This is a genomic window from Tumebacillus sp. BK434, from assembly GCF_004340785.1.
GTDB lineage: Bacteria > Bacillota > Bacilli > Tumebacillales > Tumebacillaceae > Tumebacillus_A.
The window spans coordinates 172,395-230,065 of record NZ_SLXS01000004.1 but is presented as its reverse complement, the minus strand read 5'-3'; the positions used below and the strand labels follow the sequence as shown (position 1 = coordinate 230,065).

General features: G+C 60.8%; 33 protein-coding genes and 2 riboswitches (2 of these 35 cut by a window edge). Of the genes, 10 read left to right on the top strand and 23 right to left on the bottom strand.

What is annotated here, in order from left to right; all coding sequences use genetic code 11:
• A protein-coding gene (locus tag EV586_RS12445; protein ID WP_132945441.1) for an N-acetylmuramoyl-L-alanine amidase family protein crosses the window boundary here: on the top strand, nt 1–1,055 show its 3' portion. Its footprint begins 478 nt before the window's first position; only the last 1,055 of its 1,533 coding nucleotides appear in the window; its start codon lies off the left edge, out of view; its stop codon occupies nt 1,053–1,055.
• A gap of 41 nt (nt 1,056–1,096) precedes the next feature.
• On the opposite strand, the gene codY is transcribed toward EV586_RS12445, so the two are convergent.
• Nucleotides 1,097–1,876, bottom strand: a complete 780-nt coding sequence (gene codY, locus EV586_RS12440) for a GTP-sensing pleiotropic transcriptional regulator CodY (protein WP_132945440.1) — start codon at nt 1,874–1,876, stop codon at nt 1,097–1,099.
• A 498-nt stretch (nt 1,877–2,374) separates the two neighbouring features.
• On the opposite strand from codY, the gene EV586_RS12435 reads away from it, so the two are divergent.
• Nucleotides 2,375–3,811: a CPBP family intramembrane glutamic endopeptidase gene (locus EV586_RS12435; RefSeq protein WP_165898568.1), complete on the top strand. Its 1,437-nt coding sequence runs from the start codon at nt 2,375–2,377 to the stop codon at nt 3,809–3,811.
• Between the two features lie 18 nt (nt 3,812–3,829).
• Here the strand turns inward: EV586_RS12435 and selD are convergent, their stop codons facing one another.
• The 3 genes from selD to EV586_RS12420 form a co-directional block, all read right to left on the bottom strand.
• Entirely contained in the window at nt 3,830–4,879 is a 1,050-nt protein-coding gene (gene selD, locus EV586_RS12430; protein WP_481937763.1) for a selenide, water dikinase SelD, read from the bottom strand.
• A gap of 7 nt (nt 4,880–4,886) precedes the next feature.
• Complete coding sequence (selA, locus tag EV586_RS12425; RefSeq protein ID WP_132945438.1) at nt 4,887–6,296, bottom strand: L-seryl-tRNA(Sec) selenium transferase; 1,410 nt, start codon at nt 6,294–6,296, stop codon at nt 4,887–4,889.
• A 297-nt stretch (nt 6,297–6,593) separates the two neighbouring features.
• A complete protein-coding gene (locus EV586_RS12420; RefSeq protein WP_132945437.1) occupies nt 6,594–7,376 on the bottom strand; it encodes a hypothetical protein in 783 nt (260 codons plus the stop codon).
• Nucleotides 7,377–7,495: 119 nt separating this feature from the next.
• On the opposite strand from EV586_RS12420, the gene EV586_RS12415 reads away from it, so the two are divergent.
• Nucleotides 7,496–8,791 carry a glutamate-1-semialdehyde 2,1-aminomutase gene (locus EV586_RS12415; RefSeq protein WP_132945436.1) on the top strand — a complete coding sequence of 432 codons (1,296 nt, stop codon included), beginning with the start codon at nt 7,496–7,498 and terminating at the stop codon, nt 8,789–8,791.
• An 84-nt stretch (nt 8,792–8,875) separates the two neighbouring features.
• On the opposite strand, the gene trxA is transcribed toward EV586_RS12415, so the two are convergent.
• The 4 genes from trxA to yunB all read right to left on the bottom strand — a co-directional run bounded on the left by trxA (nt 8,876) and on the right by yunB (nt 11,221).
• Nucleotides 8,876–9,205 carry a thioredoxin gene (gene trxA / locus EV586_RS12410; protein WP_132945435.1) on the bottom strand — a complete coding sequence of 110 codons (330 nt, stop codon included), beginning with the start codon at nt 9,203–9,205 and terminating at the stop codon, nt 8,876–8,878.
• A 26-nt stretch (nt 9,206–9,231) separates the two neighbouring features.
• Nucleotides 9,232–9,465 (bottom strand): NifU family protein, encoded by a 234-nt coding sequence (locus EV586_RS12405; protein ID WP_132945434.1) that lies wholly within the window; start codon nt 9,463–9,465, stop codon nt 9,232–9,234.
• A gap of 194 nt (nt 9,466–9,659) precedes the next feature.
• Nucleotides 9,660–10,307: an HD domain-containing protein gene (locus EV586_RS12400; protein ID WP_132945433.1), complete on the bottom strand. Its 648-nt coding sequence runs from the start codon at nt 10,305–10,307 to the stop codon at nt 9,660–9,662.
• A 134-nt stretch (nt 10,308–10,441) separates the two neighbouring features.
• Entirely contained in the window at nt 10,442–11,221 is a 780-nt protein-coding gene (yunB, locus tag EV586_RS12395; protein WP_165898567.1) for a sporulation protein YunB, read from the bottom strand.
• 111 nt (nt 11,222–11,332) lie between these two features.
• A riboswitch (SAM riboswitch) is annotated at nt 11,333–11,431 on the top strand.
• Nucleotides 11,432–11,524: 93 nt separating this feature from the next.
• On the opposite strand from yunB, the gene metH reads away from it, so the two are divergent.
• Both metH and EV586_RS12385 read left to right on the top strand, forming a co-directional pair.
• Entirely contained in the window at nt 11,525–14,956 is a 3,432-nt protein-coding gene (gene metH, locus EV586_RS12390; protein WP_132945431.1) for a methionine synthase, read from the top strand.
• A gap of 120 nt (nt 14,957–15,076) precedes the next feature.
• Nucleotides 15,077–15,613: a hypothetical protein gene (locus tag EV586_RS12385; RefSeq protein ID WP_132945430.1), complete on the top strand. Its 537-nt coding sequence runs from the start codon at nt 15,077–15,079 to the stop codon at nt 15,611–15,613.
• An 83-nt stretch (nt 15,614–15,696) separates the two neighbouring features.
• Here EV586_RS12385 and EV586_RS12380 read toward each other — a convergent pair whose 3' ends face one another.
• The 4 genes from EV586_RS12380 to EV586_RS12365 form a co-directional block, all read right to left on the bottom strand.
• Nucleotides 15,697–16,359, bottom strand: coding sequence for a spore coat protein (locus EV586_RS12380; protein ID WP_243653031.1), 663 nt, complete (start codon nt 16,357–16,359; stop codon nt 15,697–15,699).
• 77 nt (nt 16,360–16,436) lie between these two features.
• Nucleotides 16,437–18,236, bottom strand: coding sequence for a M3 family oligoendopeptidase (locus EV586_RS12375; RefSeq protein WP_132945429.1), 1,800 nt, complete (start codon nt 18,234–18,236; stop codon nt 16,437–16,439).
• Between the two features lie 108 nt (nt 18,237–18,344).
• A complete protein-coding gene (locus EV586_RS12370; RefSeq protein ID WP_132945428.1) occupies nt 18,345–19,481 on the bottom strand; it encodes a zinc-dependent alcohol dehydrogenase in 1,137 nt (378 codons plus the stop codon).
• Nucleotides 19,478–19,939, bottom strand: a complete 462-nt coding sequence (locus tag EV586_RS12365) for a CBO0543 family protein (protein ID WP_347812676.1) — start codon at nt 19,937–19,939, stop codon at nt 19,478–19,480. Before EV586_RS12365 ends, EV586_RS12370 begins: the two co-directional genes overlap by 4 nt.
• Before the next feature lie 81 nt (nt 19,940–20,020).
• Between EV586_RS12365 and EV586_RS12360 the strand changes: the two genes are divergently transcribed.
• Both EV586_RS12360 and EV586_RS12355 read left to right on the top strand, forming a co-directional pair.
• Nucleotides 20,021–20,506 carry a hypothetical protein gene (locus EV586_RS12360; RefSeq protein ID WP_132945426.1) on the top strand — a complete coding sequence of 162 codons (486 nt, stop codon included), beginning with the start codon at nt 20,021–20,023 and terminating at the stop codon, nt 20,504–20,506.
• Complete coding sequence (locus EV586_RS12355) at nt 20,499–21,056, top strand: CBO0543 family protein (protein ID WP_132945425.1); 558 nt, start codon at nt 20,499–20,501, stop codon at nt 21,054–21,056. The genes EV586_RS12360 and EV586_RS12355 overlap by 8 nt, the downstream gene beginning before the upstream one ends.
• Here the strand turns inward: EV586_RS12355 and EV586_RS12350 are convergent.
• The 3 genes from EV586_RS12350 to EV586_RS12340 all read right to left on the bottom strand — a co-directional run bounded on the left by EV586_RS12350 (nt 21,053) and on the right by EV586_RS12340 (nt 27,181).
• Nucleotides 21,053–22,453 carry an amino acid permease gene (locus tag EV586_RS12350; protein ID WP_132945424.1) on the bottom strand — a complete coding sequence of 467 codons (1,401 nt, stop codon included), beginning with the start codon at nt 22,451–22,453 and terminating at the stop codon, nt 21,053–21,055. The two genes, EV586_RS12355 and EV586_RS12350, sit on opposite strands and share 4 nt — an antisense overlap.
• Nucleotides 22,454–22,549: 96 nt before the next feature.
• A riboswitch (Lysine riboswitch) is annotated at nt 22,550–22,739 on the bottom strand.
• A 116-nt stretch (nt 22,740–22,855) separates the two neighbouring features.
• Nucleotides 22,856–24,661 (bottom strand): ATP-binding protein, encoded by a 1,806-nt coding sequence (locus tag EV586_RS12345; RefSeq protein WP_165898566.1) that lies wholly within the window; start codon nt 24,659–24,661, stop codon nt 22,856–22,858.
• 150 nt (nt 24,662–24,811) lie between these two features.
• Entirely contained in the window at nt 24,812–27,181 is a 2,370-nt protein-coding gene (locus EV586_RS12340) for a M14 family zinc carboxypeptidase (RefSeq protein WP_132945422.1), read from the bottom strand.
• A 192-nt stretch (nt 27,182–27,373) separates the two neighbouring features.
• On the opposite strand from EV586_RS12340, the gene dat reads away from it, so the two are divergent.
• The 3 genes from dat (at nt 27,374) to EV586_RS12325 (ending at nt 30,637) form a co-directional block, all read left to right on the top strand.
• Nucleotides 27,374–28,219: a D-amino-acid transaminase gene (gene dat, locus EV586_RS12335; RefSeq protein ID WP_132945421.1), complete on the top strand. Its 846-nt coding sequence runs from the start codon at nt 27,374–27,376 to the stop codon at nt 28,217–28,219.
• Nucleotides 28,220–28,222: 3 nt separating this feature from the next.
• Entirely contained in the window at nt 28,223–29,287 is a 1,065-nt protein-coding gene (locus EV586_RS12330; RefSeq protein ID WP_132945420.1) for a DmpA family aminopeptidase, read from the top strand.
• A 66-nt stretch (nt 29,288–29,353) separates the two neighbouring features.
• Nucleotides 29,354–30,637, top strand: a complete 1,284-nt coding sequence (locus tag EV586_RS12325; RefSeq protein ID WP_132945419.1) for an acetyl-CoA hydrolase/transferase family protein — start codon at nt 29,354–29,356, stop codon at nt 30,635–30,637.
• A gap of 51 nt (nt 30,638–30,688) precedes the next feature.
• Here the strand turns inward: EV586_RS12325 and EV586_RS12320 are convergent, their stop codons facing one another.
• The 8 genes from EV586_RS12320 to EV586_RS12285 form a co-directional block, all read right to left on the bottom strand.
• Nucleotides 30,689–33,838 (bottom strand): non-ribosomal peptide synthetase, encoded by a 3,150-nt coding sequence (locus tag EV586_RS12320; protein ID WP_132945418.1) that lies wholly within the window; start codon nt 33,836–33,838, stop codon nt 30,689–30,691.
• Between the two features lie 14 nt (nt 33,839–33,852).
• Nucleotides 33,853–35,067, bottom strand: a complete 1,215-nt coding sequence (locus EV586_RS12315) for an MFS transporter (RefSeq protein WP_132945417.1) — start codon at nt 35,065–35,067, stop codon at nt 33,853–33,855.
• A gap of 67 nt (nt 35,068–35,134) precedes the next feature.
• A complete protein-coding gene (locus tag EV586_RS12310; RefSeq protein WP_132945416.1) occupies nt 35,135–42,325 on the bottom strand; it encodes an amino acid adenylation domain-containing protein in 7,191 nt (2,396 codons plus the stop codon).
• An 87-nt stretch (nt 42,326–42,412) separates the two neighbouring features.
• The gene (locus EV586_RS12305) at nt 42,413–43,471 is read right to left on the bottom strand and encodes an HAD-IIIC family phosphatase (RefSeq protein ID WP_132945415.1); all 1,059 of its coding nucleotides are present in this window, start codon (nt 43,469–43,471) and stop codon (nt 42,413–42,415) included.
• Between the two features lie 31 nt (nt 43,472–43,502).
• Nucleotides 43,503–43,739 (bottom strand): acyl carrier protein, encoded by a 237-nt coding sequence (locus EV586_RS12300; RefSeq protein ID WP_132945414.1) that lies wholly within the window; start codon nt 43,737–43,739, stop codon nt 43,503–43,505.
• Between the two features lie 50 nt (nt 43,740–43,789).
• The gene (locus EV586_RS12295) at nt 43,790–48,253 is read right to left on the bottom strand and encodes a type I polyketide synthase (protein ID WP_132945413.1); all 4,464 of its coding nucleotides are present in this window, start codon (nt 48,251–48,253) and stop codon (nt 43,790–43,792) included.
• Between the two features lie 15 nt (nt 48,254–48,268).
• Complete coding sequence (locus tag EV586_RS12290; protein WP_165898565.1) at nt 48,269–51,547, bottom strand: non-ribosomal peptide synthetase; 3,279 nt, start codon at nt 51,545–51,547, stop codon at nt 48,269–48,271.
• A gap of 21 nt (nt 51,548–51,568) precedes the next feature.
• Nucleotides 51,569–57,671 carry the 3' portion of a non-ribosomal peptide synthetase gene (locus EV586_RS12285; protein WP_132945411.1) on the bottom strand. 2,375 nt of this gene lie beyond the right edge of the window, so 6,103 of the gene's 8,478 nt are visible here — the last part of the coding sequence; the start codon falls outside the window, past its right edge; its stop codon occupies nt 51,569–51,571.

Below are 57,671 nucleotides of genomic sequence, written 5' to 3'. Positions count from 1 at the left end.
CGTCGGAGGACAAAGCCAAATCGGCCGCGAAAACGCAGCAGCATCAGGCGACGGTGATCGCACAGCAGCTCAACGTGCGCGCCGCTCCGTCGCTGGAAGCTAAGGTGCTCGGCACCTTGCAGCAAAATGAGATCGTGCCGGTGCACGGCGAAAAAGCGGGCGGCTGGACGGAGATCTCTTATGCGGGCGGCACAGGGTATGTCGCCACCGAGTATCTGCGCCTGCCCGGACATGCCTTGCCGCAAGCGGAGTCCCGTCCCAGCGACAGCAATGCGGTGCAGGTCAAGCTGAACGAGCACGCCAACCTGCGCACCGGGCCTGGCACCAACTTCCCGGTGCTGACCGCCGGGCGCGCCGGCAGCCAGTTTGCCGTGACCGCCAAGTCGGGCGCCTGGCTGCAGCTGCAGATCGACCCGGAGACAAAAGCATGGGTCGCCGCCTGGCTTACCGACGTGACGGGCGACCTCGGACAAGTGCCGGAAGAGCAGGCCACGCTCGACAACCGACTGCGCGGCAAAACGATCGTGCTCGACGCCGGGCACGGCGGTTTTGACGTCGGAGCGGTCGGGCGGCAGACGGGCGTCTATGAGAAAGACCTCAACTTGAACCTGACGCGCAGCCTGTACAACAAATTGGTCACGACCGGCGCCCGCGTGGTGCTGACGCGCGACGACGACCGCTTTGTGACCTTGAGCGAACGGGTGCAGATCGCCGAGCAGGAGCAGGCCGACCTGTTCGTCTCGCTGCACTACAACACCCACGACGATGCGGCGCTGTCCGGGTCGATGACCTTTTACTACAGCGAAGACGGCGCAGACCATGCGCTGGCCAGACGCGCGCAGCAAGCGCTGGTCAAGACGCTGGGGCTGCCCGACCTCGGGGCGCGCTACGGAGACTACTATGTGTTGCGGGAGAATCGGGTGACGGCGATTCTGGTCGAGACGGCATTCTTGACCAATGCGCAGGATGAGCTGAACACGCAGGAGCCGGGACATGGGGAAAAAGCGGCCGAGGGGCTGTTTCAAGCGATCGTGGGATATCTGCAGGAGCAATAAAAAACGTCCTGACCGCGCGATGCGGGCAGGACGATTCTGTTTTACTTGTCGAGCGCTTCGAGCTGCTCAAGGAACAGCGGGTTGAGCACCTTGATGTACGTGCCTTTCATACCCAGCGAGCGGGATTCGATGACGCCGGCCGATTCCAGCTTGCGGATCGCGTTGACGATGACCGAGCGGGTGATGCCGACGCGGTCTGCGATCTTCGAGGCGACGAGCAGACCTTCGGAGCCTTCCAGCTCTTTAAAGATGTGCTGGATCGCTTCCTGTTCCGAGAAGGACAGGGATTCGAGCGCCATCATCACCATCGCGCGCTGGCGGGCTTTTTCATGAATTTCTTCCTGCTCGGCACGGATGATCTCCATGCCAACCACAGTTGCGCCGTATTCGGAGAGGATGAGATCTTCATCGGTGAACTTGTTGTTCAGGCGCGCCAGCACCAAGGTGCCGAGGCGCGTGCCGCCGCCGACGATCGGAACGATCGTCAGGTTCTTCTTCTTGAACACTTCGTTCTCTTCTGCGGAGAACACGTAGAACGGCTCTTTGTTCTCGATGTTCTTCTGCGTTTCGGTGATCTTGATCAGCGACTCGTTAAAGTTGCCCGGGAAGCGCTGATCGACGGTCATGATCTGATTCCATTCCAAAGTCAGCTCGTACTCGGCGAGGCCAAAGCCCAAAATCTTACCCGTTTTCGAAACCACGTAGACGTTAGAGTCTACCATGTCACTGAGCAGTTTCGCCAGCTCCATGAAGTCGACGCCGTTTGCAGCCGATTTTTGCAGCAGACGGTTAAAGCGTTGTATTTTTTCCAACAAAACCATGGGTTCACCTGCTATCTATTTTTTCTTAGTTATTTCGCTTACACTTTGTGATTTTGATTGATTCTTAACTGCGCAACAACTATACAGTAGTCGAAATGATGCGCATTTTCAAGCATACAACCGGAAAACTACGAAAATATCATAGAACTGTAACAATTCAGCCCTCATTCTTCAACATTGCCCAATTTGAGAAAGATCATACATGTTCTCCCACCGACTGAGGAAAGAGAGTAAAGTAACCGGGAACAATTCTGATAATTCTCGAATCCTGATTAAATATATCAAGGATTGAAACATTTTGCAATGTCGTTTTTCGTAAAAAATCCATGAAAAAAACGATGATGCTCGATCATCGCTTTTTTAAAGGATGAGGAATTTCCTCATGGACTATGTATGGTTCATAGCAACGAATATTATATTGGCAAACATCTGGCATGTCAACACTTATTTTCTTTTTTGTGTTACACTTGGTGGGACTGGGTTCGAGGAGGAGCGTTTATGGTGCGAAAAATGCGGGGTTTGCTGCTGCTCGGGCTGTTCGGATTGGCTCTGCTGATCGGCGAGCTCTTGTGGGTGCATGGCATGCAGCACACGCCGTTGCCGCTGACGGTCACCCCCGAGCAGGCCAAAGCGACGGCCGCTGCGTGGCTGGGCGACGGCGAGTTGACGGTGGAGCAGTTAGAATCTGCAGCTGTGTCTCGTCATCTGCAGGAGCGCAAGATGACCGATGCCTTTCGTCAAGAGGCTGACGATGCGAACAAACCGCTGGTGATGTGGAAGGTGAAATCGGGAGCGGCAGAGGTGCTGGTCAATCGCCAGAACGGCCGTGTGGAAGGGATTCGGGGTATGACTTTGGCACTATTCCCCGGTTCGCAAGACGAGCAGGTTGAACAGGTGCGCCAAGCGCTGATGAAACGGTTTGGCGTGCAAACGCTATCTGTTTCTTCCATTAATAATACGGGTGCGGAGCATCTATTGCTAAGCTTTGAGACTGGTTATCAATACGAAGGCCTCCGCGAAATGTTTCTTGCCGAGCTGGCGGGCGATCGATGGGGTGCGTTTGAGCATCGCTTGGAAGTGGTGGCAGCGTCTGAGGCGAAAGACCTAGAGACCGCCGAAGCTTCCGTGGTAAAAAAGATCGCGCTGTTTGCTTCCGGCTTGCTGTTTCTGCTCGTGATCATCGGGATTGTCGTCAGCGCCTTTTATACCGTTTGGAAACGGGGCTTGGGCGGACGGCGGCTCACGGGCGAGGCGCTGGTGAGCGCGAGCATGCCGGCCCTCTGCTGGCTGATCGAACCGTCGCTGGCCGGTCTGCTCAAAGGCGTTGCCTATGCGGGCATCCTGTTCAGCCTCTTTGTAATCACGGCACCGTCCGGCCCGACGCTGCTCCAGCGGGTCAAAGATCCGGATTGGCTCCACAGGCAGGTCACGGCAGGGTACGGCGTGTTCGGCATATTGGCAGGCGTCAGCACGCTGCTGAGCTGGCTGGCTTCGGCATTTGGGTTTTGGGCGTCCGACCTGCAGCAGCAGGAGACGCTGGCGCTGTCCCCCTGGCCCTTGCTGCTGACCGGGGTCGCTGCCGTCATGGCGGCCTTGAGCGAAGAGCTGATCTTCCGCCGGTTGTTCGGCCGCTGGCTGCAGCCGGCGCTCGTCGCGGCCTTAGCCTCTTCCCTGCTCTGGTCGCTCACCCATCTGTCGTACGATGTCTCCCCATGGTATTACCGCATTCTCGAGCTGGGCTTGGTGATCGGGCCGCTCTTCTTCTGGCTCTACCGGCGCTATGGGCTTGGTGCGGTCATCACCGGACATTTTCTGTACGACAGCTTTCTGGCGAGCGTTACCATGGGCGGGATGTATGGGGATTACCGGGGCTTGTTGTGGCTGTTGTTGCCCCTGCTTGTATTTGCCTACAAGAAAAAGGGACTCCGCGTGTAGACGGAGTCCCTTTTGGTGTTACGGACGAACGGTCAGCTTGCCCGGATGATCGGCCACCACTTCACCGACGATCGAGGCGGCGGCGATGCCGCGGTCGCGGAGCTTGGCGACGAGCGAGTCCGCTTCGTCGGCCGGCACGGCGAGCAGCAGGCCGCCCGAGGTGACGGCGTCACAGAGGATGATCTTGGTGGTCTCATCGACGCCTTCGTAGGTCACATCGTCCTTCACCCAGTCGATGTTGCGCACGGTGCCGCCCGGATACACCTTTTGCTCGACAAGGGAGACGGTGTCCGGCAGCAGCGGCACTTGCGACGCATAGAGCACCACGCCGGCGTTCGCCCCGCGCGCCATCTCCAGCGCATGACCGGCCAGACCGAAGCCGGTCACGTCGGTGCAGCCGTGGACGGTAAACTCTTTCGCCGTCTCCGCCGGCACCTTGTTCAGCGCAGCCATCGTCACTTCGACCAGTTGGATCAGCTCCGGCGATGCTTTCCCCCGCTTGATCGCCGTGGTCACGATGCCCACGCCGATCGGCTTGGTCAGGATCAGCTTGTCGCCGGGGCGCGCCCCGGCGTTCGTCCAGACTTTCTCCGGGTGGACGATCCCGGTCACCGCCATGCCGAATTTCGGGTCGGTGTCGTCGATCGAGTGCCCGCCGGCGATCACCGCGCCCGACTCGCGGACTTTGTCGGCGCCGCCGCGCAGGATCTCAGCGAGGATTTTTTTGTCCAGCTTGGAGATCGGGAAGCCGACGATGTTCAGCACCGTCAGCGGCGTCCCGCCCATCGCATAGACGTCAGACAAGGCGTTGGCAGCGGCGATCGCGCCAAACATGTACGGGTCATCGACGACCGGCGTGAAATAGTCGACCGTCTGCACGAGCGCCGTCTCGTCATTCAGTTTGTACACACCCGCATCGTCAGACGTGTCGATACCGACGATCAGGTTCGCATCAGGAACATTTTTCGGAAGATGGCGCAAAACTTGCGCCAGGTCGGCCGGGCCGATTTTGCAGCCTCAGCCGGCTTTTTCGGTCAGCAGGGTCAAGCGCACCTGTTCGCTGGGCAACACAGCGTCACCCGAGCCTTGCGAAGGCGTCACGGACGCTGTCGACAACTGCTGGGATCTCTCTTGGGAAGATCGTTCTGACATCGAAATGTATCGCCTCCTTTCGCATCGTCGTCATCACCGGCAAGGCGACGTGACGAAGCGCTCGTTCTAACGCATTCAGCGAAAACTGACGGGATCTGACCGTCACATGCCAGCTCGGCAATTCCTCCGTCGGCAGCGATCCGCCCCCGACTTGGGAAAAGCCCGGCTCCACCTGCACGTCTGCCGCTTCGCCAAACACGGCAGCCAGCCCGGCCTGCAGCCGTTCTGCCTCTGCGCCCATCGAATCGGGCGTGCGCAGGAGCATCCAGAGCGTCGGGTTGTCGCGCTTGGCGAGATCTTCATCGAGATACAGGCGCAAGGTCGCTTCCAGCGCGGCCAGAGTCAGCTTGTCCACGCGCAGTGCGCGGGTCAATTGGTTTTTCTTGATCCGTTTTATGTATTCCTGCTTGCCGACAATAAATCCCGCCTGCGTGGCGCCGAGCAGCTTGTCCCCGGAGAACGAGCAGAGATCCACGCCCGCTCTGACCGTCTCGCGCACAGTCGGTTCATCACCGATGCCGTGGGCGCGCAGGTCGAACAGCGAGCCGGAGCCCAAGTCTTCATAGACCGGCACATTGCGCGCGTGAGCCAGGGCGACCAGATCGGACAATTCCGGCTGGTGGGTGAAGCCGACGACGCGGAAGTTGCTGGTGTGCACGCGCAGGATCAGGGCGGTGTCGTCGTCGATCGCGCGTTCGTAGTCGTACTCGTGCGTCTTGTTGGTGGTGCCGACTTCGATGAGCTGGGCGCCGCTCGCCTTCATCACTTCCGACACGCGGAACGAGCCGCCGATCTCGACGAGCTGGCCGCGGGAGATGATCACGCTTTTCCCTTTCGCCATCTCGGTCAGAACGAGCAGGACGGCGGCGGCGTTGTTATTGACGACAAGCGCTGCTTCCGCGCCGGTCAGCTCGCAGATCAGCTCTTCGACGTGCGCATAGCGGGAGCCGCGTTCACCGGTCGCCAAGTTGAGCTCAAGATTGGTATACCCTCTTGCCGTGCGTTCGATCGCATCGATTGCCGCATCGGCCAGCGGGGCGCGCCCCAGATTGGTGTGCAGGACGACGCCGGTCGCGTTGATCACGGCGCGGTAGTTCAGGTGAAACTGCTTTTGCACCCGCTCCGCCACCCGGTCGGCGAGCACGTCGAGGTCGGTCTCCGCCTCCGCATCCCCTTGCAGGATGCTGGCGCGCACCTCGCCGATCACGTCGCCGGCAGCGGTGGAGACGAGCTTGTGCCCGTGCGCGGCCGCCAAATCACGGCACTGCGGATGGTCAAGCAGCCGGTGCACAGCAGGCAGGCTGCGCAGCAGTTCGGTCCCGCGTTTTTCCAAAACGATCACATCCTCTTCATGAGGTACTCCATCTTCCCATTCTAGCTGACTTTCTTGCGTTTTAAAACGCAAAAACTGCCGTCCCGCTTACAGACGGCAGTTCTCGATTGTGCAACGAGCGGTTCGTGGTGCAGATTGTGTTTCACGTGTCAGACTTCAGACGGATCTGTGCTTCTTCAAGCCGGCGCTCTGGTCTGACAGCCGAATCTCTGACGGCCGTGTTACATGTAACTGACAACTGAGTCTCTGAGCGGCACGACTCGATTCACTCGGTCACTGCTCATGTTTCCGAATGTTTTAGTTGTCTTCACCTTGGTCATCATTGTCATGCTTGTCTTTGCCTTTGGCCTTTTCGTTGCCTTTGCCCTTGTTCTCTTTTTCTTTCTTTGCTTTGTCCCAGCCGTAGTGGTTGCCGTTGTCGTGTTTGCCTTGGGCTTTCGGGTTCTTGCCGGGCGCTTTCGTTTCGATCTTGCGGCCGTCGTTCAGCTCGATCTCCAGCCCCTTCAAGGCGCCGGCCAGCGCTGCGTCGAGCTTGACATCCTCGCCTTGGAGCAGCGCGGTCATCGAGTCTTGCAGGCCGAAGCTGGCCAGCAGCTTGCCGAGCACGTCCAGCGCCTGCTCGCCTTTGACTTCGATCTTGCGGTCGGCGATCTCGCCTTTCAACTGGAGTTCGCCTTTGTCCGACTTAAACTCCAGCTTCAACTCGCCAAGCGTGGTCTGTGATTTTAATTCCAGCTTCTTGACATTGTCCAGCGAGAAGGGCTGCTGGGACGTTTCCACAGCCGGTGCTGCTGCAGGCGTCGTCGCAGCGGGTGCTGCCGGCGGCGTGTAGACGGTGAACGGGTTGATTGCGCTCATGTCTACCTCCGGAGTTGTGTCCGTGCCTGTCGCAGGTGCTGGGGCCGGTTTGGCCGACTCCAGGGCGGCGATCTCCTCCGGGGTCAGCTTCTCCGACGAGACGAGCGTCCCGGTGATGCCGTTGTCCTCATTAGACGCCGACGCGTTGGTAAACGCATAGACCGATCCGGCAATCAGGATCGGGGCGGTGATCAGGGTGATTTTTTTCCACTTGGGGTTCATCGAGGTTCCTCCGTTCATGTAGACTGCTTGTTACAGTCTTCGGAGCGGGGAAAATTGGAATGTCGGTCGTGTGATTTTTTGGTACGATAAGAGATAGACAAGAAAGGTGGAGATTCCTCATGGCAACCCTCAACCGTTCCCGCTCGGAACGTTATTATGAAGACGCACAGGAAGTCATCGTCGGCGGCGTCAACTCTCCGTCCCGCTCGTTCAAGGCGGTCGGCGGCGGCGCGCCCGTCTTTATCGAAAAAGGCGACGGGGCGTACCTGTATGACGTGGACGGCAACCGGTACGTCGACTATCTCGCCGCATACGGCCCGCTGATCCACGGTCACGGCAACAAACACGTGGCGGAAGCGATCACCCGCGCGGCGCATGACGGGCTGCTCTACGGGGCGCCGACGAAGCTGGAGATCGATTTTGCGCAGATGCTGCAGGAAGCGATCCCGTCCCTCGAAAAAGTCCGCTTCGTCAACTCCGGAACCGAAGCGGTGATGACCTGCATCCGCGTTGCCCGCGCCTATACCGGGCGCACGAAGATCATGAAGTTCGCCGGCTGCTACCACGGCCACTCCGACCTCGTGCTGGTCGCGGCAGGCTCCGGCCCGTCGACGCTCGGCATTCCCGATTCGGCGGGGATTCCGCAGTCGATCGCCGAAGATGTGATCACCGTGCCGTTCAACGACCTGCAGGCGTATGAAGACGCTTTGAACAAGTGGGGCGATCAGGTCGCAGCCGTGCTGGTCGAGCCGATCGTCGGCAACTTCGGCATCGTCGCGCCGGAGTCCGGATTCCTGCAAGGCGTCAACGAACTGACGCACAAACACGGTGCGCTGGTCATCTACGACGAAGTGATCACCGCGTTCCGCTTCCTCTACGGCGGCGCGCAAAATCTGCTCGGGGTCACGCCCGACATGACCGCGCTTGGCAAGATCATCGGCGGCGGCCTGCCGATCGGCGCTTACGGCGGCCGCATCGACATCATGGAGCAAGTCGCACCGCTCGGCCCGGCGTATCAGGCGGGCACGATGGCGGGCAACCCGGCGTCGATCTCGGCCGGCATCGCCTGCCTGGAAGAGCTGCAGAAGCCGGGCACGTACGAGCGCATGAGCGACCTTGGGCGACTGCTGGCCGAAGGACTGCTTCAGTCGGCGCGCAAATACGGCCACAAGGTCACCTTGAACCGCGTCGGCGGCGCGTTTGCGATGTACTTCACCGACCGCCAAGTGAAAAACTACGAAGACGCCAAGTCGGCCGACGGCGAAAAGTTTGCCCGCTTCTTCCACCTGCTGCTCGAAGAAGGCATCCTGCTCGCGCCGTCCAAATACGAAGCGTGGTTCGTCTCCACGGCGCACACCCCGGAAGACATCGCCTTTACGCTGCTCGCTGCAGACCGCGCGTTTTCCAAGCTGTAACAACAAAAGCACTGCCGCATCCGGCAGTGCTTTTCTTTGCGCAAAAAAGGCACCGCCATCGCGGTGCCTTTCTGCAGGTTCGACTTACAGTACGCCAGCCAGTTCGTCCATCAGGTCTTTCTTGGACTTGTAGCCCACGACAGTCTTCACGACCTCGCCGCCTTTGAAGACGAGCATGGTCGGGATGGACATCACGCCGAATTTTTGCGTGGTCGCTTGGTTTTCGTCGATGTTCAGCTTGCCGATGGTCAGCTTGCCGGCCGTTTCGCCCGCCACATCTTCGAGGACCGGAGCGAGCATGCGGCACGGGCCGCACCAGGTCGCCCAGAAGTCAACCAGGATCGGGGTTTCGGAGTTTTTGACGGCATCGTCAAAGTTCGCGTCGGTAATGGTCAAGATTGCGTCAGTTGCCATGGTTAGTACCTCCGTACGTTAGAAAATTAAACTGCTACAACTTCGCGAATTTCCGGAACGGATGCGCGGATGGTGCGCTCGATACCCATTTTCAGGGTCATCGTGGACATCGGGCAGCCGCCGCAAGCGCCGGTCATGCGGATTTGTGCGATGCCAGTATCGCCGTCTACTTCTACCAGTTCTGCGTCGCCGCCGTCAGCTTGCAGGCCCGGGCGAATTTTGTCAAGTGCTTCTTGAACGCGTGCGCGAAGATCTTCCATTGTGAGTAGCCTCCATTCGTTCTTCCAAATTGAGTTGAGTGCATACGCATCTAGTATAGGCGGAAGATTTTCCGCTCATGCGATGCGCTGCACATTGTTATTATTTTACCCTTAGTATAGGGGAGGTGGGAAGGTATATCTGTGACCTCTGTTACATCTCTCACTCCTACACTATTCAGAGTGCGCGTCCTTGCTCACTTTTTGCCTTCCCACTCCGCGTAAAATTGTTCCAAAAACGCTTCCATCACAGCATGGCGCCCTTCCGCCATCTGCTTGCCGTACGCGGTGTTCATCAAGTCTTTCAGCTTGAGCAGCTTTTCATAGAAATGGTTGATCGCCGTCGACTTGCCTTTGCGATACTCCTCGGCCGTCATGTCGGTGCGCGGCGGAAGGTGCGGGTCGTGCGACAGCTGCCCTTTTGCTCCCGAATAGGCGAACACGCGGGCGATCCCGACCGCGCCGATCGCATCGAGGCGGTCGGCGTCCTGCACGACGGCGCCTTCCAGCGTGCGCATGCCGGTCTTGCCGCCGCCTTTGAACGACATCGTCGAGATGATCTCCATCACGTGCTCGACCGTGGCTTCTGCCACGCCCTGTTCCACCAGCCAGCTGCGCACTTTCGCCAGTCCTTCCGCTTCGCTTGCGACGAGCTTCTCGTCGGCGATGTCATGCAGCAACGCCGCCAGCTCGACGACCAGCAGGTCTGCGCCTTCTTCCACCCCGATTTTCTTCGCCGTCTGCCACACGCGGTAGATGTGCCAGTAATCATGCCCCGAGCTGTCCCCGCCCAGTTCGTCCTTCACAAATTGCTCAGCTGCTGCGATGATGTTAGCCTGATCCATTGCTCTGTCCTCCTGCTTCTCAAAGGGTCAGCCACGAAACGATCCGTCCCTGCCTCTCCCACTATCTTACCATCTTCTTCCGCGCCTTACATGTCTCGCAGCGTCTTTCGTTTGGCAGCGCTGGTCGGGCTCTGCTATTCCTCCGCTCCGGCAGCGGACGATTCAGAAGCGGCGTCGCTTTTTTCATCCTTGTTGTCATTGAGATTGGGCAACTGGATCGACGGCATCGGGATCTGGCTGCTCGATGTCGTCTGTCCGACCGTCTCGCCTTTGGCGTTAAACACCATCTGCGGCACGTCGCCGACGAGGAAGACGTAGGCGATCGGCACTTTCGTCTTCACTTCGGACGGCTTGGTCGTGAACGGCACGATGACCGAGGTGTGCACCGTGATCTCGAGGTACAGCGTGTGGATCACCTGGTTGATGCCCCGCTCCTGCGATTCCCAGCCGATGTCAGACATCACGTTCCCGACCGGCTGGATCTCGACCGGGATGTCCGGGCCGAGCTGGGACAACAGGGATGAACCGGCCGCCTGCCCGAGCGGGATGTACATCTTTTTCTCCTGCAGGCTTTGTAAAACGCCTTCGATGCTTTTCGTCACATCATTTTGTATGCGGGCCGCTTCGACCATGTTAAAATAGCCGGCCGTCACCTTTCCGGCAGAACTCGTTTTCAGATCGATCAGTTTGCTGTAGTCCGCCTCACTCGAGATCCGCTCCGCAATCGAACCGTTGATCGCTTCGGTCGCGATGTGCCGCGTCTTCTCCTCCGCCACTTTGATAAACGTCGGGCGCAGACTGCTCTCCACATAATACACCGACTGGGCGATGGCAAACACGAACAGGACGAGCAAGGCAAAGAAGATCAAGCGCCAATTGACCGGCTTCTTCGCGCCGCGTATCTTCATCGCCATCCAGCTTCCTCCTTTCCCTGTTCTCATCTCTATGCGGACGAACATCAAACAATCCATTGACACATACGTTTCAAAGGTGATAGTATCAGTCCAACAACAGAATGACTTGAACTCTTATCCAGAGAGGCGGAGGGAACTGGCCCTGCGAAGCCTCGGCAACCGTGTACAGGTGCTAATTCCAGCAAAGCAATACGCTTTGGCAGATAAGAGAGGAACCGTATTCACGTGAACGCTCACCCTCTTCTTGGACCGCCCGAGAAGAGGGTTTTTTGTATGCAGACCACAAGGAGGCTGTCAATTCCAATGACCCGTGTGCCGATACAGACCCAACTGACCCGCAAAATTCTCATCCTCGACGGAGCGATGGGGACGATGCTGCAGCAAGAGAATCTCACCCCTGCCGACTTTGGCGGCGAAGAGCTGGACGGATGCAACGAGAACCTCGTGCTGACCCGCCCGGACGTGATTCAGAAGATTCACGAAGCGTACCTCGCAGCCGGCGCCGACATCATCGAGACCAACACCTTTGGCGCGACCGCGCTCGTGCTGGCCGAATATGACCTCGCCCACAAGACGGAAGAGATCAACTTCGCCGCCGTGCGTCTGGCCCGCGCTGCGGCCGATCGCTACTCCACGCCGGACTGGCCGCGCTACGTCGCCGGCGCGATCGGACCGACCACCAAGTCGCTGTCCGTCACCGGCGGGGTGACGTTTGACGAACTGGTCGAAACCTACTATGTCCAGGCCCGCGCCCTCGTACAGGCCGGCGCTGACGTGCTGCTGCTGGAGACGATCCAAGACACCTTGAACGTGAAAGCGGCGAGCATCGGCATCCGCCAAGCCTTCCAAGACCTGCAGCAAGAGATTCCGGTGATGATCTCCGGCACGATCGAGCCGATGGGCACGACCTTAGCCGGGCAGAACATCGAATCGTTTTACGTGTCGCTTGAGCACCTACAGCCGATCTCGATCGGCCTGAACTGCGCGACCGGCCCGGAGTTCATGCGCGACCATCTGCGCTCCTTGTCCGAACTGGCGCAGTGCGGAGTCTCCTGCTACCCGAACGCCGGGCTGCCCGACGAGGACGGCCACTACCACGAAACGCCGCAGGGCTTGGCGAAAAAGCTGCGCGGCTTCGCGGAGCAGGGTTGGCTGAACGTCGCCGGCGGCTGTTGCGGCACCACGCCCGACCACATCCGCGCGATCCATGAAGCGCTGCATGATGTGGCGCCCCGTCTGAAAAAAGAGCACCATGCGCCGGCCGTCTCCGGCATCGAAGCGGTGTTCATCGAGCCGGACAACCGCCCGCTGATCGTCGGCGAGCGCACCAACGTGCTCGGTTCCCGCAAGTTCCGCAACCTGATCGTCGAAGGCAAATACGAAGAAGCGTCGGAGGTCGCCCGCGCCCAAGTCAAAAAAGGCGCCCAGGTGATCGACGTCTGTCTGCAGGACCCGGACCGCGACGAGCATCAGGACATGACCGCCTTCCTCAACTTCGTCACCAAAAAAGTCAAAACACCGCTGATGATCGACTCGACCGACCCGACCGTGTTTGACCTCGCGCTGAAATACTCGCAGGGCAAAGCGATTCTGAACTCGATCAACCTGGAAGACGGCGAACAGAAATTTGCAGAAGTCGTGCCCCTGATCAAAAAATACGGCGCTGCCGTCGTCGTCGGCACCATCGACGAGCAAGGCATGGCGGTGACTCGCGAGCGCAAACTGGAAGTCGCCAAGCGTTCCTACGACCTGCTGGTCGGCAAATACGGCCTCCATCCGCAGGACCTGATCTTCGATCCGCTGGTCTTCCCTTGCGGCACCGGAGATGAGCAGTATATCGGCTCCGCTCCCGAGACGATCGAGGGCATCCGCCTGATCAAAGAAGCGTTGCCGGAGTGCCAGACCATCCTCGGCATCTCCAACGTCTCCTTCGGCCTGCCCGGTGCGGGGCGCGAAGTTTTGAACGCCGTCTTCCTGTACCACTGCACCAAGGCAGGACTGGATTATGCCATCGTCAACTCCGAGAAGCTGGAGCGCTATGCGTCGATCCCGGAGGAAGAGCGTCAGTTGGCAGAAAGCCTGCTCTTCCACATCGACGATGAAAAACTGGCCGCGTTCACCGCCTTTTACCGCGAGAAGAAAGTGACGAACACGGTCGCCGTCTCCAACATGACTTTGGAAGAGCGCCTCGCCAACTATGTGGTGGAAGGCAGCAAAGAAGGTCTGATCCCCGATCTTGATGCGGCGCTGGCCCAGTACCCGCCACTGGAGATCATCAACGGCCCGCTGATGACCGGAATGGAAGAGGTCGGCCGCCTGTTCAACTTAAACGAGCTGATCGTCGCCGAAGTGCTGCAGAGCGCCGAAGTGATGAAAGCGGCCGTCGCCCACCTCGAACCGTTTATGGAAAAACAGGAAGGGTCGCGCAAAGGCAAGATCCTGCTCGCCACCGTCAAAGGCGACGTGCACGACATCGGCAAGAACCTCGTCGAGATCATCCTCTCCAACAATGGATTCGAAGTGGTCAATCTCGGGATCAAAGTTCCGCCGGAGCAGCTGATCAAAGCGGCCCGCGAAGAGCGACCTGACGCGATCGGTCTCTCCGGCCTGCTCGTCAAGTCGGCGCAGCAGATGGTGATCACCGCCCAAGACTTGCGCGCGGCCGGCATCGACGTACCGCTGTTGGTCGGCGGCGCCGCCCTGACCCGCAAATTCACCTCCAACCGCATCGCGCCGGAATACAAAGGGCTGGTCTTGTTTGCCAAAGACGCCATGGACGGCCTCGACATCGCCAACCGCCTGAACAAGCCGGAAGAGCGTGAACGGCTCGCGGAGAAACAGCGGGAAGCTGCGCTTCAGCAAAGCGTAGAAACGGTGCAGGAAGCGGCGGTGACCGTGTCGACCGAACCGGTGCGCTCGTCGATCACCCATGAGCACCCGCAGATCGCCGCACCCGATTTCGAGCGTCACGTGCTGCGCGACTATCCGATCTCGCACCTGCAGCCGTACCTCAACCTGCGGATGCTGCTCGGCAAGCATCTGGGCCTGAAAGGCAACGTCGAGCAGCTGCTCAAAGACGGCGACCCGAAAGCGACCGAACTGCTGAGCGTCGTGGAGGAGCTGTTGGAGCTGGCGAAGAAAGAAGGCATCATCCGCCCGCAAGGCATGTACCGCTTCTTCCCGGCGCAATCGTCGGGCGATGAGATTTTGATCTACGACCCGCAAGATCGGAGCAAGGTGCTGGAAACGTTCAAGTTCCCGCGCCAGCCGCAAGCACCGCACCTCTGCCTGAGCGACTTCCTGCGCCCGGTGGAAAGCGGCGAGATGGATCACGTCGGCTTCCTCGTCGTGACGGCCGGCCAAGGGATCCACGAGCTGTCGAACCGATGGAAGGAAGCGGGCAACTACCTCCGCTCCCACTCCCTGCAGGCGCTGGCCCTGGAACTGGCGGAAGCGTTCGCGGAGCGCGTCCACCACATCATGCGCGACGCCTGGGGCATCCCCGATGCTCCGGACATGACGATGAACGAGCGCTTCGGTGCCCGCTATCAAGGCATCCGCGTCTCCTTCGGCTACCCGGCCTGCCCAAATCTCGACGATCAGGCTCAGCTGTTCCGTCTGCTGAAGCCGCAGGACATCGGCGTCGAACTGACCGAAGGCTTCATGATGGACCCGGAAGCGTCCGTCTCGGCCATGGTGTTCTCCCATCCGCAAGCCCGTTACTTCAACGCATAACTCACAAAAAGAACCTGTTTGGCGGCGCCAAACAGGTTCTTTTTTCATGAGACGGGAATGTAACCTTCTTCAAAATGAATTCGTCTAATCAACAGCAACTCAATCAAAGGAGGAAGTTCGTTGATACAACCACTAAAATCGATCGCCTGGGTCGGGGCTTTTCTTGCCGTGGTCACGGCAGGAATCTTACTCTTCAATCCGTCCGATACCAGCTGTGCATGCCGTCCGGCAGAATCCTTATCGGCAGCAGATGCCGCGCCGTTCATGCCTGTGGTCGATGAGTATTTTGAAGTCCGCAAGCAGGCCCTTCTCTCTGGCGATGTGACCGTGCTGCACAAGCGGTACCCCGAGTTGGCCCAAGGAACAGACCTCAAGGCTGGCATCAATACGGAGGCCTTCATGATCGAGCAATCCCGTTCCCTCAAGATGCTGGATGAAACACTCGACCTCGACTACTACGAACCGATCCGAGCCCACAAGGACGGACAAACGGCAATCGTTGTCATACACGGCCAGGCCAGTTACCTGTACCCTGACGAGACACACAGCGTCGGCGAATTCCACCTCACCCTGACTCTCCGCCAACAAAACGGCGCCTGGACGGTCACCCAAACCGACGAAAAAACACTGGAAGAGTTCCACGCCGATCACGCCTAAAGCCCCGTTTCGCAAAACACCTGGAAAACAATCAATAAAAGGCGATCCGCAGTCAAACGGATCGCCTTTGCTTTCACTCATAATTAGAAATTGCGGTTCAGCGCCATCGGGGAGTTGTACCCTTGGCCTTGCAGGTGCGGCTGCATTCTGGCACCTTGGCCGCCGTAGCCCGGAGCGGAAAACGCTTGGACCATCGTTTGCATGGTGTGGTCTGCCAGCTGTGGCACTTGGTACATGCCTTGGTAGTTGGCGAATTGGAACAGTTCGTACGCCATCTCCTGACAGGTGTTGGCAGAGGTCGCATGGAACTGGCGCAGCACCGGGTTCGCACATTCCAGCGCAGAGTTCATGCAGCAGATCGCCCCGAACTTGTGCAGGTTGAGCGCGATCGTCGCGATCGACCGATCGGACAGGCGGTTGACCTGCGGGTTCGGCATCGGCATCTGCGGATTGTTCAGGCCGATGTTGATACTCTCGTACACGTTCGTCTGCGGCGTGTGCGGCACTTGCGGCGCGAAGCCCTGGTTGCTCAATACGGCCAGGCATTGCTGGTAGCCTTGCACCATGCGACGCTGCTGGTTGGTCAGAATGTCACGCAGGTGCGCATCTTGGCACTGGCTGATCAGCACACCGTACAGCTCGATGTCTGCGCCTTTCGAGCGGAGCGATTCTTGCGTCGCCAAAAACTCATGCGCCCCAAAGCGCATCCCTTGCTGTTGTCCCTGCTGCTGTTGAGAACGGTTCATTCTGTAAAGCACCTCCAGACGGGTTTCAAACCTTTACTAGAATGCCGTTCCCAAAGCAGCTTTATGCGGCCGGACTGTTACTGCGCAGCGACTTTGTCAGCGGTCAGACGCAGGAATTCTTCCGCATCTTTCACGGTGATGTCGACCGCGTTTTGCCAGAATTCCGGCTGGGTCAGATCGACGCCGAGGTGTTTTTGGGCCAGCTCTTCGACCGTCATGCTCGCCGTGTCGCGCAGCAGCGCCACATATTTGTCGGCAAACGACGCGCCTTCCTGCAGCGCCAGCGCGTAAACGCCGGTCGAGAACAGGTAGCCGAAGGTGTACGGGAAGTTGTAGAACGGCACGGATGTCGAATAGAAGTGCAGCTTCGACGCCCAGAAGCGCGGGTGGTACAGCTCCAGAGAATCGCGGTACGATTTCTTCTGCGCTTCGACCATCAGCTCGTTCAAGCGCTCTGCGCTGACCAGGCCTTTTTGACGCTCATCGTAGAAGTTGTTTTCGAAGATGAAGCGGGCGTGGATGTCCATGTACATCGCGATCGAGCCGGACACTTTTTCTTCCAAGAGCGCGATCTTCTCGTCATCCGATTTCGCCGCCCGCACCGCCGCCGAAGTGACGAGCGTCTCGGCAAACGTCGAAGCGGTCTCTGCCACGTTCATCGCGTAGAGGCGGGAGAAGAACGGCATGTCGCCCATCACGTGTGCATGGTAGGCATGGCCCAGCTCATGCGCAAGCGTCGACACCGCGCCCATCGAGTTGTCGTATGTCATGAAGATGCGCGTTTCGTTTTTGCCCGGGAAGCCGGTGCAGAACCCGCCGGGACGCTTGCCCGGGCGGTCTTCCGCCTCGATCCAGCTCTTCTCGAACGCCATCGTCGCAAAGTCGGCAAAATCGGCCGAGAACTCTTTGAACTGCTCGACGATAAAGTTCGCTCCTTCATCGTACGTATACGACGTCTCCACCGTCGAAGTCGGCGCATACAGGTCGTAGTAGCTCAGTTTGTCGGTGCCGATCAGCTCCGCCTTGCGGTTCAAGAATTTCACGAACACGTCTTTGTTCTTGTCGATCACATCCCACATCACGTCGAGCGTGGCGCGGGACATGCGGTTGATGTCGCACGGCTCTTTGAGGATCGAATCCCAGCCGCGGGCCTTGTAATGCGCCCAGCGGAAGCCGCCGAGATGGTTGAGGTTGGCTGCGAACAGCTCTTCGTTCTGCGCGAACGCCTCTTCCCACGCTGTAAAAGCAGCTTCGCGCACGCTGCGGTCCGGGGTGCCGGAATACATGTTCTGCGCCTGGCCCACCGACAGCTCTTTCACTTCGCCGTCTTTCTCCACCTTGATCGCCATGCGGCCGATCAGCGTGTTGTACAGCGAGCCCCAGGCATGGTAGCCGTCGACGGCGAGGTCGCCGGCCAGCGCTTCCATCTCCGGCGCCAGTTTCTCGTTGGCGCGCTGACGGCGCTCATCCAGATAGAACGCGATCGGTTGGACGCGCTCATCTTGCAGCACGGCCGCCCAGGTGCTTTCATCGGCGGCGAGGATCTGCTTGTCGAGCACGGTCATCGCCGCGCCATGCTGTGCGGACAACTTGGTGATCGTGCCGTGCACGATCTTCGCATGCTGGTCTTTGACGTTTTGGGCGAGCAGGCAGGAGGTGAAGCTCATCGCATAGCGCAGGTTCGCAAACACCTCTTGCACGGTGTGCAGAACCGAAACCCAGGCGTCTACGCTGGTCGTCGAGGCCAGGGACGAGATCGTGCCGGACAGCCCTTCGATGCTCGTTTCGAGCTGTTCCAGATAATGAGCAAACTCCGGAGACTCCGAACCGCCAGCAAAAAACGGCTCCAAGTTCCACGTTTGGCTTAATTGTTTCATGAAAATCCCCCACTTCGCTATGTATTCCATCTCTGCTTTCATCATAACACACTTTTCAAATAACTTCCTGTTCCGCAAAAAAAGCCGCAGCAGCGGCTTCGGCTGGGCTTACGGCTTTAAAACGACTTTGATGCACCCGTCGAGCTTTTCATCAAAAAGCTCATACGCGCGCTCCGCTTCGGACAGCGGCAGGCGGTGCGTGATCACATCGGTCGGATCGAACTTGTTCGCTTCGATCATCCGGTACAGCTCCGGCATGTAGTGGATCACCGGCGCCTGCCCCATCTTCAGCGTAATGTTGCGGGCGAACAGGTCGCCGAGCGGGAAGGCGTTATAGCGCGCCCCGTACACGCCGATCAATTGGATCGTCCCGCCTTTTCTCACACACTGCGCGGCGATGACGATCGCGCCCATCGCGCCGCCCTGCAGCTTCAGGGCGCTCTCCATCATCTCGATGATCGTCATCTTGCCGTCCATGCCGACACAGTCGATCACCACATCGGCGCCGCCTTTGGTGATCTCTTTCAGATGCTCGCCGGGATGATCATGCTTGGTGAAATCGACGATCTCCACGCGGTTCACCCGCTTGGCATGTTCCAGCCGGTATCCGATGTAATCGACGGCGATCACACGCTTCGCGCCTTTCAGCCAGGCAAATTTTTGCGCGAGCAGCCCGACGGGGCCGCAGCCGAGCACGATCACCGTATCGCCCGGCTTGACTCCGGCATTGTCCACGCCCCAGTAAGCGGTCGGGACGATGTCCGACAGGAAGACGATCTTCTCATCCTCCAGCTCGCAGTTCTCCGGCACTTTAAACGGCGTGAAGTTCCCGTACGGCACCCGCAAAAATTCGGCCTGGCCGCCCGCATACCCGCCGAACGTCTCCGAATAGCCGAAATAGCCGCCCGCATCGCCGTGCGGATTCGCATTGTCACATTGGCTCTCCAGATGGCTCTCGCAGAAAAAACAGTGTCCGCAGGCCACATTAAACGGGACGATGACCCGGTCGCCTTTTTTCACCCGCGTCACGTCAGGCCCGACTTCTTCAACGATCCCCATCGGCTCATGGCCGATAATGTAGCCTTTGTGCAGATTGGGGACAAAGCCATGAATCAGATGCAAGTCCGACCCGCAGATGGCGGTGGTGGTGATGCGGACGACGATGTCTTCGCGTTCGATGATCTTCGGTTCCGGTACATCGGTCACTTTCACATCTTTGATCCCTTGATAGGTCACAGCTTTCATGCCCATTCTCCTTTCAGCCTGCCCTGGTCATACGCAGAGCGGTAATAGCGGTAGACGCAAGCGATCGACAGGTAGATGATGATGTCGGCGATCAGCGACAGCCACATCGACCACCACATGTGATGCTGCATGTTGCCTGTTCGGACTGTCACCCACTCAAAGAGGATCGCCGGGATCATCCAAAGCACGGCACGCTTGATGATCTGCTTCCACTGCTCGGGCAGATTTTGACAATAGAAATAGGCCACGACCGGATAGATGCCAAAATCGAGCGTCAGCGGGATCGTAAACAAAGGATGCGGCAGGCCCTTGTACGACCACAGCTGGTAATGCACCATCAACAAGTCGGTGATCAGTCCTAAAAAACTGGTGTAAGCGCAGATCGGAAACAGTTCGCGCAGGCGGGACTTGTCCGCTTTCACCCAAAACCAGAGCCAGCAGAAGACAAAGACCAGCACAAAATACAAGTTGATTCCTCCTTGATACGTGCTAATGGTTTCCTTCCAACGGGGAATAGTAGCAGCAGGAGGTTTTGTTCAATGGCAGTATTCCTGTTTGTAAGTATCGCCATACTTGCCTTTTGGGGCTTTGCCGATAAAACGAAGTTTCGCGCGATGTTTCCCATCCTGATCACCGCAGTTTTCCTGCGGTTTCTGGATCATTACGTCCTGATTGACTGGTTTAAATTGTGGGTGATGCACGGTGAAGGTTGGCGCACGATCTGGATCCCGATGCTCGCCAACCTGACGATCTGGTCGACCGCAGCTTATTTTTATATCCAATTCCTCCCCCGACCCTACCATCCAAAAGGGAAACACTTCGTGCTCCTGTCTCTCTATACCGCGCTGTTTGTGCTGGTGATGTGCGGCTATATGCGGGCGCTGCTCTATTTTCAGGTGCTTTCGATGCGTGACAGCTGGACGCTCTGGCATTCGGCCTTGAATCAATATGTGTATTTTTTGCTCATCTACGTGATCTACCGTTGGCTGACCCAGCCGGTGCGGGGAGGTGCTTCGCATGTCTAAGCCTTCTTATGAGGATCTGTACCAGAAACAAGTGCAGTTGAAAGAGATCGATCTTGCACAATGGAAACAGGACGATCTGTTTTCTCTGAACTGGTGGATGCTGCTGATCGTCATGCTGACCGCCTGGACGATCTGCTGGAAGATCGTCGACCGCAAACGGGTTGTGCCAGTCCTGCTGTACGGGGCGTTTGTTGCGCTGTGCTCCTCTTTTCTGGACGTGCTGGGGACTTCGCTGGCCTTGTGGGGCTATCCCGACCGTCTGGTACCGCTGATTCCGCCCTTTTTTATCTTCGACTTTGTCACGCTGCCGGTGGTGCTGCTCTGGGTGTATCAGAAGTACGGGCCGTGGGCACGCTATCTGATCGCCGCCACCATCGTTTCGGGCATCTTCTCGTTTGTCTTAGAACCGTTTTTGGCCTGGCGCGGGATGTACCGGCTGCATCACTGGGAATACTACTACTCCTTTCCGATCTATATCGCGATCGCAGCCCTCTTGAAAAAGGCGGTCGATCTGCTCGTCGAGACACAAAAAAAGCACGCCCCGCCTTAGCGGGACGTGCTTTTTTTGACAAACGGGTAAAAGATCAGACCGGTGAGGAGCATGCCGACACCGAGCAGGAACGTTTTCATATCGGACGTGCCGGCGTAGATCACCCACGCCGAGTAGACGGTGGCGAAAAAGGCGATCAGGAAATCGGCGGTGCGGCTCTGCGACGCTCCTTCATACGATTCACCGGTCAGGGTCAGCTTCAATTGGTATAAGGAAGCGATCATATACGGCACAAGGTAGGACAGGGTCGCGACGGTGATCACAAAGCCAAACGCTCCGGCGACGCTTTCGGAGATCGTCGAGAAAATGAACACTTGCGACAACAGGTTGGAGACGATCAGTGCGTTGACCGGCGCGCCTTTTTGGTTCTCTTTCAGGAAGAAACGCGGGAACAGGCCTTGCTTGGCCGCTTGGAACGGCACTTCGGACGACAGCATGATCCAGCCGATCATCGAGCCGGAGAGTGAGATCAGGCCGAGGATCGCCATCAATGAAGACCCCGGCGTGCCGACCACCGACACCAGCGCGTCGACGAGCGGCTTTTCGGTTGCCGTCAGCCGGTCTTGCGTCAGTGCGCCCATCGTGAGCACGGTGATGCCCATGTAGATGACCAAGGCGATGACGAGACCGGTGATCGTCGCTTTTTTCACGTCCGACTGCTTGCGGGCGCGGGACGAGAAGACGACCGCCGATTCGACGCCGACAAACGCCCACAGGGTGGAGATCGCCGCGCCATTGATCTGGCCGAACAAGGAGACCGCCTGCTGGGTGCCTTCGTCGATGCGCGGCTGCACGAGCGGCAGGATGTTCGCCTTTTGGAAAGCGAACAGCGCGGCGATGATGAAGAACAGGAAGCCGAGCACTTTGGCGGCAGTGGCGACGAAATTGACTTTGCCTGCCCCTTCCACCCCGCGCAGCACCAGCGTATGGATCAGCCAGAGCATCGCCGTGCAGACGAGGAAGGTGATCAGGTTGCCCGCCTTGACCGCGTAGGAGCCGATCTGGAACAGCTCGGCCTGCGAAGTCATCACCGGGAAGAACGTCGACAGGTACGAAGCAAAGGTGGTGATGATTGCCACGTTCCCCGTCGCGTTGGCCAGCCAATAGCCCCAGGCGACGATGTATCCGGACAAGCGCGAGCGGCCGGTTCCGGCGCGGAACATCGCGCGCGCGTACATCTGCGGTCCGCCGTTCAATTCCGGTTTGCGCAGTGACAGGTTGCCGAATACCAGCGCCGTCAGCAGCACGCCGGCGCCGGTGATCACCCAAGCGGACAGCACGGCCGCCGGAGACGCTTCCAGCGCCAGATTATGCGGTAACATAAAGATCCCGGAGCCGACCATATTGCCGATGACCAGCGCGGTCAGCACCCAAAATCCGAGGTTTTTTTGGGACATTTCGTTTCGTTCCTCCTTTGGCTTAACAAAGGAAGGTGGGCATAAAAAAACACCGCCAGACGGTGTATGTTTCCATGACCCGCACCTATCGCCTTTGTTGGAAATAGCTCTCCACGGGAAGTTGGCAGCATTCCCGTGACAGTTCCGGCCCTGTTCGAGCCCGGCCCCAGCCTGCTGACCGCAAAGACGGCCGCAAACTTCGGCAATGCTGCCTTTCCAGGGCGTTCACAGGTGTCCTTGCACCTCCCGCCGCGTACTGATCAGCACCGCAACCTCTACCCCACCTTGTAGATGAGGGTGTATGAAGTTTTGACAATGAAGTTTACACAACGAGACTTAGTATACGGATCGACTTTCAATCTAGTCAAGAGCTAATTTCTCACAGATGTGAAAAACCGCCGGTCAGAAGACCAGCGGTTGCATTTCGATCTCGATGTCAGACAGTGGCGTCACCGGGAGCAGGACATCGATCGTCGTGCCGACGCCGACCTCGCTCTGGATCTCCAGCCTGCCGCCGTGGTCCTCGATGATCTTGAAGGAGACCATCAGGCCCAGCCCGGTGCCTTCTTCTTTCGTGGAAAAAAACGGATCGCCGAGCTTCTGCAGCTGCTCTTCCGGGATGCCGATCCCTTGGTCGGTCAGGCGGATGCACACCTGTTCCGCTCCGCACGGTCCCAGCTCGATTAGCAGCTCGCCCCCGTCCGGCATCGCCTCGATCGCGTTCTTCAGCAAGTTGAGCAGCACCTGCTTGATCTGATTTTCTTCGATGTGCACCTCGGGCACCGACTGAAAGCGGGTGACGATGCGCACATCGTTTAAGATCGCCTGCGGTTCGAGCAAGGTGACGATCAGAAGCAAGAGGTGATCCAGGCTGGCCGGGCGAAACTTGGAGGACTGCGGCTTGGCAAGCAGCAGGAACTCGCTGACGATCAGATTGGCCCGGTCGAGCTCGGAGAGGATGACGTCGTAATACTCGCTGCTATGCTCTGCCTTTTCTTTGAGCAGTTGAGTGAAGCCTTTGATCGCCGTGAGCGGATTGCGGATCTCGTGGGCGATTCCCGCGGCCAGCTGCCCGACGGCGGTCAGCTTGTCGGAGCGGTGCAAGAGCTCCTGCGCCCGCTTCTGCTCGGTGATGTCCTCGGCGATCACGTAGGCGCCGAGGATGCGGGCGTCGATGATCAAAGGCACGTTGGTCACGCGCAGGTCGAGGCGGACGCCGCTTTTGTGCTGCACGTTGACATCGTAGTTGGGAGTTTCTCCTGCCAGCGATTTGCGAAAGCGGTCGATCATCAGCTGCACCGTCTCCGGCTCGATGATCGTCTTGAACGATTTGCCGAGCAGCTCTGCCCGGCCGTAACCGAGCATCAGCTCGGCCGCGCCGTTGACGTCGGTGACGTTGCCGTCGATATCGATCATGAAGACGGCAAACGGGTTGTGTGCAAACAAGGAGCGCAGCCGCTGCTCGGACAGACTGGCGCTTCGCAGCGCCAGTCGACGGTCGAACAGCGCGCCGAGCAGAACGAGTACTTGAATCAGCAGTGCCGCGATGCCAAGCGAAAAGGACAACAGCGTGGCGTCTGCCGTATGAATCGCCTCGGTCACCGGCTCAGCGACCGGGCGCACCGCGGTGCTCTGCATCGTCACATAATGGATCGAAGCAAACGACAGGCCCATCAGCACAGCCGAGATGACCTTGTGCGGACGCCTGCCGAGGCGTTTGCGTTCAGGGTATAAGAACGTGAAAGATAAGACCAGATACAAGACCGGCCAGGCAAACAAAAGCGATAGCGCCGCAGCCGGCAGATCGTATTCGATCGTAAAACCGACCTGCACGCCGCGCAGGTTCAAGACATAGACGGCTACGATGCCTGCCCCCATCAGCAGTGCGCCGAGCAAGATCCGGCTCTTCGTCAAGCCGCGGCGGCGCTTGACTTTCACCAGCACGAGGTAGGAGCTGAGCACCGACACGAGCATCGACAGCCCGAGCAGCCAAAAATCATAGGAAGCGGACATCGGCACCTGGCAGGCCCGCATGCCGATCAAATGCATCGTCCAGACGCCAAACCCCATCGCCACCGCGCCTGCCATCAGCCAGGCCCGGCGCTGTGTGCCGCGACAGACGGCGACCCGCTCGCTGATATCATTCACCGCATACGCGGCGATCAGCGCGATCAGAACGGTCAGCGTCGCCAAAGGAAAATTGTCCATGTCAAACGCCTCAACCATTCAGCTACCCCCACACGAATCAGGATCCGGAACACTCTCCCATATTCTACAAAAAAGATACCAAGACCTCCTTATCATCAAAATTCCTCTTACAAAACAAAATAACCCCGGGCAATTCCCGGGGTTGTTTGTTTACTCATAAATCGCATTCGCTAACAGTCGGAACAGGTAGTCGGTATGGTCGCGGAAACCGGCTTCGAGGCCGATCAAGGTCACCTCTTTCGACGGGTCGTGCACGATGACCGGCTTGCCTTGGGCGCTCTTGCTGTTGATCCAATGCCCGGCGAGGAAGAACCCGCCCTCGTTCGCATAGGACGCATCCACCGCATAGCCTGCCGTATTGGTGTACCAGACCGGGCGATAGACGAACCCGATGTCGTTCGACCCGTAGCCTGCGGTCAGCGGCGAATCGCTGTAGTTGATCTTGACGATGCCGTTTGCGTTGGAGGAGCCGACGTTCACGCCGACCGAAGTCAAGCCGAGCGTCTTCGCCGCCAGCGAACCGCCAGCGCCGACAGCGATGTATTTGCCGCCGCCGTCTACGAACGCGTTGACGTTCGCTTTAAACTTTGCCAGCTCCTCGGCCGACTGCAGGCCGAATTCGGCGTTGGCGACGCTGTTTGTCGTCGCGATCAGCCGCTCGGTGCCGCTGTAGATCAGCGCGTCGAAGCCGTTCAAGCCTTGGGCAGCCACCGTGCGCGGATGCAGTTCGGTCACGGCGAAGCCGAGGCGCTGCAACGCGAGCTTGGTGCCGGAGTGGGACTGGCCTTTGTTCATCCCGCCGTCTTTGACGATGGCGACCTGCACAGCGTCGAGCAGTTTGGCATCGGATGGAACGGCTGCCGTCTGCAGGGTGAGACCGGACGCTTTGACCTGCGACAGGAGCACCGAGCTGTTCGGCACATAGAAATTGCCAGCCTGATCGCGTTTGACTTCCACGCCTTGCTGCAGCAATTCGTTGGCGAGGTGCACCGCTTGCACAGAGGAATTGGGGATCTGGTACGGTCCTTTGCCGATCAGGGCGCCTTGTGTATGCACAGATTTGACTGTTGCGGTCTGGACGTTAAACGGCGCCTGTACCGGATCGGCTGCGAAACCCCACAATTCCGGCAGGCTCCAGGCGGAGATGTCGTACATCGCCGGGGTATCGGCCGAGATGTCTTCGCCATCCCAGAGCATGGTGTTGGCGAGACCCGCTTTCGCCTGATCCATCGGCACGATGTAGGTGCCGGCCGGGTATTGTTTGCCGTTTGCGGTGAACGCTTTTTTCGCCTGCTCGACGGTGATGTCGTTTTGCAGCAGGTGGTTGACCGCTTTTTCGGTCACCGTCGGGTCGGCCGCGTTGACCGGGAGCAGGTAAGCGTTCGGGAAAAAGCCTTGCTGATGAAACGGGTGGTCGAAGTTGATCCCGCGCTTAAACACTTCGATCTGGTCGGTCAGCATCGCTTTTTTGTTTTGGGTGGCGTATTTCAGCGCGCCGATCACCGCATCATATTGCCAGCGCACACCGTCCCAATCGTTGGTCGGCGCTTCCAGCGTGTAGCCGTAGGAGCCGTGGTACAGCGCGTACATCGGCGTGAAGATCGGCGGATAATCGTCCCAGCCGAAGGAATCGTCGCGCTGCGGAATGTAGACGCTGGCGAGGTCTTGGTAGTTCGCGCTGTACTGTTTTTTGTTGGAAAGGATCTCCGCTTCCATCGCTTCCGCTTGCGCGACCGACCATTTGGAGAACAGGTCATATTCGTAGTTCGGGTTGTGCGGAGGCGTGCACGGTTCGATCAAGCCGAGCTGGCTGGACGAGTTTTTCACATAGCCGTGCAGATCGAGAAACACCATCGGGTTCCATTCGGTGATCAGATCGACCGTCTGTTTGGTCTCCGGCTGGGACTGGGTGATGAAGTCGCGGTTGAGGTCGATGCCGTTGCCGTTGAAGCGGGTGCCGTCATAGCGGCCGTCCGGGTTGGCGACGACGTTGAAAATCAGGATGTTGTTGGCCAGGATCTCCTTGGTGGTCGCGTCATTTTGCAGCGCGAACCGCTCGATCAGCTGCAGCACAGCATCGGTGCCGACAAATTCGGTGCCGTGAATCGAGCCGTTGATCATGACCGGCACTTTGAAATCTTCATGCTTTTCCACCCACGACTGCGCTTTCTCCGGGTTCTTGAACATCTGTTTGCGCAGCGCCTGGTAGTAGCCATATTTGCCTTTCGCCTGCGGGTCGGAGATGGTGACCGTATACAGGTCGCGGCCTTGCGAAGACTGGCCGCTCACGTTGACGGTGACGCGGTTGCTCTGTTTGGCGAGGGTTTGGAGCTTTTGCGCGAGGGCGCTGTATTTGACAAAATCGTAGTTTTGCTGGTTGAACAGGCTGCCGTTCGTCTCTTGCGTTTCGTATGCATTCACATTCGTCCACGCGGCTGCAGGATTGTCGGCAAAAACTGCATACGGGGTCATGGTGATCAGGGTCAGGCTGAGTGCGCCTGCGAGTGCTTGTTTCTTCATGCTGTGAGGTCCTCCCTTTTTCTGGATGCCAAGTGATTCATATAAGCGAATAGATATTCAATAACTTTGATAAGTATACATACCTGTACCGGAGTGGGCAAGCGTTTTTTTCGCTGGAAGATGCAGGAGTTCAGAAAAGCGCCACGAAGTGTGTTTTTGTATAGTTGAAGCAGGTTGAGGAGGTTATGAATGATGGCGATTGGGTTTATCAATGGAGAGTGGATCCCGGTCGATCAAACGGTGCTGCCGATTGACGAGCGCGGTCATAATTTTGGCGACGGCGTGTACGAAGTGATTCGCGTGTACCAAGGCGTGCCGTTTAAGATGCGTGAACATCTGGTGCGATTGGAGCAGAGTGCGGAAGCGATCCTGCTGACGATGAACTATTCGATCCCGGAGCTGGAAGCGCTGATCGCGGAAGGTCTGGAGAAGACCGGCTTGCAGGAAGCGGCGGTCTATCTGCAGGTCACCCGCGGCATTGCCAAGCGCGTGCACCTGTTCCCGGATGTGCCGGCTTCGACGACGATGACGATCCGTCCGGCTGCCGACATCTCCGACAAGATCCGCGAGCAAGGCGTCCATGTGACGCTGGTCGACGATGAGCGCTGGAAGAACTGCTTCATCAAGTCGCTCAACCTGCTGCCGAACGTGATCGCCAAACAAAAGGCGACCGATGCCGGCTTCTATGAAGCGGTGTTTGTGCGCGACGGCGTGGTGCTGGAAGGGTCGAGCTGCAACCTGTTCCTCGTCAAGGACGGCGTGCTGATCACGCCGCCGGCGAACCGCTTTATCCTGCACGGCATCACGCGGGCGACATTGCTTGACATCGCGAAGGAGCTCGGGGTGCCGGTCGAGGAGAAGGAATTTGGTCCGGACTTGCTGCTGGCGGCAGATGAAGCGTTTTTGACGTCGACGTCGATGGAAGTGATGCCGGTGGTGAAGATCGACGGCCGGCAGATCGGCAGCGGCCAGCCGGGCGAGATTGCGCGCAAGCTGCATCGGAACTACCGCGCGAAATACCAGCAGATCGGAGTGTAAGCGGTGAAGGGGCGGATTCGCGAGTATGGCGTGGTGATCGGGTCGCTGCGCCCCGGTCCCGGCAATCGGATCACCGACGTGCCGGGCGTGACGGTCGGGCATTGCACGCTCGATGACGGCCCGGTGAAGACGGGGGTAACGGCGGTATTGCCGCACGGGGGCAATCTGTTTCGGGACAAGGTGCTGGCCGTCGCGCATGTGATCAACGGCTTCGGCAAGACGGCGGGCACGATTCAGATCGAGGAGCTCGGGACGATCGAGACGCCGATCCTGCTGACGAACACGCTGTCGGTCGGTCGGGTGAGCGATGCGCTGGTGGAAGTGATGCTGGAGCAGAATCCGGAGATCGGGGTGACCACCGGGACGGTAAATCCGGTGGTCGGCGAGTGCAATGACGGGTACCTGAATGATATACGCGGCTTGCACGTGCAAAAAGAACATGTGCGAGTCGCGCTGTCCTCCGCCGCTGCCGACTTTGCGGAAGGCGCCGTCGGCGCAGGTACCGGCATGAGCTGCTACGGGCTGAAAGGCGGCATCGGCTCCGCGTCGCGGGTGATCGAGCTTGGCAGCACGGAATATACGCTCGGCGTGCTCGTGCTCTCGAACTTCGGCAGGCAGCAAGATTTCATGCTGCACGGGATGCCCGCCGGGGCGTGGATCGCCGAATTGGAACGCTCACCAGAAGCGCCGGAAAAAGGCTCGATCATCTTTATTCTGGCGACCGACCTGCCGCTTTCAGAGCGGCAGTTAAAACGGGTCAGCAAGCGCTGTGCGGTGGGCTTGACCCGCACCGGGTCGTTCATCGGGAATGGCAGCGGCGATGTGGTGATCGGGTTTACGACGGGAAACCGGGTGCAGCATGACGAACCGAATGCGGTCGTCAGCTTGCAGATGCTGAATGAAAATGAGATCGACGCCGCCTTTCGCGCGGCGGCAGAAGCGGCGGAAGAGGCGATTTTGAACTCGATGACCGCCGCGAAGACGACCGTCGGGCGCGATGGCCATGACCGCAAGGGGCTGGCCGACTACTTGGATGCGGTGCTGACAAAATCACGAACGAGAGCCTGATCGATGTATCAGGCTCTTTTTTCGTGTAAAACTACCACCAGCGACCCCGATAAGGAGACTTCTGCCATGACGCTCACCAGTGCTTATCAAAGCAAACTCCGCACCCCGGAAGATGCGGTGCGCCTGATCGAACCGGGCGACGACATCCTCGTGCCACTCTCGGCCGGGGAACCGCCCGCCCTGCTCGATGCCTTGCCCACGCACAGCGGCTTGCAAGGCAACCGCCTGTTCCAGATGCTCTCCATGCGCCCGGCCCTCGAGATCGAGCCGGAACGCCTCCGGCTCATCTCGATGTTCCTCGGCGCCGGCGACCGCCCCGGTTTTCGCGCAGGGCGGGTCGATCTCCTGCCGAACCACTTTTCCGACCTGCCCGACCTGCTGCGGGGCATGACCCGCAACCGTGTGCTGATGGCGACCGTCTCGCCGATGGACGCGGACGGCTGCTTTTCGATCGGCACCAACTGTGATTACATCGGCACTCTGATCGCCGACGCCAAGCTGATTCTGCTCGAAGTCAACGAGTACATGCCGCGCACCCGCGGCAAAAACGTCCTCCACATCTCCCAAGTCGCCGCCCTCGTCGAGAACCACGTCGAACTGCCGCTCCTGCAAGAGCCGGAGATCACTGAGCATGATGCAGAGATCGGCCGCCTGATCGCCGGCCTCATCGAGGATGGCGATACCGTGCAGATCGGCTTCGGCGCGATCCCCAACGCCGTGATGAACTTCCTGCAAGGGCACAAAGACCTCGGCGTGTTCACCGAAATGCTGCCCGACAAAGCGGTTGACCTGTATGAAGCGGGCGTCATCACCGGACGCCGCAAGAAGATCTACCCCGGTCAGATGACCACCACATTTGCGCTCGGCAGCCGCAAGCTGTACAACTTCCTGCATGACAATCAGGATGTGTTGTTCCTGCCCGTCTCCTGGACGAACGACGTGCGGGTCCTCGCGCAGATCGACAACCTCGTCTCGATCAACTCCACCGTCGAAGTCGACTTCCTCGGCCAATGCAATTCGGAGACGGTCGGCGGCTCGTATTATTCGTCAACCGGCGGCCAGGCCGATTTTGCCCGCGGGGCGCGCTTGTCCCCAAACGGACGCGGCATCATCTGCCTGCACTCCACCGCCAAAAACGGCACGATCTCCAAGATCGTCCCCGCCCTGCACCCGGGCTCGGTCGTCACCACTTCGAAAAACGATGTCGACATGATCGTCACCGAATACGGCGTCGCCCGGCTGAAAGGCAAAGCGATCCGCGAGCGCACCCGCGCCTTGATCGCCATCGCCCACCCGAAATTTCGCGAGGAACTGGAAGTTCAGGCCCGCAAAATGGGATATTTGATCTAAAAAAGAGCTTCCCGCATCGGGAAGCTCTTTTGCTTGCAGAAAGGCAGCGCTTTATTTTCGCCGATTCGACCGCGCTTGTCTGCGGTCGCGCATCGCTTGCCGCGTATCGGCGCGGTTTTTGCCTGCATCGACGACGTTTTCTTCGTTCGAGCCGGTGATGAACTGCGCCAGCGAGCGCACCGTCGGGTATTGGAACAGCTGGACGACCGCGAGCTGGTGCCCGAGCTCGGCCAGACGGCTGTGGATCTGGACGACGAGGATCGACTGGCCGCCCAGTTCGAAAAAGTTGTCGTTGACGCCAACTTTCTCCACGTTCAGATACTCCTGCCAGATGCCGGCGATCTGCTTCTCCAGCGGCGTCGAAGGCGCGACATATGCTGTGCTCAGCTCCGGGCGATCGCCTTCCGGGAGCGGCAAGGCGTTGCGGTCGACTTTGCCGTTCGGCGTCAACGGCAGCTGGTCGAGGAAGATGTACAGCGCAGGCACCATGTACTCCGGCAGCCCGTCCTGCAGCCAGAGCCTGAGGTCGCCGCTCGTCGGCGCCTGACCATCGCTTACGATGTAGGCGGCCAGCACGCGATTGTCGGGCGCTGTGACGACCGCTTCCCGCACGTTCGGATGCTGAGCGAGCCGCGTTTCGATCTCGCCAAGCTCGATGCGGAAGCCGCGCAGCTTGACCTGATGGTCGAGGCGGCCGAGGTATTTGACCGTGCCATCCGCGTTCCAGGCGGCAAGGTCGCCCGTCTTATACAGGCGGCCCTCGCCAAACGGGTTCCGGATGAAACGCTCGGCGGTCAGCTCCTCGCGGCCTAGGTAGCCGCGCGACACGCCTGCCCCGCCGATGTGCAGCTCACCGGCCACGCCGACCGGCACCGGCTGCAATTGCTGGTCGAGGATGTACAGCCCGGTGTTGGCGATCGGACGGCCGAGCGGGATCGGCACGGTCGCGTCCTGCACTTCGTGCACGGTCGCCCAGACGGTCGCTTCGGTCGGCCCGTACATGTTGAACAGGCGGGCGCCGAGCTCGCTTTTGACCGTTTGGGCCAATGCAGCCGGCATCGCTTCACCGCCGAGCAGGATCTTTTGCAAACCTTGCAGCCCCGGGCGGGCCGCTGCGTTGGCGAGCATCATGCCCATCAGTGACGGTGTGCACTGCAGCATCGTCACACCCGGCTGCAAGTTGGCGCTCAACACATCCGCTTCGGTGTGCAGAACGACTTGACAGCCGTTCGCCAGCGTCCAGAACAGCTCCAGCACGGAGATGTCAAAGCCGATCGACGTCACGGCAGCAATGCTGTCCCCCGCTTTGCAGCCGATCGTTTCGTCCATTCCGGCGAAGAAGTTGACGACGTTGCTGTGCTGCACCATCACGCCTTTGGGCTTGCCGGTCGAGCCGGAGGTGAAAATGACGTACGCGGTGTTGTCCGGGCCGGCCGGACAGTGCGGCGCGATATCGGTGCCGACCGCGGCAGCTTCGGCGACCCGCTCGCGGGTCAGCACGACTTGCACCCCGGCGTCTTCCGTCATGAAGGCGAGGCGCTCTGCCGGATAGGTCGGGTCGAGCGGCAGGTAGGCGCCGCCCGCCTTCAGAACGCCCAGCATGGCGATGATCATTTCCAAGGACCGCTCCATGCGGATGCCGACAATCCCTTCCGCACCGATGCCCTGCTCCTGCAAGCGATGCGCCATAGTGTTGGCGCGGGCGTTCAGTTCGCGGAAGGTCAGCGCTGCACCGGCACATTCCACCGCCGTCGCATCGGGCGTTCGTGCTGCTTGCTCCGCGATCAGCTCGTGGATCAGCCCATCTTCGCGATACGGCGCTGCCGTCTCGTTCCACCCGGTGAGCAGTTGGGTCCGCTCCGCCGCATCGAGCAGCGGCAAGGTGCCGATCTTCGCAGCCGGGTCGGCCGCGATGGCACGGAGCAGGTTTTGGAAATGGCGCATCATCCGCTCAGCCGTCTCTGTGCGGAACAGATCGGTGCTGTATTCGATCGTGCCGTAAATCCCGTTCTCTTTCTCAGTCAGGTACAGCGTCAGGTCGAATTTGGATGTGCCCGTGTCGACCTGCACCGTCTCCATCGTCACGCCCGGCAGGTCCGCCTCGGCGCTGGGCGCGTTTTGCAGGATGAACATCACTTGGAACAACGGCGTGCGGCTCAAGTCGCGCGCCTGCGACACTTCTTCGACAAGCCGCTCAAACGGCACGTCCTGATGCGCATACGCTCCGAACGCAGAATCGCGCACCCGGCCCAGCACGTCGACAAACGTCGGGTCGCCCGACAGGTCGGCGCGGATCGCCAGCGTGTTCAAAAACAGACCGATCAGCCCTTCAAGCTCCTCGCGCGTCCGGCCGGCGATCGGAGTGCCGACGATCAGGTCATTCTGCCCCGTATAGCGATGGAGCAAAACGTTGAACGCTGCCAGCAAGGTCATGAACAAGGACACGCCTTCCTGCAGCGAGACTTCCTTCAAGCGGTCGGTCAGCTCTTTGTCCAAGAAGAACTCCCGGAATGTCCCTTTCAGCGTCTGCACAGCCGGGCGGGCGAAATCGGTCGGCAGATCGAGCACGGGGAGCGGCCCCTGCAGCTTGTCCTGCCAATAAGCGAGCTGCTGGTCGAGCACGCCTGATGTGAGGTACTCTTTTTGCCAGTTCGCATAGTCGGCGTATTGGATCGGCAGCTCGGGCAGCGGGTCGGGCTCGCCGTGAAGCAGGGCGCGGTAATAGGCCCCCATCTCCCTGATCAGCACGCCCATCGACCAGCCGTCGGCGATGATGTGGTGCAAGGTCACGAGCAGCACATGCTCCTCGGCGCCCAGCTTCAACAGCGTGGTGCGCAGAAGCGGCGCGATCTGCAGGTCGAACGGGGTGCGTGCCTCAGCCAGGGCCAGCCGCTGCACTTCCGCGTCCTGCGCTTCGCCCTGAAGGTGGCTGACATCGACCAGCGGGACAGCCAGTTCGGCCGACGGGTCGATCACCTGCATCAGCTCGCCGTCCACTTCCCGAAACGAAGTGTGCAGCGTTTCATGGCGCCTTGCAACGGCAGCCAACGCATCGGCGAGCGCCAGCAGATCCAGCGCCCCGCGCATGCGGACCGCACCGGTGATGTTGTAGGCGGCGCCGTCCTGAACAAATTTATCGAGAAACCACATTCGCTGTTGCGCATAGGACAGCGGGAACAGGTAAACGCCCGTAGAGGTCATCGTGCATCGTCTCCTTACGCGGCCGTATTATTCGGCGGTTTTTTAGAAGTGTGGGCGGCCGTTCTCCAGACTGCCCAGAGGACTGCCGCGATGACGGCGCCCTGGCAGACCCAGATCGTCTGCGGCATGGTCAGGCCTTTCATCAGCAAGGGCACCAGCAGGAAGCCGCTGGCAAATCCCAAGCGGTTGAGCAGTGCGGAGACGCCAAACACGCGCCCCCGCACCGCATTGTCAGACTGCTGCATCAGCACGTTAAACGTCGTGCCGCATACCGCTTCGCTCACCCCGACCAGAAAGACGACCGGGAAGATCAGCCACGGATTTTCACTGGATAAAAAGGTGATAAAGCCGAGTCCGGCGAGCACGGCCGTCCCGTAGTAAAAGCCGTAAAGGTGCTTTTTAATCAGCTCGAGCTTGACGATCAAGAAGGTGGCAGCGACGCTCCCGATCCCCCACGTGCCCCAGATGAAACCGTAGATCTTCGCCTGCGCCGCCGGGTCAAGGGCGGCTGCCAACAGCGGAATGCCGACGTTGTGCCCGCTCGCACCGGCCGTCTGGACGAGATAGACGCCAAAAACGGTCAGCAGCAGCGGCTTCAGCCAGAGGTAGCGCTTGACTTCGCGCAAGTCTTCGAGGATCGACGCGAGCTTGCCTTTGGCCGGCACTGCGGGCCGCGGCGGGCGGCTCGTGCGCTCCCATTTCATCAGCAGCAGCGCGACGCCGGAGAGGACGAACGACAAGGCGTCGACCGCCAGCACCGTCGTGAAGCCAAATTTCTCCGTGACGATGCCCGATGAGAAGAAGCCGATGACCATGGCGATCGAGCTCAGGCGCATGATCAAGGCGTTGACTTCCAGCACTTTGTCTTCACCGAAGATCTGCGGGACTTCGGCGCTGAACGCGACTTGGAAGAACGTCGCGAGGAAGCCGATCAGAAACGAGATGATGAGGATCATCACCGGGGTGGGAAAAGCGATGATCAGCAAAAGCAGCGCCGCGCGGGCAAAGTCGGTGAACAGCATGATCTTCTTGCGGTCAAAGCGGTCGGCCAGCACGCCCGAATACAGCGAGGCGAGCAGGCCGCCCAACACGCGGATCCCGAGGCACGCCGACAGCCACAGCGTGTTGCCACCGGTGAGCGAGATCATCAGCGAGTTGACCACGATCATGTCCATCATCGTACCGAGATGGGAAAACGCGTTGACATAGAGGTAAAAGGTGCGGTTCATCGCGCGCCGCCCAGTTTCAGGCTGTACGGGCGAACCGCGAGATGATCTGCGTGCAACGAGTGGTGCATCAGGCTTCCCCCTTCACGCCAAGAGCCGTTTGCAAGGCTTGGGCAATATGAAGTACATTCGGCGGCTGCAGCAAGGTGAAATGGTCGCCTTGTACCGCTTCCGCATACAGCGTGCCTTGCACGACCTGCTGCCAGCCGGAGACGCTCGCGCTGTCCGCCGCGTGCAGGAGCAGGACATCGCCTTGGTACGGAGCCGCCTGATACGCGGCGTAGGCGAGCCGGTTGGCGCGGAACACGCGGTAGAGGCGGAGCAGCTGCTCCACGCTGACATCGGCGGGCAGGAGTCCGCTCTGCTTCGCTTGCGGCAGCAGGCGCGGGAGGTCTGCTTCGGAAAGCGTCGCTGCTTCCGCGGCAAAAGCGGACACATCTGCGCCCGCCAAGCCTGCACTGTCGGTGAAGAAGGCGGCGAGCAGCACGCTTTCCTCCGCGTCCTTCTGCAGGAGCTCGGCGTACGAATCGAACAGCACGAGCTGTTCGACAGCCTCACCTGCCGCTTGCAGACGGCGCGCCATCTCCAGCGCGATGACGCCGCCAAACGACCAGCCGCCGAGGCGGTACGGGCCGTGCGCCTGCACCGTGCGGATCTCGGCGACGTATTGCTCCGCCAGCGCTTCCACCGAGCCGGGCAGTTCCTCCCCTGCGAAAAGACCCGGCGCCTGCAGCGCATACGTGGGCTGATCGGGGCCAAGCGCAGCGGCGAGCGACCGGTAGCAGAACACGCTGCCGCCGATCGGGTGGACGAGGAACAGCGGCGTCTGCGTGCCCTGCGGCTGCAGCGGCACCAGCCTGCCGTTCCCCGCTGTACCTCCTTGCAGCAGCTCTTCGGCCAACGCTTCCACCGTTGGGCTGTGGAACAGGGCGGACATCGGGAGCATCTTGCCGAAAGCTGCCTCGATCCGCGCCAGCAGGCGCACCGCCAGCAGCGAGTGACCGCCGAGCTCAAAGAAGTTGTCTCCTGCTCCGACATCCCCTGTGGACAACAGCTCCTGCCAGATGTGGGCCAATGTCGCCTCCGTTTCATTGCGCGGGGCGATATACGCCCGTTCGCGCACGAGGCTCAACACAGGCGCCGGAAGGGATGAGCTGTCGACTTTGCCGTTTGGCGTCAATGGCAATTTGTCCAACAGCACGAAGGCGGACGGGATCATGTATTCCGGCAAGCGGTCTTTGAGCTGCGCGCGCAGGCCGCTCGCGGTGAGATCATGGCCGCCTTGGGCCACATAGGCGACGAGGCGTTTGTCGCCGGCGCTGTCTTCGCGCACCTGCACGTACGCCGCCTGCACGAGGGGATGTGTCAGCAGAGCTGCTTCGATCTCCCCCTGCTCGATGCGGAACCCGCGCACTTTGATCTGGCGGTCGATGCGGCCGAGGTATTCGAGGTTCCCGTCGGCCAGCCAGCGCACCGCGTCACCCGTCGCGTACATGCGGGCGGCCGGGTCGCCCGCGAACGGATGTGGAATGAATTTCTCCGCCGTCAGCTCCGCCTGTCCCAGATATCCGCGCGCCAAGCCGTCACCGCTCAGGTAGAGCTGCCCCGGCACGCCGATCGGCACGAGGTGCAGATGCTGATCCAGCACATAGCCTTGCGTGTTGGCGAGGGGACGGCCGATCAGCGGCGCCGTCTCGGCCTGCTTGTCGATCCGCGCGTATGTCGAGTAGGTGGTGTCTTCCGATGGGCCGTACAAGTTGTACACGTTTTCCACCGTGCCGAGCGCATACAGCTGCTGCACGAGGTGAAGCGGCAGCGCTTCACCGGCGAGGTTGACGGTGCGCACGCCGGCCGGCACCGCGTTCATGCGCAGCAGCTCGGCGATCGCCGACGGCACGGTGTTGAGCAGCGTCACTTCGTTTTGAGCCGGCAGTTCAGGCAGATACAAAGCATTTTCGGCAAGGATCACCTTACCCCCTGCCGCCAGCGTCGCAAAGATCTCATAAACGGAGAGATCGAAGCAGATCGACGTCGAGAACAGCACGCCTTGCCAGTCCTGCGCCTCGTATTCGGCAAGCGCCCACTGCACCATCGTTGCGGCGCTGCGATGCTCGATGGCGACGCCTTTCGGACGCCCGGTCGAGCCGGAGGTGTAGATGATGTACGCGAGGTGGTTCGCCTGCGCGGATGCTGCCGGGTTCTCCTGCCTGCCAGCGTCCGCCAGCGGCAGATACAAAGCCGGCACTCCGGTGTCCGGAAGCCCGGCATGCAGGTGTTCTGCCGTCAGCAGCACCGCCAGTTTGGCATCTTCCATCGTGTACAGCACGCGCTCCTGCGGATAGTTCGGATCGAGCGGCACATACGCCCCGCCCGCCTTCAGCACGCCGAGCAAGCCGATCAAGAGCTCCGCCCGGCGCTCCATGTACACGCCGACCAGCGTCTCCGGGCCGACGCCCATCTGCTGCAGGCGGTGTGCGACAGCGTTGGCGCGCTCGTTCAGCTCGCGATAGGTCAGGCGGTCTTCACCGTCGACGAGCGCCGTCGCCTGCGGCTGTCTGGCAGCCTGCTCTTCAAAGAACTGGTGCAGGCAGACCTCTTGACGGAACGCTTGCGCCGTGTCGTTAAACTCGCCCAGCAGGCGCGCCCGCTCCGCCGGCGGCAAGAACGGAACTTCGCCGACCGGTGCGTCAGGCGCTGCAGTCAACGCTTGCAGGAGCAAGGTATAATGCTCCGCCATGCGTGCGATCGTCGCATCGTCAAACAGGTCGGTCGCATACTCGAAGTGCGCGTCCAGCCCGTGTTCCTGTTCTGCCACATACAAGGACAGGTCGCATTTGCTGCCCCCGGTGTCGAGCACGATGCTTTCGGCGGTAATCCCTGCGAAGGAAGCGGTCGACTGCGGCATGTTCTGCATCGAGAACAGCACTTGGAACAGCGGCGTATGGCTCATGCTCCGCTTCGGCTGCAGCTCCTCGACCAGCTTTTCAAACGGCACGTCAGGGTGCGTGTAAGCGTCGAGCGCCGCTTGTTTGACCCGCGTGAGCAGCTCGCCAAACGTCGGCGCGCCGGACAGGTCGGTGCGCACGACCAGCGTGTTGACGAACAAGCCGATCAAGCGCTCGAACTCGCTGCGGTTGCGTCCGGCGATCGGGGTGCCGACCAGCAGATCGGTCTGCCCGGTGTAACGGTGCAGCAGCACGTTGAACGCCGCCAGCAGCACCATGTGCAGCGTGATGCCCTGTTCGCGCCACGCCGCCTGACGCAACCCTTCAGCGATAGCACCCGGCAAGGCAATACGGTAAGTGGCACCATGCCCGCTGCGCATCGCCGGACGAGGACGATCGGCCGGCAGCTCCAGCACAGGCAGGTCGCCGCCGAGCGCCTGTTTCCAATAGGCGAGCTGCTCCTCGATGCCGCCGCTGCTCATCCACTCGTGCTGCCAGCGTGCATAGTCGTGGTACTGCAAAGGCAGCTCCGGCAACGCTTCTCCTGCATACAGCGCGCAAAGCTCGTCGACCAGCAATTGGTTCGACCAGCCGTCGGTGATGATGTGGTGCATCGTGAGGACACAGACATGTTCAGCAGGGCCGAGGCGCAGCAGGACGGTGCGCAGCAGGGCGTCTTTTTCCAGATCGAAGGGACGCTCCGCCTCCGCGCGGATCAAACGCTCCGCTTCCTGCTCCCGCGCAGCTGCCGGGAGATCGGTCAGGTCATAGACCGGCAGTTCCTGCTCAGCCGCCCCGCGGATCACCAGCTCCGCTTCGCCGTTTCGCTCGCGGAAGTTGGCGCGCAGAGACTGATGTCGTTCCACGACGCCGCTCAAAGCAATCCGCAGTCGCTCGACATCGAGCGCACCTTGCATGCGGATGGCGGAGGACAGCGAATAGGCGGTCGAGGCGGGCATCAGCCGGTCGAGCAGCCAGAGCCGGTTTTGCGCGAAAGACAGCAGCTGCGGTGCATCCGGCTGCGGAAGGATCAACTCTTCAGGAGCTGCTGTTCCCCGCGTCTCAATCCAGGCGGCCACACCGGCCGGCGTCGGATTCTCGAACAGTTCGCGCAGCGGGATCTCCGCGCCGAATGCGCGGTTCAGGCGGGAGATGACCTGCGTGGCGAGCAGCGAATGCCCGCCGAGATCGAAGAAGTTGTCCTGCATGCCCACGTTCGGCACGCGGAGCACTTCGCTCCAGATCTGGGCCACGCTTGCTTCCGCAGCGGTGCGCGGCGCCACATATGTCGTCTCGTCCAGCTGCGACCAGTCGGGCGCAGGCAGCCCGAGGCGATTGATCTTGCCGCTCGGTGTGAGCGGCATCGTCGCCAGAAACATCGCAAATGTCGGCACCATGTAGTCAGGCAGGCGCTCCAAGAGCCACCCTTTCACGTCCGCATACGGAACGGGAGCCGCTTCCGGCACGATATACGCGACCAGGCGTTTGTCGACAGCGATCACCGCCGCCTCCCGCACCTGCGGATGCTGGCGGACGACCGCTTCCACTTCGCCGAGCTCGACGCGGAACCCGCGAATCTTCACCTGATGGTCGGCGCGGCCGATGTATTCGAGCGTCCCGTCGGGCAGCCAGCGGCAGAGGTCGCCCGACTTGTAGAGGCGCGCGCCCGGTTCACTGCGGAACGGATGCTGGATAAAGCGTTCTTCGGTCAGGTCGGGCCGCCCCAGATAGCCGTCCGCCAGCGGAGTGCCGCCGATGTACAGCTCGCCGTGCACGCCGACCGGAACGGGGCGCAGACGCTTGTCCAGCACATAGATCTCAGCATTGGCGATCGGCTTGCCGATCGATGGCAAGGCCGGCCACCGGGCCGGATCATCCTGCAGGGTGTACGAGGTGACGACATGGCTTTCGGTCGGGCCGTACTGGTTGTAGACGACGACGCCTGCCATGCCGGACAGCCAGCTGACGATATGACGGGTGATCTGCAACTGCTCGCCGGCCGTGACCAGCTCGCGCAGTTGCGGCATGGCGGTCGACGTTTCGGCCGCTTCGGCGAGGTGTTGCATAGCGATAAAGGCCATGAAGGCGCGCTCGATCTTCTCGTCGGCGAGATAGCGCAGGAGCTTGTGCGAATCGCGGCGCGTCGCTTCGTCCAGCACGTACAGCGTGCCGCCGGAAGCCAAGGTCGAAAACACCTCTTGAAACGCCGCGTCGAAGTTGATCGAATAAAACATCGTCGTCCGCCGCGGCCCGCCATACTCAAAATCGTTCAACTGCCAGAGGTGCAGGTTGCACAAGGCGCGGTGCCCCATAGCAACGCCTTTCGGTCGCCCCGTCGAGCCGGACGTGTACAGGAGGAACGCGAGGTCTAACGGTGTGACCGTCGCCTGCGGGTTCGCTGTGCTGTACGAGTCAAACGCGGACAGGTCGTCCAACAGCACGAGCTCGGCCGCATGCGGCGGCAAGTCGTCGACCAGGCTTTGCTGGGTCAAGATCACCGGCGCCTGCGCGTCTTCGAGCATGAAGGTCAAGCGGTCTTTCGGGTAGGCCGGGTCGAGCGGCAGATACGGCCCGCCCGCTTTCAAAATTGCCAAAAGTCCGACGATCATCTCCGCCGAACGATGCAGGCACAATCCGACGGGCACATTGGCACCGACGCCCAGCTCCCGCAGCCGGTGCGCGACCTGGTTCGCCCGCTCGTTCAGCTCACGGTAGGTATAGATCTCCTGATGAAACACCAGCGCCGCCGCATCGGGCGTGCGCTCCGCCTGCCGTTCAAACAGATGGTGCGTGCACAGGTCGTCTTCCGCATACAGCACGCGGGTGTCGTTCCATGCCGTAAGCACCTGCACCGCTTCCGCAGCGGGCAGCAAGTTCAGCTCGGACAATTGCTGTGCAGGATCGTCGGCGATCGAGGTCAGCAGCGTCTCCAGATGCGCCACCGTGCGCTCGATCGTCGCGCGGTCGAACAGATCGGTGTTGTAGCTGAGCATCCCGCGCAGGCCGGTCTCCGTTTCGGACAGCCAGAGCATCTGGTCGTATTTTACCGCACCCTGGTCGGCCCAGAGCGGTGCGAATCGCAATTCGCCGAGGTCCAGCGTGGCCGAATCGACGTATGGCTGGAGCAAAAAGAGCACTTGAAACAAAGGCGTGTGTCCCATGTTCCGCTCCGGCTGCACCTCTTCGATCACCTTCTCAAACGGCACCTCCTGATGGGCAAACGCGCCCAGCGCCGTTGTTTTCACCTGCTGCAAAAACTCGCGAAACGTCAGGCCGTCGCCAAGCTCGGCGCGCAGCACCAGCGTGTTGACGAAATTGCCGACCGTGTTCTCCAGTTCCGCGCGGTTGCGTCCGGCCACCGCCGTGCCGACCAGAAGCTCCTCTTGGCCGCTGTAGCGGTACAAAAGCGTCTGGTAAGCGGCCAACAGCAGCATGAACAGCGTCACCTGTTCTTCGGCGCAGATCGCCTGCAGGCGGGTCTGCAGCGCGAGCGGGAAGGTGAAGTGCAACAGCGACCCGTTGGTCGTCATCACCGCCGGACGGGGACGGTCGGTCGGCAGTTGCAACACGGGCAACTGGCCGCCGAGCCGCTCTTTCCAGTAGCCGAGCTGCTTTTGCCACACTTCTCCGCTGAGCTGTTCGAGCTGCCACTGTGCGTAGTCGGCAAATTGCACGTCCGGCGCCGGCAAGCCGGGCTGTTTGCCTTGCGCCAGCGCATGGTAGCTCATCGCCACTTCGCGCATGATCAGCTCCATCGACCAGCCGTCGGCGATGAGGTGATGCAAGGTCAGCAGCAGCGCAAAGTCAGCCTCGCCAAGATGCAGCAGCGTGCAACGGATCAGCGGATCGCGCGCCAGATCGAACGGCTTGCGCGCCTCAGCGCGGCTGTGCTCGTCGATCACGGCCTCACGCTTCGCGGCCGGCGCCGCGGTCAGATCGAGCACCGGCAGCGGCACGTGCAGTTCGGGGGAGATCACCTGCTTGGGAAGGTCGTCGACCAGCTGGACATTGGTGCGCAGCGCTTCATGGCGCTTGACAACTTCGCTGATCGCCTGCTGCATCGCCTGCACGTCCAGCTTGCCGTACAGCCGCACCGCATACGGAATGTTGTCCGACGCGTCCTCCGGCTGAAACTGATGGAAAAACCACAACCGCTGCTGCCCGAGCGACAGATCGGCCGGACCGTGACCGGAGCGCTTGGGGATGGCTTGTTTGGCCGGGACGCTGAGCTGGCCTTTCAGCCGCTTTTCAAGCAGCGCGCGCTTCTCGGCAGACAGGTTGGATTTGCGGGTTGTAAGATCCTGTTTGATCGACATGCAACATCCTCCAAGAAAAGGAAAAAGAACAAAGCCCCCGCAAGCGTCCGCCTGCGGGGAAAGTTCTGTTCTTCGTTCCTCGCCAATTTAGCCAATCTGTACGTTCACGTATTCCGGGAACGGTTGGATGCGGGTCAGATCGTTTTCGAACACGATCAGATCCCCCTGTTTGTCTACTTCTTTGAAATCGGCAAACTTGTACGTGATGTACATCATCCGGTTGCGGTCGGTCTGCAAAAATTCTGCCTGCAGGCGCTTGCCGGCCTCTTTAGCCGATTGCAGGATATGGTTGATCAGGATCGAGCCGACGCCGCGCGACATGACGCGGCAAGAGAGCAGGAGCAGCTTGATCTTCCAGATCTCCTCGCCCGTCTCGACGAGCGCCAGGCCGATTTTGCCATACGTGCCGTATTTGTCGTTCAGACCGGCGATCAAGAGCAGGTGGTTGTCAGATTTGCGGAATTCATCAAGTTCGTCGTAGTTGTACGTGTAGCCGGTGGTGTTCAGTTGGTTGGTGCGCTGGGTCAGCTCCTCCGCGCGTTTCAAGTCTTCCACCGTCGCCGGAGCGATCGTGAAGGACATGTCGAGCGAAGCAAGAAACTCATCGGTCGGGCCGACAAAGTCATCTTCCACCTTCTTGCGCGCGATGTCCGCCATGTACATCTGGCGGCGCTGTTTGGAATCGTCGGTGATAAAGCGCGGGATCATCACGTCGAGCTCGAGCATACCGTCGAGGCTCAACGCATCGAGGCACAAGACCTGCGGATGGCTGAACGCGACTTCCTCGCGCTCAAACGGCTGGTCGTCGACAAACGCAAACGTGTCGATACCGATGTTGATCAGCTTGGCGATCTGTTCGATCGACGACGCTTTCGAGTTCCAGTTGATCTGCGGATAGAGGAAGTATTCGGCGATGCCGAACTCCTCCAGCTTGCGCATCGCGTCCTCATGGTTGTTCTTCGAGGCGATCGACTGCAGGATGCCGCGGGCATCGAGCTCCTTGATCATGTCGACCACTTCACCTTTCAAAATGACATGCTCGTCTTCGAGCAGAACGCCGTCCCAGACGGTGTTGTCGAGATCCCAGACCACACACTTGATCGTCTTTTTGTCGTCCTTCTTTTTTGTCTTTTGCGTCGCTTCCATGAGTTCTCCTCCTTTGCGAAGACAGCCCTGTTTAGGCTGCCTTCTTTTCTACGAGCGCTGCGATTGCATTGACGGTGCGGAAATTGTCGAGGTCGAGATCTTCGTTCTCGACGCGGATGCCGAATTCGCCTTCGACGAACATCACCATCTGCATCGCAAACAGCGAGTTGACAAAACCGAGGGCGAAGATGTCGTCATCGTCGCTCAGCTCTTGGCTTTTGAAGTGGCGGGACAGAAATTCGCGGATCTTTGCTTTGTTGGTTTCCATGTGGGTAGTACCTCCTGATTATAGTGAAAGTTGGATAGGTCGATGTTCGATTAGTTCTGCTCTTGCAGGCTGGCGATCTCTTCGTCGCTCATCGCTTCGAGCTCAGCGATCATGATGTCTTCGATGACGACCGCCATGTCGGCGACCGTGTTCGCTTCGAACAGGACGCGCAGCGGCAGGTCGACTTGGAAGGTGGTGCGCAGGCGCGATACCACTTGCGTGCCGAGCAGCGAGTTGCCGCCGAGCTGGAAGAAGTTGTCGTGGATGCCGATCTGCTCGATGCCAAGCAGGTCCTGCAGGATCTCCGCGATCATCTCTTCGAGCTCGGTGCCCGGCTCGACGTACGCATTTTTCAAATTCGGGCGCGGGTGACGCGCACCGCTTCCGCCCGCCGTCTGCACAGCGGCAGCGGACGCGCCGCCTTGGTGAATAAATTTCTCGATGCTGCGGTTCAACTCCTGGTTGGAGAGCACCAGCGGCAGTACCGGATCGACCGACAAGGCGCGGTACAGCGCCGTACGCACCTCCGCTTCGTCCAGACGGTCGAAGCCGAGCGTGATCCATGGCGTGTCGCTGTCCTCGTTGATCTGCGCCACCCAGGCATCCATGTACAGGTGACCGGCAGCAGGGCCGACAAAGCCCCATCCGCCGAGCACCGCCGCCAGGGTCGACGCCGTGAACACGAAGTCGAGGCTCATGCCTTCCAGCGCCGCGTGCAGCGCGTGCAGGCCATGGACGCGGCCTTGGAAGTGCTGGCCGAGATCCGCTTCTGAAGCCTCGGCGATCACGGAGATCGTGTCCGGGCCGGCGTCTGCCGCCGCATGCAGGACGCCGTGCAGCACGCCCCACTTGGCGATGGTGGCGGCCACCGCCTGTTTCATCGCGTCAGCATCGGCCACATCGCCTTGCAGGAGCAGCACGTCCGCGCCTGCCGCCTGCAGCTTCTGCACCGCTTCCTCACGGCCGGCAGCGCCGGTGCGGGTCACGATGGCCAACTTGACGTTTGGCGTCGCAGCGACCGCTTGGGCGATGCTTTGCCCGAGCAGTCCGAGGCCGGCCAGCAAGTAGACACCGCCTTCGCGCAGGCGCGGCTGCTCCGGCAGAGCCGCTTTTTCATACGCCTGCGTCCAGCGCTGCGCCCCGCGGTAGGCGGTCAGTCGCACGTCCGGCTGCTGTTGCAAGTCGAGCGCCAGCGCATCGAGCAGGCGCGCTTCCGCTTTCGAGCCCGGCTGCGGGAGCAGAATGTCGTAAGCGCGGGTGCCCACATTCGGCACCTCTTGCGGCAGCACGCGCAGCGGCGACAGCAACGTCGCTTTCGCCGGGAGCGTTTCGTCGCGGCTTTCGATTCCAAACAGGCCGTTGGTGATCACGGCAAGCTCGACCCGTTCGGCCGGCTCCAGCTGCGCCAACGCTTTCCCGATGCTGAGCAGCGAGAACAGCCCGCTCTGCTGCGCTTCCTCAAAAGTCGGCTCGGCTGCCGTCAAGCTCCACAGGTGCACGATGTGCGTCGGGAGGCTTTCCGCTGTCAGGCGGCTTTCGAAGTCGGTGAGCGACGAGAGAGTCTGCACCGCATGGCCGGCCGCTTGCAGGCGAGAGACCAGTCCGGCGGTGAACGGCGTATCGTCGCCGAGCACCAGCAGGCGTTTTGCTTCCCCTGCTGCTGCGTCCTCGGCGGTCAGCGGCAGCGCCTGCTTCCAGACCGGAGTGTAGAAGCGCTCTGCCACCGGAGGCAGAACATCGGCCTGCTGAGGCGTTTCGATGACGGCGGTCGGAGCGGCAACTGTCGCCGCCGAGCCGTCGATCCAATAGCGCTGGCGGTCCCAGCCGTAGGTCGGGAGCGGCACGCGCAGGCGGTCTTCCTGTTCATTGCGCTTGGCAAAATCGACTTCGACGCCAGACAGCCACAGGTTCGCTACCGTGTTCAACAGGAACGCCGTGTCCGACTGCCCGTCGTAGGAAGCGCGGATCGTCGGCAGCGCGGTCAAATTGCCCTTCGCCTGCAGGGCGAACGAGGAGAGCGTAGTGCCCGGACCGACCTCGATCAGGGCCAGCGCGTCATCCTGTGCCAGTTCGGCGATGCCTTCCGCAAAGCGCACCGTCTGGCAGAGATGCTTGGCCCAGTAAGCCGGATCGACCGCTTCCTGCTCGGTGATCCACGTGCCGGTCACGTTGGAGATGAATGGAATCTCCGGCGCCTGTATCTGGAAGGAAGCGATCAGCGCCTGGAACTCCTCGGCGATCGGCTCCATCATCTTGGAGTGGAACGCGTGCGTCGAAGCGACGCGGATCGAGGAGAGGCCTTGCGCCCGCAAGCTCAGTTCCAGCGCGGCCACCGCTTCTTCCGGGCCGGAGACGACGAGGTGCTCCGGCGTGTTGATCGTGGCGATCTGCAAGTCAGCGCCGAGCAGCGGAGCCACCTTTTCTGCCGACAGCGGCACGGCGAGCATCGCCCCGCCCGGGAGCTTGGCGATCAGTTGGGCGCGCTTGGCGACGAGCTGCAAGGCATCGTCGAGCTCGAAGACGCCGGCGACGGTCGCCGCCACGTATTCGCCGAGCGAGTAGCCGATCAGGGAAGACGGCGTGATGCCCCAGTCGATCAGCAGCTGGGCCAGCGCATATTCCACGGCGAACACCGTCGGGTGCAAGTATTCGGTCTTGGTCAGCTCCTGCGACGCGGCGTCCGGGGCGGACGCGTCGCGGCGCAGCATCTGGCGCAAGTCGATCCCCTGCTTCGGGGCCGCGCTTGCGGCGGCAGCTCCGGCCGGGAACAGCACGTCGCGCAGGTTGCGGCCGACGAGCGGCTGCAACTTGTCAAAGCAGACGTCGAGCTGCTCCTGGAACACCGGCTCCGTCTCGTACAGCTCTTTGACCATGTTCACATACTGATCGCCGACGCCCGGGAACAGGAACGCCACCTGGCGGTTCTCCACCTCGTTGACCGCGCTGAGCAGACGCCGCGGATCGCGCGTCGCCAGCGCCTGCGCAGCGTCTGCCGCATCGGCTGCCACCAGGGCGCGGCGGTGATTGAACGCCTTGCGCCCAACTTGCAAGGTGTGCGCCACATCGGCGAACGCTTGCTCGGGGTGTTGTTGCAGATGGTCTTTCAGGTTGTCGGTCATCAGTTCCAAGGAGCGCTCGCTTTTCGCCGAGAGGATCACCAGCTGGCTTTTGCGCTTGGTCGGGCCGCTCGTGCGCTCCGGGAACTCTTCGAGCACCACGTGCGCGTTCGTGCCGCCGATGCCAAAGGAGGAAACGCCGGCGCGGCGCGGCGTGTCGCCTGCCGCCCAGTGCTTCAGCTCGGTGTTCACATAGAACGGGCCGTTGTCCCAGTCGTCAAACTTCGGGTTCGGCTCATGGAAGTGCAGGCTCGGCACCAGTTCTTTGTGCTTGAGCTGGTAGATCGTTTTGATCAGGCCGGTCACACCGGCGGCCGAATCGGTGTGGCCGACGTTCGTTTTGACCGAGCCGAGGGCGCAGAATTTCGCTTCGTCGGTCGCATCGCGGTAGACCTGCGTCAAAGCCGCGACTTCGATCGGGTCGCCCAGCTCCGTCGCCGTACCGTGCGTCTCGACATAGGAGATCGTGTCCGCCTCGACGTTGGCGATCGCCAACGCTTCGGAGATCGCCGCCGACTGGCCGTTGATGCTCGGCGCGGTGTAGCCGACCTTCTGCTCGCCGTCGTTGTTGACCGCCGATCCTTTGATCACGGCGTAGATCGTGTCGCCGTCGGCGATCGCGTCTTCGATCCGCTTCAGCACGACGACGCCGACGCCTGAGCCTTGCGTGCTGCCTTGGGCGTCTTTGTCAAACGCGCGGCAGTGGCCGTCGGGCGACATCACGCTGCCTTTGGTGTACAGGTAGCCCGTCTTCGGATGGATCACCGACACGCCACCGGCCAGCGCCATGTCGCACTCGCCGTTCAGCAAAGCCTGTGTCGCCATGTGCACGGCGACGAGCGACGTGGAGCAGGCGGTCTGGACGTTGACGCTCGCCCCTTTCAAGTTCAGCTTGTAAGAGACACGAGTGGTCAGAAAGTCTTTCTCATTGCCCATCATCACCTGCAGTTCGCCAACGTTGGCCACCGCAGCGCGGTTGGGCAGCAGGTTCAGAAGCAGATAGCGGTTCATCGCCTGGCCGCCGTAGACGGAGATCGCGCCCGGATACGCATCCGGGTTGACCCCGGCGTTCTCCAGCGCTTCCCAGCACGCTTCGAGGAAGAAGCGGTGGTTCGGGTCGAGGATCTCCGCCTCGCGCGGGTTGAAGCCGAAGAAGCCGGCGTCAAACTGGTCGACGCCCTTCAGCAGCGCAGCCGCCTTCACGTAGTTCGGATCGCCGATCACCGCCGGATCATGCCCGGCTGCGATCAGCTCTTCGTCGGTAAAAAACGAGATCAATTCATGGCCTTGGCGCAGATGTTCCCAGAACTCATCGAGGTTGTTCGAATCCGGGTAGCGTCCGGCGAGGCCGACGACCGCAATCTCGTCGACGCGGTCAGAAAAATCCCCATAACTCATGATGCAAAAGCCCCCCTAGTCTCTTCGATTCTTCGTCCTTGCAGCGCGGCGCGATTTCAAATCTTTGCGGCGGTCGGCACGGTCCTGTCCCTGTTTGACCGAAGTCTCGTCGCCCGCATCGCCTAAGAATTTGGCCAAGGCGCTGACGGTCGGGTACTGGAACAGCTGCACGACCGAAGTCTCTACCCCGATGCGCTCTTTCAGCTTGCGGTGCACCTGCAGAATCAGCAGCGACCCGCCGCCCAGTTCAAAGAAGTTGTCGTGGACGCCGACGCGCTTAACCCCGAGCACCTCCTGCCAGATCTCGGCGATCGTCATCTCCAGCTCCGTCTTCGGCGCGATGTAGTCGGTCCCAAGTTCGGGGCGGGCGCTGTCCGGCTTCGGCAGCGCCGCGCGGTTGACTTTGCCGTTTGGCGTCATCGGCATCTCGTCGAGGATGACGAACACCGAAGGGATCATATAGTCGGGCAGGCGTTCGGCCAGTTCCTTGCGCAGGTCGGATGAGGTCTGCCCTGTCTCCTTGAGCGTGACATAAGCGGCGAGGTACTTCTGTCCCGGCGTGTCTTCGCGGTCGAGCACGACCGCTTCGCGCACGCCCGTCGCTTCGGCCAGCGCGTTTTCCACTTCTCCAAGCTCGATGCGGTAGCCGCGGATCTTCACCTGGCCGTCGCCGCGTCCGAGGTAGAGCAGGTTGCCGTCCGCCCGAACGCGGACGATGTCACCCGTCTTGTAGATCCGTTCGCCCGGCCGGAATGGATTGGGCAGGTAGCGCTCGGCGGTCAGCTCGGGGCGGCCGAGGTAGCCGCGCCCGACGTTCTTCCCGCCGATGTACAGCTCGCCGGGCACGCCGATCGGCACCGGCTGGAGCCGGTCATCGAGCACGTACGTCTGCGCATTGGCGACCGGGCGGCCGATCGGGATGTCATCATCGGGCAACGTTTCGTTGTAGACGGTCGCCGTGACCGTGGTTTCGGTCGGGCCATAGCCGTTGTACAAGGCGTTGTGCTCCGTCGCCACTTCGCGCCAGGCGCGGACCAGCGCCGGCTGCATGCGCTCGCCGCCTGCGATCAGCAGGCGCAGCGTCGGCGGCAGGGTCAGCCCCTGCTCGGCGAGATCCTGCAAGAACGCATGCATATAGGCGGTCGGCGGGTTGAACTTGGAAATCTGCTGCTCGCCGAGCCAGGCCAGAAACTCCTCGCTCGAAGTCAGCGTGCGGTGCGGGCGCAAGACCACCGTCGCCCCGCAGGCCAGCGTCGGAAAGATCTCTTCGACCGTCACGTCGAACGAGATCGACGTGAACTGCACGATGCGGTCGCTCGGCTGCACGTTATAGCGGTCGATCACACCGTAGTGGTGTGAAACACCATTGCGGTGCTCCAGCATCGCCCCTTTCGGCGCGCCGGTCGAGCCGGAGGTGTAGATCACGTAGGCGAGGTTCTCCGGCCGCACGTCGCTTTGGCAGTTGTCCGCACTTTGTGCTGCGATCTTCTCCGCATCGATGTCAAAGCAGACGGTATGCCCACTGTGCTCCGGCAGTTGAGGCAAGAGTTGCGATTCGGTCAGCAGCACCGCCGCCTGCGCATCTTCGAGCAGATAGCGCAGACGCTCCGGCGGATAGTCCGGATCGAGCGGCAGGAAGGCGCCGCCCGCCTTCTGGATGCCGAGCAGTCCGACGACGAGATCCAGCGAGCGATGAATGCAGAGACCGACCAATTTTTCCGGCCCGACGCCAAGTTGTTGCAGATGATGTGCCAGCCGGTTGGCCCGCTGATTCAGCTCGCGATAGGTCAGTTTTTCGTCGAGATATTCCACCGCGACCGCGTCAGGCAGCAATTCCGCCTGGCGCTCAAACAGCTGATGCATGCACAGTTCTTCCGGCACATCGACCGTGTTGTTGTTGAACGTCTCGATGACCAGCGTCCGCTCCGCTTCGGTCAGGATCGGCAAAGCGCCAAGCTCTGCCTCCGGGCTGCCTGCCGCCGCTTCGAGCAGGGTCAGGAAATGGGTGACCATCCGCTCGATCGTCGAGCGGTCAAACAGATCGCAGTTGTATTCGAAGCGACTCGTGATGCCTGCCTTGCCTTCGGTCATCGAAAGCGTCAGGTCGAAGCCCGCCGAGCCGGTGTCGACATCGAGCGCCTCGAGGGTCAGACCGGTCAGGGACATTCCTTCCACCGAGGTGTTTTGCAGATTGAACATCACCTGAAACAGCGGGGTGTGGCTGAGGTTGCGCTCCGGGGCCAGCTCTTCGACCAGCCTTTCAAACGGCACGTCCTGATGGGCGTACGCATCAAATGCGGTGTTCTTGACCCGCTGCAACAGCTCGCGGAAGGAGATGTTGCCGGAAAGCTCGGTGCGCATGACCAAGGTGTTGACAAAAAATCCGATCAATGGCTCGATCTCCTCGCGCGTGCGCCCGGCGATCGGCGTGCCGACCAGCAGATCGGTCTGGTTGGTGTAGCGGAACAGCAGCGTCTTGAACGCTGCCAACAGCGTCATGAACAGCGAGACGCCTTCCCGCTGACTCAAAGCGCGCAGTTTGTCGGCGAGTTCGAGCGGCACGAGGAAGATCTCGAGCGCTCCGCGCTGCGTCTGCACGACCGGGCGTTTGCGGTCGGCAGGCAACTGCAGGATCGGCAGATCGCCGCCGAGCTTCTCCCGCCAGTAGGCGAGCTGTTCAGCCAGCACGCCGCTTTCCAGATACTCGCGCTGCCACTCGCCGTAATCGGCATACTGGATGGCCAGTTCCGGAAGCGTTGCCGCTCCCCCGCTGATCGCTGCGTTGTAAAGCAGGGACAGCTCGTGAATCATCACGTTCATCGACCAGCCGTCGGAGATGATGTGATGCATCGTCAACAGCAGCACGTGCTCCGCTTCGGACAGCTTGAGCAGGCTGAGGCGCAGGAGCGGGGCCGTCTGCAGATCAAACGGCTCCTGCGATTGTGCGGCGATCCGCGCCGCCATTTGCGCTCCTTGTTCGTCCGGCCCGTATCCGCTCAGGTCGAGCAGAGCCAGGTCGAGTGTGAGCTCCGGGTCGATCACCTGCATCGGGGCGCCGTCGACCTCGCGAAACGAAGTGACCAGCGTTTCATGCCGCGCTGCGATCTGCCGCAGTGCTTGAAACAGCGCATCCGGGTGCAATGTTCCTTGAAGTCTGACTGCCGTTGAGATGTTATAGGCTGGATTGCCGGGCATGAGCTGGTCGAGAAACCACAGCCGCTGCTGGGCGTAGGAGAGGGGGAACAGGTAGACCCCCTCTGCATTGCCCAAAACTTCTTCCTGAGTATCAGTCAAACGAAACATCTCCTTTACGGGCTAGAGCTTTCGGGCCTGCCGGTTGAGCTTCTTCAATTCCGGCTGCGGGGGCGCCGCGGCCTCTTTTTGCTGCAAGCTTTCGACCATCGCCCCAAGTTCGGCGATCGTCGCCACTTCGAACAGAGAGCGCACCGGCAACTCCACCGAGAAAGCGGTGCGGACGCGGGTGACAAGCTGTGTGGCGAGCAGCGAGTGGCCGCCAAGGTCGAAGAAGTTGTCATGAATGCCGACTTTTTCCACGCCGAGCACCTCCGCCCAGATGTCGGCCATCTTCGCTTCGGCCGGGGTGCGCGGTGCGACGTATTCCACCGTGCGGCTCATCACCGGCTCGGGCAGCGCTTTGCGGTCGACTTTGCCGTTGGTGGTCAGCGGGATCGCATCGAGCATGACAAACGCGCTCGGGATCATGTAGATCGGCAGTTTGTCTTTCAGGTCGCGGCGCAGCTCTGCCGAGGTCGGCGCTTCGTCGCCCTGCGGCACAATGTACGCGGCAATGTATTTGTCGCCGCCGTCAGCGCGGGCGAGGACGACCGTCTGCAGGACTTTCGGATGCTGAGTGAGCACCGCTTCGATCTCGCCAAGCTCGATGCGGTAACCGCGCACTTTCACCTGATGGTCGATGCGCGAAACGTACTCGATGTTGCCGTCCGGCAGGTAGCGCACCACATCGCCGGTGCGGTACAGGCGCTCCCCAGGCTTGAACGGATGCGGGACAAACCGCTCTGCATTCAGCTCTGCACGGTTCAGGTAACCGCGGGCGAGGCCGGTGCCGCCGACATAGAGTTCGCCAGTCACGCCGACCGGCACCAGCTGCTGATGCGGGTCGAAAATGTACAGCTCGGTGTTTTGCACCGCTCTGCCGATCGGCAGGTTGCGCTCGCTGACCATGGCCGGGTCGAACGTGTACAAGGTGGCGCAGATCGAAGCTTCTGTCGGGCCGTAGCCATTGATGACCAGCAGCTCCGGCAAGCGTTGCACCAGTTCCGCCACCAGCGGCTCCAGCACCGGCTCGACCCCGATCAGGATACGCTGCAGACAGATCTTACGCGGCTGCTCATCGAGCCACTGGATGAAGTCCTTGACCATAAACGGCGCGATGAAGCCGCATTCGATACTGTGCTCCTCCAGCCAGCGGAAGTAGGCGAGCGAATCGCTTCTGAACTCGTCCGGCATGATGTGGAGCGAACCGCCGTCCATGAAGCAGGTGAACATCTCCAGCACGGACAGGTCGAATCCGTAGTTCGCCCACAGCGCAAACGGCGCGCCCGGCTCGACTTGCTTGCGGGTGATGAAGTCGTGCAGCATGTTGACCACGCCGCGATGCTGCAGAAGCGCCCCTTTCGGCAGACCGGTCGTGCCGGAGGTGTAGAGCATGTAGCTCAGCCGATCCGGCGTGACCGCCTGCGGCGGGTTGGCGGCACTTTCGTTTGCAAAAGCTTCCCCGGTGCTGTCGAGCAGCAGGGTCGGCACTCCCGCACCTGCGAAGATCTCCAGCAGAGATGCCTGGGTGAGCAGGACGGACGGCTTGGCATCGTCGAGGATGAAGCGCAGGCGGTCTTTCGGATGGGCCGGGTCGAGCGGCACGTACGCGCCGCCCGCCTTCAGCGTGCCGAAGATCGCGACGAGCAGCTCCGGCGAACGCTCGAGGCAGATGCCGACAAACGCGTCCGGGCCGACGCCTTGCTTTTGCAGCGCATGTGCCAGCCGGTTGGCGCGGGCGTTCAGCTCGGCGTAGGTCAGCCTGGAGTCTCCGCAGACGACCGCCACCGTCTCCGGTTGCTGCTCCACCCATGCTTCAAACAGGCTGTGCAAGGTGGCATCGCTCGGGTAGTCGGCCGCCGTCCGGTTCCATTCGACCAGCTGCTGCTGCTCTTCCGCATCTGTGAGCAGCGGCAGAGCTTTCAGCTTTTGATCAGGCGCTGCGACCGCCCCTTGGAGCAGGGTCGCATAATGGCCGAGCATGCGGTCGATCGTCGCCGCTTCGTACAGGTCGGTGTTGTATTCCAGCTTGAGCTCAATCCCGCGCTCCGTCTCGGTCGCCTGCAAGGTCAGGTCGAACTTGGCGGTGCCGCTGTCGCCTTCGAGCAGCTTCGTCTCCAAGCCCGGCATGGTCAGATCGAACGGGGCGTTTTGCAGCGCGAACATCACTTGGAACAGCGGTGTCTGGCTCATGTTGCGCTCCGGCTGCAGCTCGTCGAGCAGCATTTCAAACGGCACATCCTGGTTGGCGAACGCGTCGATCGACGTGTCGCGCACGCGCAGGAGCAGCTCTTGGAAAGTCAACTCGCCTTCGTTCAGGCGGGTGCGCATGACCAGCGTGTTGACGAAAAAGCCGATCAGATCGGAGACTTCGACGCGGTTGCGCCCGGCAGCCGGGGAGCCGACGAGGATGTCATCCTGTCCCGTATAGCGGTAGAGCAGCGACTGGAACGCCGCGAGCAGAGTCATGTACAACGTGACGCCGCTCTGCTGGGCCAGTCGGTTTACCGCTTCGCTCAAGCGTTGGCCGAGCGTCAGCGCGCGAGACGCGCCGTTGTACGTTTTCACCGCCGGGCGCGGCTTGTCGGTCGGCAGCTGCAGGACGGTCAGTTCGCCGCCGAGCTGCTGTTTCCAATAGCCCAGCTGCCCGTCGATCACAGGGCCGAGGCCTTTTTGCCACTGGGCATAGTCGGCGTACTGGATCGGCAGTTCAAAGTCGGGCAGCAGGTTGCCTTGGGTGAGCGCCAGATAGAACCAGGTCAGGTGGCGCATCAAGATCCCGAGCGACCAGCCGTCCGCCACGATGTGGTGCAACGTGAGCAGCAGGATGTGGTCTTCGTTGCCCATCCGCAGCAGATTGGCGCGCACGAGCGGCACTTCAGAGAGTGTAAACGGTTTGCGCGCTTCTTCGTTCATGATCCGCACCGCTTCCATTTCACGGTCCGCTTCCGGCAGACCGAGCAGATCGATCACCGCAAACGGCACTTTGGCCGCGTCGGCGATCACCTGCTTCGGCTGGCCGTCGACGGTGGCAAACGATGTGCGCAGCGCTTCGTGGCGGGTCAGGATCAAGTTCAGGCTCTGTTCCAGCGCCGCGATGTCGAGGCTGCCTCTCAGCCGCAGTCCGCCCGGAATGTTGTAGGCGGCCGTGCCGCCTTGAAGCTCCTCGAAGAACCACAGGCGCTCCTGCGCAAACGACAGCGGCAGATGACCGGTGCGGTCCGCCTTCCGAATCGGCGGCAACGCTTTGCGTTCCATCCGCTCGATCTGTTGGGCGAGGCGTTCGACCGTCGGGTGCTCAAACAGGGTGCGCAGATCGAGCTGGACTTGCAAGATGTCGGAGATGCGCGCGACCGCTTGGATCGCCAGCAGCGAGTGGCCGCCGAGATCGAAGAAGTTGTCGGTGATGCCGACTTGCGGCGCGCCGAGCAGGAGCGAGAAAATCCAAGCCAGCGTCGACTCCACCTCGTTGCGCGGCGCCACGTATTCCCCTGGCTGCGTCGCTTCCGGGCGCGGCAGCGCGCGGCGGTTGACTTTGCCGTTTGGCAACAGCGGGAACGCTTCGAGCTGCACATACGCAGACGGCACCATATAGTCGGGCAAAATGCGTTGTGCAAAATCGCGCAGGTCGAGCGCAGCAAGTTCCCCTGCTGCGACCACATAGGCGACGAGGCGCTGATCGCCCAGCGCGTCTTCCCGTGCGATGACGACCGCTTCCTGCACACCTTCGTGGCGAAGCAAGACCGCTTCGATCTCGCCGAGCTCGATGCGGAAGCCGCGCACTTTCACCTGATCGTCGATGCGGCCGAGGAAATCGAGCGTTCCATCCGCCAGCCAGCGCGCCAGATCGCCCGTCTTGTACAGGCGGCCATATTGGGTGTCGATAAACTTCTCTGCGGTCAGGTCAGGACGCCCGACATAGCCGCGGGCCAGACCTGCGCCGCCGATGTGCAGTTCGCCGGCCACTCCAGTCGGCACCGGGTTGAGGTGTGCGTCCAGCAGGAAGACTTGCGCGTTCGCGATCGGACGGCCGATCGGGATCGGCTGCTGCCAGAAATGGCTCAGCTGCACCCATTCTTCCACCTCCGGGTCGGCATGCGGATCGAAGACCACCCGCCACGACGTCGTATCGATACACGCTTCGGTCGGACCGTACAGGTTGACCAGCTGTGCGTTCGGCAGTTGGTAAAACATTTCGGTCGCATCACGCGGCGACAGCACTTCCCCGCCGGCAAAGACATGGCGCAGCGTGTCGGCGCCGCTGAGCAGCTTGCCATTCAGCATCAGGGTCAGCAAGGAAGGCACCAACTGCATCAACGTGATGCCGTGCGCTTTCACAGCCTCGGCCAGATATACCGGGTCCTGATGCCCGCCCGGTTTCGCCAGCACCAGCTGACCGCCCGCCAGCAACGGCGCCCAAAACTCCCACACCGAAGCGTCAAAGCCAAACGGCGTCTTTTGCAACACGCGATCCTGCTCGCCGATGCCAAACTCGCGCAGCATCCACAGCATGTGGTTGCAGATCGCGCGGTGCGGCAGCATCGCGCCTTTCGGTCGGCCGGTAGAACCTGATGTAAAGATGACGTACGCCAAGTTGTCAGACGTGACGGATGCTGTCAGATTTTCCGCTATTTCCCCGGAAATATCTTCGCGATCCACGAGCAGCACTTCACCTGCATCGGCAGGCAGCAGCTCTTGCAGATGCGCCTGCGTCAGCAGCACCGGCGGCTGTGCATCTTCCAAAATGAAGCGGAGGCGCTCCTGCGGATAGCTCGGGTCGAGCGGCACATACGCCCCGCCCGCTTTCAGCGTCGCAAGTAGTGACACGACCATCTCCGGCGAGCGCTCCATGCAGACCCCGACGAACACGTCGGCAGCCACACCCGATCTTTGCAGAAGATGGGCGAGGCGGTTCGCCGCTTCGTTCAATTCGCGGTAGGTCAGCCGGCGGTCTTCCACCACCACGGCCACCGCATCCGGCGTGCGGGCCGCCTGTGCTTCAAACAGCCGATGCAACGCGCCGTCTGCGCCAAAATCGACTGCGGTGCGGTTCCATTCCACGAGCAGTCGTTCCCGCTCCGCAGCAGGCAGCATCGACACTTCGCCCACCGCCAGCGCCGGTTGGCTGACCAGCGCTGCGAGCAGGATTTCATAGTGAGCGGCCATGCGCTCGATCGTAGCAGAGTCAAACAGTCCAAGATCATATTCGAAGGAAGCGACGAGCTGTCCGTTCACTTCCGCCATCATAAGCGTAATATCGAATTGCGCCGCGCGGCGTTCCAGTGCCCACGCTTGCAGCGGCAGGTCGCCAAGCAGCATCTCCGCCCCGCTGTCGTTGAGAGCAAATCCGGTCAGAGCGTCCTGATCCAAATGCGATTTTTGCAACACGAACATCGCCTGGAAGATCGGCGAGTAGCTCTGGTCGCGCTTTGGCGCCAGTTTTTCGACGAGCAGCGGGAACGGATAGTCCTGATGGGCCAGCGCCCCGCGCACTTTTTGCGTCGCCGCTTGCAGCAGCTCGGCAAACGTCGGGTTGGCCGACAGATCGCCGCGCACGACGACCGGGTTGACAAAATAGCCGACGGTGTCCGCATATCTCGCTTTGCCGCGCCCGGCGGTCGGGGTGCCGACGAGAATGTCATCCTGACCGGAATAGCGGTGCAGGAGCACTTGGTAAGCGGCGAGCAAAGTGGTGAAAACGGTCGTGCCATGCGCCTGCGCCGCCTGCTTCACGCTCGCGGTCAGGGCCGGGCTCAGCTTGCGGGAGAGCGTCGCGCCGATGGTGGACTGTGCGGACGGGCGCGGATTGTCGGTCGGCAGGTTCAGCACCGGCAGTTCGCCTGCCAGTTCCTGCTGCCAGTAGTCGAGCGCCGCCGCCCCGGCTTTTCCGTTCAGCAGTTCGGTCTGCCAGCCGGCAAAATCGGCATAGGCGGTCCCCGCAGCCGGGAGCTCCTGCCCGCCGTACAGCGCAGACAGCTCCTGCACGATCACGCCGAGCGACCAGAAGTCGACAATGATGTGGTGCATCGCCAGCAGCAGCACATGCTCGCCGCCCTGGCGCGGATAGAGGTTCACGCGCAGCAGCGGCCCTTTTTCCAGATCGAACGATTCGTTGACGCGCCCC

Bases quoted from the DNA above. Each gene is read 5' to 3' on its own strand.
- codY (WP_132945440.1), bottom strand. From the start codon at position 1,876: ATGGTTTTGTTGGAAAAAATACAACGCTTTAACCGTCTGCTGCAAAAA.
- EV586_RS12435 (WP_165898568.1), top strand. From the start codon at position 2,375: ATGGTGCGAAAAATGCGGGGTTTGCTGCTGCTCGGGCTGTTCGGATTG.
- EV586_RS12420 (WP_132945437.1), bottom strand. From the start codon at position 7,376: ATGAACCCCAAGTGGAAAAAAATCACCCTGATCACCGCCCCGATCCTG.
- EV586_RS12415 (WP_132945436.1), top strand. From the start codon at position 7,496: ATGGCAACCCTCAACCGTTCCCGCTCGGAACGTTATTATGAAGACGCA.
- trxA (WP_132945435.1), bottom strand. From the start codon at position 9,205: ATGGCAACTGACGCAATCTTGACCATTACCGACGCGAACTTTGACGAT.
- EV586_RS12405 (WP_132945434.1), bottom strand. From the start codon at position 9,465: ATGGAAGATCTTCGCGCACGCGTTCAAGAAGCACTTGACAAAATTCGC.
- EV586_RS12400 (WP_132945433.1), bottom strand. From the start codon at position 10,307: ATGGATCAGGCTAACATCATCGCAGCAGCTGAGCAATTTGTGAAGGAC.
- yunB (WP_165898567.1), bottom strand. From the start codon at position 11,221: ATGGCGATGAAGATACGCGGCGCGAAGAAGCCGGTCAATTGGCGCTTG.
- metH (WP_132945431.1), top strand. From the start codon at position 11,525: ATGACCCGTGTGCCGATACAGACCCAACTGACCCGCAAAATTCTCATC.
- EV586_RS12380 (WP_243653031.1), bottom strand. From the start codon at position 16,359: ATGAACCGTTCTCAACAGCAGCAGGGACAACAGCAAGGGATGCGCTTT.
- EV586_RS12375 (WP_132945429.1), bottom strand. From the start codon at position 18,236: ATGAAACAATTAAGCCAAACGTGGAACTTGGAGCCGTTTTTTGCTGGC.
- EV586_RS12370 (WP_132945428.1), bottom strand. From the start codon at position 19,481: ATGAAAGCTGTGACCTATCAAGGGATCAAAGATGTGAAAGTGACCGAT.
- EV586_RS12360 (WP_132945426.1), top strand. From the start codon at position 20,021: ATGGCAGTATTCCTGTTTGTAAGTATCGCCATACTTGCCTTTTGGGGC.
- EV586_RS12355 (WP_132945425.1), top strand. From the start codon at position 20,499: ATGTCTAAGCCTTCTTATGAGGATCTGTACCAGAAACAAGTGCAGTTG.
- EV586_RS12350 (WP_132945424.1), bottom strand. From the start codon at position 22,453: ATGTCCCAAAAAAACCTCGGATTTTGGGTGCTGACCGCGCTGGTCATC.
- EV586_RS12345 (WP_165898566.1), bottom strand. From the start codon at position 24,661: ATGGACAATTTTCCTTTGGCGACGCTGACCGTTCTGATCGCGCTGATC.
- EV586_RS12340 (WP_132945422.1), bottom strand. From the start codon at position 27,181: ATGAAGAAACAAGCACTCGCAGGCGCACTCAGCCTGACCCTGATCACC.
- dat (WP_132945421.1), top strand. From the start codon at position 27,374: ATGGCGATTGGGTTTATCAATGGAGAGTGGATCCCGGTCGATCAAACG.
- EV586_RS12325 (WP_132945419.1), top strand. From the start codon at position 29,354: ATGACGCTCACCAGTGCTTATCAAAGCAAACTCCGCACCCCGGAAGAT.
- EV586_RS12320 (WP_132945418.1), bottom strand. From the start codon at position 33,838: ATGACCTCTACGGGCGTTTACCTGTTCCCGCTGTCCTATGCGCAACAG.
- EV586_RS12315 (WP_132945417.1), bottom strand. From the start codon at position 35,067: ATGAACCGCACCTTTTACCTCTATGTCAACGCGTTTTCCCATCTCGGT.
- EV586_RS12310 (WP_132945416.1), bottom strand. From the start codon at position 42,325: ATGTCGATCAAACAGGATCTTACAACCCGCAAATCCAACCTGTCTGCC.
- EV586_RS12305 (WP_132945415.1), bottom strand. From the start codon at position 43,471: ATGGAAGCGACGCAAAAGACAAAAAAGAAGGACGACAAAAAGACGATC.
- EV586_RS12300 (WP_132945414.1), bottom strand. From the start codon at position 43,739: ATGGAAACCAACAAAGCAAAGATCCGCGAATTTCTGTCCCGCCACTTC.
- EV586_RS12295 (WP_132945413.1), bottom strand. From the start codon at position 48,253: ATGAGTTATGGGGATTTTTCTGACCGCGTCGACGAGATTGCGGTCGTC.